Origin of the sequence: Rhizobium sp. IBUN, assembly GCF_000510625.1 — a bacterium.
In the GTDB taxonomy this organism is placed as follows: Bacteria; Pseudomonadota; Alphaproteobacteria; order Rhizobiales; family Rhizobiaceae; genus Rhizobium; species Rhizobium altiplani.
Genome location: NZ_AZNV01000034.1, coordinates 1 through 55,842, shown reverse-complemented (window position 1 = coordinate 55,842; position 55,842 = coordinate 1). Strand labels below are relative to the sequence as shown.

54 protein-coding genes, 1 tRNA gene and 3 pseudogenes (1 of these 58 only partly in view) are annotated in these 55,842 nt (G+C 60.7%); 24 read left to right on the top strand and 34 right to left on the bottom strand.

Annotation, left to right across the window (positions count from 1 at the left end):
• The 10 genes from RHIBUN_RS37510 to RHIBUN_RS0124925 form a co-directional block, all read right to left on the bottom strand.
• Window positions 1–266, bottom strand: the 5' portion of a protein-coding gene (locus tag RHIBUN_RS37510; RefSeq protein WP_051420094.1) for a DUF1214 domain-containing protein. Its footprint begins 73 nt before the window's first position; only the first 266 of its 339 coding nucleotides appear in the window; it begins with the start codon at window positions 264–266; its stop codon lies off the left edge, out of view.
• Between the two features lie 2 nt (window positions 267–268).
• Complete coding sequence (locus RHIBUN_RS37505) at window positions 269–817, bottom strand: hypothetical protein (RefSeq protein ID WP_051420093.1); 549 nt, start codon at window positions 815–817, stop codon at window positions 269–271.
• Between the two features lie 186 nt (window positions 818–1,003).
• The gene (locus RHIBUN_RS0124960; RefSeq protein ID WP_018857873.1) at window positions 1,004–2,659 is read right to left on the bottom strand and encodes an arylsulfatase; all 1,656 of its coding nucleotides are present in this window, start codon (window positions 2,657–2,659) and stop codon (window positions 1,004–1,006) included.
• 218 nt (window positions 2,660–2,877) lie between these two features.
• On the bottom strand, window positions 2,878–3,651 hold the full coding sequence (locus RHIBUN_RS0124955; protein WP_025661665.1) for a DUF4167 domain-containing protein: 774 nt from the start codon (window positions 3,649–3,651) through the stop codon (window positions 2,878–2,880).
• Between the two features lie 344 nt (window positions 3,652–3,995).
• Complete coding sequence (gene prmC / locus RHIBUN_RS0124950; RefSeq protein ID WP_025661664.1) at window positions 3,996–4,877, bottom strand: peptide chain release factor N(5)-glutamine methyltransferase; 882 nt, start codon at window positions 4,875–4,877, stop codon at window positions 3,996–3,998.
• Window positions 4,874–5,953, bottom strand: a complete 1,080-nt coding sequence (prfA, locus tag RHIBUN_RS0124945; protein WP_018857870.1) for a peptide chain release factor 1 — start codon at window positions 5,951–5,953, stop codon at window positions 4,874–4,876. Before prfA ends, prmC begins: the two co-directional genes overlap by 4 nt.
• A 28-nt stretch (window positions 5,954–5,981) precedes the next feature.
• Complete coding sequence (ptsP, locus tag RHIBUN_RS0124940) at window positions 5,982–8,249, bottom strand: phosphoenolpyruvate--protein phosphotransferase (RefSeq protein ID WP_018857869.1); 2,268 nt, start codon at window positions 8,247–8,249, stop codon at window positions 5,982–5,984.
• Window positions 8,250–8,339: 90 nt separating this feature from the next.
• Window positions 8,340–9,614 carry an aspartate kinase gene (locus RHIBUN_RS0124935; RefSeq protein WP_018857868.1) on the bottom strand — a complete coding sequence of 425 codons (1,275 nt, stop codon included), beginning with the start codon at window positions 9,612–9,614 and terminating at the stop codon, window positions 8,340–8,342.
• 318 nt (window positions 9,615–9,932) lie between these two features.
• On the bottom strand, window positions 9,933–10,364 hold the full coding sequence (locus tag RHIBUN_RS0124930; protein WP_025661663.1) for a MarR family transcriptional regulator: 432 nt from the start codon (window positions 10,362–10,364) through the stop codon (window positions 9,933–9,935).
• Between the two features lie 19 nt (window positions 10,365–10,383).
• Window positions 10,384–10,833: a MarR family transcriptional regulator gene (locus tag RHIBUN_RS0124925; protein WP_018857866.1), complete on the bottom strand. Its 450-nt coding sequence runs from the start codon at window positions 10,831–10,833 to the stop codon at window positions 10,384–10,386.
• A gap of 85 nt (window positions 10,834–10,918) precedes the next feature.
• On the opposite strand from RHIBUN_RS0124925, the gene RHIBUN_RS0124920 reads away from it, so the two are divergent.
• Together RHIBUN_RS0124920 and RHIBUN_RS0124915 are read left to right on the top strand one after the other, a co-directional pair.
• Window positions 10,919–12,811: a chloride channel protein gene (locus RHIBUN_RS0124920; RefSeq protein WP_025661662.1), complete on the top strand. Its 1,893-nt coding sequence runs from the start codon at window positions 10,919–10,921 to the stop codon at window positions 12,809–12,811.
• A gap of 132 nt (window positions 12,812–12,943) precedes the next feature.
• Window positions 12,944–15,151 (top strand): adenylate/guanylate cyclase domain-containing protein, encoded by a 2,208-nt coding sequence (locus tag RHIBUN_RS0124915; RefSeq protein WP_025661661.1) that lies wholly within the window; start codon window positions 12,944–12,946, stop codon window positions 15,149–15,151.
• A gap of 42 nt (window positions 15,152–15,193) precedes the next feature.
• On the opposite strand, the gene RHIBUN_RS0124910 is transcribed toward RHIBUN_RS0124915, so the two are convergent.
• Window positions 15,194–16,153 carry a FecR domain-containing protein gene (locus RHIBUN_RS0124910; RefSeq protein ID WP_025661660.1) on the bottom strand — a complete coding sequence of 320 codons (960 nt, stop codon included), beginning with the start codon at window positions 16,151–16,153 and terminating at the stop codon, window positions 15,194–15,196.
• Window positions 16,154–16,341: 188 nt separating this feature from the next.
• Here RHIBUN_RS0124910 and ubiG point away from each other — a divergent pair, with 188 nt between their 5' ends.
• Window positions 16,342–17,088: a bifunctional 2-polyprenyl-6-hydroxyphenol methylase/3-demethylubiquinol 3-O-methyltransferase UbiG gene (gene ubiG / locus RHIBUN_RS0124905; RefSeq protein WP_025661659.1), complete on the top strand. Its 747-nt coding sequence runs from the start codon at window positions 16,342–16,344 to the stop codon at window positions 17,086–17,088.
• A gap of 15 nt (window positions 17,089–17,103) precedes the next feature.
• Here ubiG and RHIBUN_RS0124900 read toward each other — a convergent pair whose 3' ends face one another.
• The 6 genes from RHIBUN_RS0124900 to RHIBUN_RS0124875 all read right to left on the bottom strand — a co-directional run bounded on the left by RHIBUN_RS0124900 (window position 17,104) and on the right by RHIBUN_RS0124875 (window position 21,037).
• On the bottom strand, window positions 17,104–17,979 hold the full coding sequence (locus tag RHIBUN_RS0124900) for an SDR family NAD(P)-dependent oxidoreductase (RefSeq protein WP_025661658.1): 876 nt from the start codon (window positions 17,977–17,979) through the stop codon (window positions 17,104–17,106).
• Window positions 17,976–18,761 (bottom strand): hypothetical protein, encoded by a 786-nt coding sequence (locus RHIBUN_RS0124895; protein WP_025661657.1) that lies wholly within the window; start codon window positions 18,759–18,761, stop codon window positions 17,976–17,978. Before RHIBUN_RS0124895 ends, RHIBUN_RS0124900 begins: the two co-directional genes overlap by 4 nt.
• Window positions 18,762–18,771: 10 nt before the next feature.
• Window positions 18,772–19,359 carry a protein-S-isoprenylcysteine O-methyltransferase gene (locus tag RHIBUN_RS0124890; RefSeq protein WP_025661656.1) on the bottom strand — a complete coding sequence of 196 codons (588 nt, stop codon included), beginning with the start codon at window positions 19,357–19,359 and terminating at the stop codon, window positions 18,772–18,774.
• A gap of 68 nt (window positions 19,360–19,427) precedes the next feature.
• Window positions 19,428–20,006: a hypothetical protein gene (locus tag RHIBUN_RS0124885; RefSeq protein ID WP_018857858.1), complete on the bottom strand. Its 579-nt coding sequence runs from the start codon at window positions 20,004–20,006 to the stop codon at window positions 19,428–19,430.
• Window positions 20,007–20,156: 150 nt separating this feature from the next.
• A complete protein-coding gene (locus RHIBUN_RS35670) occupies window positions 20,157–20,285 on the bottom strand; it encodes a hypothetical protein (protein ID WP_037075964.1) in 129 nt (42 codons plus the stop codon).
• A 170-nt stretch (window positions 20,286–20,455) separates the two neighbouring features.
• Complete coding sequence (locus tag RHIBUN_RS0124875; protein ID WP_025661654.1) at window positions 20,456–21,037, bottom strand: L,D-transpeptidase; 582 nt, start codon at window positions 21,035–21,037, stop codon at window positions 20,456–20,458.
• Between the two features lie 295 nt (window positions 21,038–21,332).
• Between RHIBUN_RS0124875 and RHIBUN_RS0124870 the strand changes: the two genes are divergently transcribed.
• Entirely contained in the window at window positions 21,333–22,088 is a 756-nt protein-coding gene (locus RHIBUN_RS0124870) for an SDR family NAD(P)-dependent oxidoreductase (RefSeq protein WP_018857856.1), read from the top strand.
• Between the two features lies 1 nt (window position 22,089).
• On the opposite strand, the gene RHIBUN_RS0124865 is transcribed toward RHIBUN_RS0124870, so the two are convergent.
• The 4 genes and pseudogenes from RHIBUN_RS0124865 to RHIBUN_RS33910 all read right to left on the bottom strand — a co-directional run bounded on the left by RHIBUN_RS0124865 (window position 22,090) and on the right by RHIBUN_RS33910 (window position 24,421).
• A complete protein-coding gene (locus tag RHIBUN_RS0124865; RefSeq protein WP_018857855.1) occupies window positions 22,090–22,518 on the bottom strand; it encodes a DUF1178 family protein in 429 nt (142 codons plus the stop codon).
• The gene (locus tag RHIBUN_RS0124860) at window positions 22,515–23,372 is read right to left on the bottom strand and encodes a carbon-nitrogen hydrolase family protein (RefSeq protein ID WP_025661653.1); all 858 of its coding nucleotides are present in this window, start codon (window positions 23,370–23,372) and stop codon (window positions 22,515–22,517) included. The genes RHIBUN_RS0124865 and RHIBUN_RS0124860 overlap by 4 nt, the downstream gene beginning before the upstream one ends.
• Before the next feature lie 9 nt (window positions 23,373–23,381).
• Entirely contained in the window at window positions 23,382–23,639 is a 258-nt protein-coding gene (gene grxC / locus RHIBUN_RS0124855; RefSeq protein ID WP_018857853.1) for a glutaredoxin 3, read from the bottom strand.
• A 31-nt stretch (window positions 23,640–23,670) separates the two neighbouring features.
• Window positions 23,671–24,421, bottom strand: a pseudogene (locus RHIBUN_RS33910) (ComF family protein).
• 118 nt (window positions 24,422–24,539) lie between these two features.
• Here RHIBUN_RS33910 and RHIBUN_RS0124845 point away from each other — a divergent pair.
• Window positions 24,540–25,424, top strand: a complete 885-nt coding sequence (locus tag RHIBUN_RS0124845; protein ID WP_025661652.1) for a methyltransferase domain-containing protein — start codon at window positions 24,540–24,542, stop codon at window positions 25,422–25,424.
• A gap of 8 nt (window positions 25,425–25,432) precedes the next feature.
• On the opposite strand, the gene RHIBUN_RS0124840 is transcribed toward RHIBUN_RS0124845, so the two are convergent.
• The 6 genes from RHIBUN_RS0124840 to RHIBUN_RS0124815 form a co-directional block, all read right to left on the bottom strand.
• Window positions 25,433–25,597, bottom strand: coding sequence for a Flp family type IVb pilin (locus RHIBUN_RS0124840; RefSeq protein WP_025661651.1), 165 nt, complete (start codon window positions 25,595–25,597; stop codon window positions 25,433–25,435).
• A gap of 66 nt (window positions 25,598–25,663) precedes the next feature.
• Window positions 25,664–25,981, bottom strand: coding sequence for a hypothetical protein (locus RHIBUN_RS0124835; RefSeq protein ID WP_018857849.1), 318 nt, complete (start codon window positions 25,979–25,981; stop codon window positions 25,664–25,666).
• Between the two features lie 123 nt (window positions 25,982–26,104).
• The gene (gene mutT, locus RHIBUN_RS0124830; protein ID WP_025661650.1) at window positions 26,105–26,518 is read right to left on the bottom strand and encodes an 8-oxo-dGTP diphosphatase MutT; all 414 of its coding nucleotides are present in this window, start codon (window positions 26,516–26,518) and stop codon (window positions 26,105–26,107) included.
• Entirely contained in the window at window positions 26,515–27,297 is a 783-nt protein-coding gene (locus RHIBUN_RS0124825) for a GNAT family N-acetyltransferase (protein WP_018857847.1), read from the bottom strand. Before RHIBUN_RS0124825 ends, mutT begins: the two co-directional genes overlap by 4 nt.
• A 7-nt stretch (window positions 27,298–27,304) precedes the next feature.
• On the bottom strand, window positions 27,305–28,546 hold the full coding sequence (gene argJ, locus RHIBUN_RS0124820; protein ID WP_025661648.1) for a bifunctional glutamate N-acetyltransferase/amino-acid acetyltransferase ArgJ: 1,242 nt from the start codon (window positions 28,544–28,546) through the stop codon (window positions 27,305–27,307).
• 120 nt (window positions 28,547–28,666) lie between these two features.
• Entirely contained in the window at window positions 28,667–29,554 is an 888-nt protein-coding gene (locus RHIBUN_RS0124815; RefSeq protein WP_025661647.1) for a peptidylprolyl isomerase, read from the bottom strand.
• Between the two features lie 246 nt (window positions 29,555–29,800).
• Between RHIBUN_RS0124815 and secA the strand changes: the two genes are divergently transcribed.
• The 5 genes from secA (at window position 29,801) to RHIBUN_RS0124790 (ending at window position 37,280) form a co-directional block, all read left to right on the top strand.
• Window positions 29,801–32,515: a preprotein translocase subunit SecA gene (gene secA, locus RHIBUN_RS0124810; protein ID WP_018857844.1), complete on the top strand. Its 2,715-nt coding sequence runs from the start codon at window positions 29,801–29,803 to the stop codon at window positions 32,513–32,515.
• Between the two features lie 192 nt (window positions 32,516–32,707).
• Window positions 32,708–33,328, top strand: coding sequence for a C39 family peptidase (locus RHIBUN_RS0124805; RefSeq protein ID WP_025661646.1), 621 nt, complete (start codon window positions 32,708–32,710; stop codon window positions 33,326–33,328).
• Window positions 33,329–33,363: 35 nt separating this feature from the next.
• Complete coding sequence (locus RHIBUN_RS0124800) at window positions 33,364–34,467, top strand: D-alanine--D-alanine ligase family protein (protein ID WP_025661645.1); 1,104 nt, start codon at window positions 33,364–33,366, stop codon at window positions 34,465–34,467.
• Window positions 34,468–34,576: 109 nt separating this feature from the next.
• The gene (locus RHIBUN_RS0124795; RefSeq protein ID WP_037217553.1) at window positions 34,577–35,986 is read left to right on the top strand and encodes an oligosaccharide flippase family protein; all 1,410 of its coding nucleotides are present in this window, start codon (window positions 34,577–34,579) and stop codon (window positions 35,984–35,986) included.
• 4 nt (window positions 35,987–35,990) lie between these two features.
• Entirely contained in the window at window positions 35,991–37,280 is a 1,290-nt protein-coding gene (locus RHIBUN_RS0124790) for a GNAT family N-acetyltransferase (protein ID WP_025661643.1), read from the top strand.
• Between the two features lie 21 nt (window positions 37,281–37,301).
• Here the strand turns inward: RHIBUN_RS0124790 and RHIBUN_RS0124785 are convergent, their stop codons facing one another.
• Complete coding sequence (locus RHIBUN_RS0124785; RefSeq protein WP_025661642.1) at window positions 37,302–38,930, bottom strand: AMP-binding protein; 1,629 nt, start codon at window positions 38,928–38,930, stop codon at window positions 37,302–37,304.
• A gap of 177 nt (window positions 38,931–39,107) precedes the next feature.
• Here RHIBUN_RS0124785 and RHIBUN_RS0124780 point away from each other — a divergent pair, with 177 nt between their 5' ends.
• Together RHIBUN_RS0124780 and RHIBUN_RS33905 are read left to right on the top strand one after the other, a co-directional pair.
• The gene (locus tag RHIBUN_RS0124780; protein ID WP_025661641.1) at window positions 39,108–40,088 is read left to right on the top strand and encodes an aldo/keto reductase; all 981 of its coding nucleotides are present in this window, start codon (window positions 39,108–39,110) and stop codon (window positions 40,086–40,088) included.
• Window positions 40,089–40,163: 75 nt separating this feature from the next.
• Window positions 40,164–40,951 (top strand): annotated as a pseudogene (locus tag RHIBUN_RS33905) (class I SAM-dependent methyltransferase).
• Here RHIBUN_RS33905 and RHIBUN_RS0124770 read toward each other — a convergent pair.
• Entirely contained in the window at window positions 40,948–41,532 is a 585-nt protein-coding gene (locus RHIBUN_RS0124770) for a TetR/AcrR family transcriptional regulator (RefSeq protein WP_025661640.1), read from the bottom strand. The pseudogene RHIBUN_RS33905 and the gene RHIBUN_RS0124770 sit on opposite strands and share 4 nt — an antisense overlap.
• Window positions 41,533–41,656: 124 nt before the next feature.
• Here RHIBUN_RS0124770 and RHIBUN_RS0124765 point away from each other — a divergent pair, with 124 nt between their 5' ends.
• Together RHIBUN_RS0124765 and RHIBUN_RS0124760 are read left to right on the top strand one after the other, a co-directional pair.
• Window positions 41,657–42,955 carry an MFS transporter gene (locus RHIBUN_RS0124765; RefSeq protein WP_025661639.1) on the top strand — a complete coding sequence of 433 codons (1,299 nt, stop codon included), beginning with the start codon at window positions 41,657–41,659 and terminating at the stop codon, window positions 42,953–42,955.
• 120 nt (window positions 42,956–43,075) lie between these two features.
• Window positions 43,076–43,160 (top strand) — tRNA-Leu (locus RHIBUN_RS0124760).
• Between the two features lie 80 nt (window positions 43,161–43,240).
• On the opposite strand, the gene RHIBUN_RS0124755 is transcribed toward RHIBUN_RS0124760, so the two are convergent.
• Both RHIBUN_RS0124755 and RHIBUN_RS0124750 read right to left on the bottom strand, forming a co-directional pair.
• Window positions 43,241–44,131 carry a Hint domain-containing protein gene (locus RHIBUN_RS0124755; RefSeq protein WP_025661638.1) on the bottom strand — a complete coding sequence of 297 codons (891 nt, stop codon included), beginning with the start codon at window positions 44,129–44,131 and terminating at the stop codon, window positions 43,241–43,243.
• Window positions 44,132–44,500: 369 nt separating this feature from the next.
• Window positions 44,501–45,631, bottom strand: a complete 1,131-nt coding sequence (locus RHIBUN_RS0124750; protein ID WP_245271717.1) for a glycosyltransferase family 39 protein — start codon at window positions 45,629–45,631, stop codon at window positions 44,501–44,503.
• 277 nt (window positions 45,632–45,908) lie between these two features.
• Between RHIBUN_RS0124750 and RHIBUN_RS0124745 the strand changes: the two genes are divergently transcribed.
• From RHIBUN_RS0124745 to RHIBUN_RS0124735, 3 genes are all read left to right on the top strand, one after another.
• A complete protein-coding gene (locus tag RHIBUN_RS0124745; protein ID WP_025661636.1) occupies window positions 45,909–47,660 on the top strand; it encodes a cation:proton antiporter in 1,752 nt (583 codons plus the stop codon).
• A gap of 121 nt (window positions 47,661–47,781) precedes the next feature.
• Window positions 47,782–48,378 carry a YqaA family protein gene (locus RHIBUN_RS0124740; RefSeq protein WP_025661635.1) on the top strand — a complete coding sequence of 199 codons (597 nt, stop codon included), beginning with the start codon at window positions 47,782–47,784 and terminating at the stop codon, window positions 48,376–48,378.
• 22 nt (window positions 48,379–48,400) lie between these two features.
• The gene (locus RHIBUN_RS0124735) at window positions 48,401–48,913 is read left to right on the top strand and encodes a disulfide bond formation protein B (protein ID WP_025661634.1); all 513 of its coding nucleotides are present in this window, start codon (window positions 48,401–48,403) and stop codon (window positions 48,911–48,913) included.
• Window positions 48,914–48,934: 21 nt separating this feature from the next.
• Here the strand turns inward: RHIBUN_RS0124735 and RHIBUN_RS0124730 are convergent, their stop codons facing one another.
• Together RHIBUN_RS0124730 and RHIBUN_RS0124725 are read right to left on the bottom strand one after the other, a co-directional pair.
• The gene (locus RHIBUN_RS0124730) at window positions 48,935–49,492 is read right to left on the bottom strand and encodes an HNH endonuclease (protein ID WP_025661633.1); all 558 of its coding nucleotides are present in this window, start codon (window positions 49,490–49,492) and stop codon (window positions 48,935–48,937) included.
• Between the two features lie 111 nt (window positions 49,493–49,603).
• Window positions 49,604–50,290: a DNA-3-methyladenine glycosylase gene (locus tag RHIBUN_RS0124725; protein ID WP_018857814.1), complete on the bottom strand. Its 687-nt coding sequence runs from the start codon at window positions 50,288–50,290 to the stop codon at window positions 49,604–49,606.
• Between RHIBUN_RS0124725 and gluQRS the strand changes: the two genes are divergently transcribed.
• Window positions 50,289–51,170, top strand: coding sequence for a tRNA glutamyl-Q(34) synthetase GluQRS (gene gluQRS, locus RHIBUN_RS0124720; protein ID WP_025661632.1), 882 nt, complete (start codon window positions 50,289–50,291; stop codon window positions 51,168–51,170). The genes RHIBUN_RS0124725 and gluQRS overlap by 2 nt on opposite strands.
• On the opposite strand, the gene RHIBUN_RS0124715 is transcribed toward gluQRS, so the two are convergent.
• Complete coding sequence (locus RHIBUN_RS0124715) at window positions 51,135–52,049, bottom strand: YihY/virulence factor BrkB family protein (RefSeq protein WP_018857812.1); 915 nt, start codon at window positions 52,047–52,049, stop codon at window positions 51,135–51,137. The two genes, gluQRS and RHIBUN_RS0124715, sit on opposite strands and share 36 nt — an antisense overlap.
• A gap of 77 nt (window positions 52,050–52,126) precedes the next feature.
• Here RHIBUN_RS0124715 and RHIBUN_RS0124710 point away from each other — a divergent pair, with 77 nt between their 5' ends.
• The 6 genes and pseudogenes from RHIBUN_RS0124710 to RHIBUN_RS33900 form a co-directional block, all read left to right on the top strand.
• The gene (locus tag RHIBUN_RS0124710) at window positions 52,127–52,960 is read left to right on the top strand and encodes an SDR family oxidoreductase (protein ID WP_018857811.1); all 834 of its coding nucleotides are present in this window, start codon (window positions 52,127–52,129) and stop codon (window positions 52,958–52,960) included.
• A 20-nt stretch (window positions 52,961–52,980) separates the two neighbouring features.
• Window positions 52,981–53,184, top strand: a complete 204-nt coding sequence (locus RHIBUN_RS0124705; protein ID WP_018857810.1) for a twin transmembrane helix small protein — start codon at window positions 52,981–52,983, stop codon at window positions 53,182–53,184.
• Window positions 53,185–53,209: 25 nt separating this feature from the next.
• Window positions 53,210–53,788, top strand: a complete 579-nt coding sequence (locus RHIBUN_RS0124700; RefSeq protein ID WP_018857809.1) for a cob(I)yrinic acid a,c-diamide adenosyltransferase — start codon at window positions 53,210–53,212, stop codon at window positions 53,786–53,788.
• 42 nt (window positions 53,789–53,830) lie between these two features.
• Window positions 53,831–54,619: a rhomboid family intramembrane serine protease gene (locus tag RHIBUN_RS0124695; RefSeq protein ID WP_025661631.1), complete on the top strand. Its 789-nt coding sequence runs from the start codon at window positions 53,831–53,833 to the stop codon at window positions 54,617–54,619.
• A 171-nt stretch (window positions 54,620–54,790) separates the two neighbouring features.
• On the top strand, window positions 54,791–55,552 hold the full coding sequence (locus RHIBUN_RS0124690) for an electron transfer flavoprotein subunit beta/FixA family protein (protein WP_025661630.1): 762 nt from the start codon (window positions 54,791–54,793) through the stop codon (window positions 55,550–55,552).
• 25 nt (window positions 55,553–55,577) lie between these two features.
• Window positions 55,578–55,842: pseudogene (locus tag RHIBUN_RS33900) on the top strand (electron transfer flavoprotein subunit alpha/FixB family protein); the annotation flags it as partial.

Genomic DNA, 55,842 nt, shown 5'->3' with positions numbered 1-55,842 from the left:
ATGTAGTTGAACCAGCCACGTCCGGACTGGGTTTTGATCCAACGGCCTTCGCCATCCTTCGGCGCCGTTGGACCAAAATAGAGGTCGACCGGCTTTGACGTGTCGATATCCTTCAACTCAAAGAGCGAGCGGAGCGCCGCCTTGTCCTGATCCGTCTGCACGTCGGAGCGAGTCTGCGCGTCATAGAGCGTCACGGACCAGAACAGCTTGCCCGGGACGGCTGGGGAATCGTCAGCTTGTAGTTCTTGCTCCGTCCAGAAACGCACCGCTAGCGTCGCGAGCACCGAGCCAATAGAGCCGAGCCCGCGCCGGCCGAACGGTGGAACATTGCGGGCGACGTGACGATCGCCTGTGCGAACCCACTCCCATTTGCGGTCCGGCCACGCAAAGCGGTCCGGCCGATCGCTATCGAACGCCGATACGAGAAGCTGCTCACGACCAACCTTCGCAGCTTTTTCGAGGATAGCTTTTGTACGGGCACCAGGTGCGAACGGCTTGCCCTTTTCGATAGCGAGCGTCGCAAGCAGCCCGACATCGGTGTGAATTTCTCGACGAGGGGTTCCTCATCGATCATCCGCTTCAATACCTCCCAGAACTGGATGTTGTCCTCCCACTTGAGAGAGGTGCTGTCCATTGCCTTCTCGGTGGTGTCGACGATCGCGATTGGCTTCGGCTTGCTGGCCGTACTCAGAGGGTAGACCTTGATGGCGTGCAGCGCCTTCAGCGCCTTGTCCTGGTCGCCACCGACCGGCAGAGCGCGCGCGGCAAGCAGAACTTTGTAGGTGGCCGACTTCCCGACATGGTAGCCCTTTGGCACCTTGCCCTTGTAGTCCGGCGGCAGGATGAGGTGCTTTCCACCCTTTCCGCCATCCGGCCGGGGAGATTACGGTCGTTGATCAGGCCGATATAGGCGCCCGGCGGCAACTCAACCACCATCGGACCGTCCCTCTTTGGTGAGGACAGCCCGCGCCGTTTGGCCGGCGCGGACTGTCGCGGTGTTTGCCTATTGCGGAGCAAGCCGCTCGAGTTCATTCAGCCGCTTCAATGCCGCTTGCTGGCGAAGCAGTCCGTAGTTGATGCCGCTGGCATTGAGCGAGCTGCCTTCCTGATACGGGAACTGGTCGAAGTCTGAGAAGAAGTCCTTGATCTTCCCCTGGATCGGAACGAGCAGCCACATGTTCCTTGCAAGGAACTCGATCGCTCCGCCGCCGTCCTCCATGCCACGCTCGTAGGGGTCCATTCGCAGGTTGGCGATCATAGCCCATGCTGGGACTTCACGGGTGGCCGTGGCAATGTTGCCGTGGCTCGCGATGGCAAAGCTCAGCTTCCAGTCGTTCCAGCGAAGCGCATTGAGATTGCCGCCCTGATCGAAGTAGTAGACGACATCGCGCGGGCCGCTCTGAGCCTCACCCTTCAGGAAAGGCAAAAGATCATAGCCGTCCAGGTGAACCTTGAAATCCTTGGTCCCTGACTTGAACCCGGCCTTCATCTGCTCCTTGATGTCGGATATCCCGGCGGCGCTCGCGAATGTCGGCATCCAATCCATTAGCGTAACGATCTCATTCACCTCGGTCCCGGGTTTGACGACGCCCGGCCAGCGAACCATCATCGGAATGCGGAAGCCGCCCTCCCATGTCGTGCCCTTTTCACCGTGGAACGGCGTCTGGGCACCATCAGGCCACAAGGCAAGCTCGGCGCCGTTGTCGGTCGTGTAGAGAACGATAGTGTTGTCGGCGATGCCGAGCTGATCCAGCTGCTCGAGAAGCTGGCCGACGTGACCGTCGTGCTCCACCATACCGTCGGCATGAATGCCCTTGCCGGTTTTTCCAAGCGAGTCCGGCTTCAGATGGGTGAAGACGTGCATGCGGGTCGAGTTGAACCAGCAGAAGAACGGCTTGTCAGCTTTCGCTTGCCGATCGATGAAGTTCTTGGCGGCAGCCAGGAATTCCTCATCGACCGTCTCCATACGCTTCGTGTTGAGCGCACCGGTATCTTCGATCTTGCCGTCCGCAGTTGACTTGATCACGCCACGCGGACCGAACTGCCGGCGGAACGCCGGGTCCTTCGGGTAGAAGTAGCCTTCCGGCTCTTCCTCGGCGTTGAGGTGGTAGAGGTTGCCGAAGAACTCGTCGAAGCCATGCTTGGTCGGCAGGTGCTGGTCCTGGTCGCCGAGGTGGTTCTTGCCGAACTGGCCGGTCGCATAGCCCTGCGTCTTCAGCACGTCGGCAATCGTCGGCATCCAGTCCTGAATGCCGTGCGGATCGCCGGGCATGCCGATCGTCAAGAGGCCGGTGCGGAATGGTTCTTGCCCGAGAATGAAGGAGGCGCGGCCCGCAGTGCAGCTCTGCTGGCCATAGGAATCGGTGAAGATTGCGCCTTCCCTGGCGATGCGGTCGATATTGGGCGTGCGATAGCCCATCAGCCCCATCGTGTAGGCGCTGATCTGCGGTATGCCGATGTCATCGCCGAAGATGACAAGAATATTCGGCTTCTTGCCGGATGGTGCCGCCGCCGTCTGCGCCTGGGCTGCTGCGGAACTCACCATGCTGGCGACCGTGGCGGCCCCGGCGGCAAGGGCTGTTGACCCTATCAGCAGATTACGGCGCGTGAGGTTGCTGGCGTCGGAGGAGGATGATCGTACGCTGTCGTCGCTGGCCATTTCGCGTGTCTCCCGTCAAAGGTGAACTTTTGGAATGTTGTCTGGTGATGAGATGCATCGGCGCGAACCAAAGAGGCATAGCCACAGCGTAGACGTAAGTACGTTACGGTAAATGCACGACACTTTAACGGTCGGAGGCGAGACGGCGGCAGAAACGAAAAAGGCCGCTCCAAAGAGCGGCCTTTTATCCATTAGCTCGGATCGTTGAAGCGATCCGGTTATTCCGAAGCGGCATCCGCCAAAACAGGCGCATCGCCGGAACCTTCACCCTCGGCCGGAGCCTCGCCTTCCGCAGCGCGGCGCGGACGACGCGGACGGCTACCGGCAGTGCGGCGACGCGGCTGACGCTCGCGCGGCTGGCCTGCAGCACTTTCCTCGTCCATCGAAACCTCTGCCGGAATACCTTCGATCTCCGGCTGCGGGCCGCTGCCATCGTTCACCTCGGGCTGCGGCGCTTCAGCTGCGACAGGGGCCGGCTGCTGTTCCTGGCGACGCGGCTGGCGGTCTTCGTTGCGGCGCGGCTGCTCGTCGTTGCGACGCTGCGACTGTTCTTCCGAACGGCGCTGCTGATGCTCGTGCTGGTGACGCGGTGGCTGGACGATGACAACATCGTCATTGTCGATGGCTTCGACATCGTCACCATCGCGCTCCGCACCTTCACTGAATTCGTTGCGGTCGTCGCGCTGGAAGCGCTCCTGCATCTGCGCCTGAGCGGCTGCAATGATGCGGTTATAGTGTTCGGCGTGCTGCAGGTAGTTTTCAGCGATAACGCGATCGCCCGAACTCTGCGCGTCGCGCGCAAGTTGTGCGTACTTTTCAGCGATATGCTGCGCGGTACCACGAATCTTAACGTCTGGGCCGGAGCTGTCGTAGGTCCGCGTCAACGGGTTGCCGCCCTTGCGGTTGAAATTGTTGTTATTGTTATTTCCGCCGCCGCCGCCGTTGTTATTGCCACGCCCGCGACCGCGCTTGTTCTGCTGTCCTGGCCTCATAGATCGTTCACCTGAATTCTCTGTTTGTTGTGGAGTTATGGCACCAACAGCCGTGGCCGGTTCACCGGCTCATAGCCCTCGTGCCGCAAGCATACTGCGCCTTCGCGCCAACCTGCCGCTTGTTCTCAAGTCAGTTTGACTGATTCACGCATTGGGTCGTATTCAACCTTTGAAGCTCTCGTTTAAAAGAGCGGACCCCCGAGGCCGAGTTAGTTTCGAACGTCTCACCGTTCTGTCCTATCTCTCCAACGCGTGGGGTCAACCTATATTGCTTCCCGTGGAAATCCAAGCCTTTTCTTCGCAATGACACCAATGTCCTGTTCAATGCTTAAAGTCGTCGCGCATCACTTGAGCGCGAACACAAGCGCCCGGTCATTCTGGCCGTAATCCTTTACGGATTCCAGAAGCTTGAAGCCTTCAGCCTCGAAAACGTCTGTCACGTCGTTTCGCTGGTCGTAGCCGATCTCAAGTCCCACAACGCCGTTCGGCTTTATGAACCTTGCCGCATCCTTGGCGATGGTTCTGTAGGCGTCAAGCCCATCCCGGCCGCCATCCAGTGCGGCATGGGGATCAAATTTCGTCACTTCGGGAGCGAGAGTGTGAACGACCTTAGAAGCGATATAGGGCGGATTTGAGACAATCGCGTGAAACGAGCCGTGGATATTCTGAAACCAACTGGATTGAATGGCTTCGAAGCGATCCTGCAATCCGTTTCTTTCCGCGTTTGATTTCGCCGTCTTCAATGCATCGGCCGATATATCGCTGCCGACGCCTGACGCTTCCGGACATTCGCTCAACAGAGCAAGGCATATCGCCCCGGTTCCGGTTCCTAGGTCCAGAATATGGATATGGCCCTCGGTATTTGCAAGGTCGCGCAGATAAGGAAGCATCGTATCGACGAGAATTTCCGTATCAGGCCGTGGCTCAAGGGTTTCCGCAGACAAAGACAGCGGCAGGCCATAGAATTCCCGTTCGCCGAGAATGCGGTGAACAGGCTCATGCGCCAGCCGGCGTTCGATGGCTTGCTCGATCATTGCCATCTGCTCTGTGCTGACGGTTTCGCCGCCACGCGTTACGATGGCGGTCGTCGAAAGTCCAAGCAGCCCTGCGACGAGCATACGGGCATCAGCCGAAGCACTGTCGACACCGGCTTCAGTGAAACGACGGCGAGCCTCGGCCAGCATTTGGGAAACCGTAGCCTCGGCCTGTTTCCCGCTCATGCTCATTGCTGCTCGCCGAGTTGCGCCAACTGGCTTGCCTGATAGTCGGCCATCAGCGCGTCGACCACCTCGTCGATCTCGCCGATCATCATCCGGTCGAGCTTGTAGAGTGTCAGATTGATCCGGTGGTCCGTCACCCGCCCCTGTGGGAAGTTGTAGGTGCGGATGCGTTCGGAGCGATCGCCGGAACCGACCTGGCTCTTGCGATCGGCGGAACGCTCGCTTTCGGCCCGTTGACGCTCGGCGTCGTAGAGACGCGAACGCAGAACCTGCATCGCCTTGGCGCGGTTCTGATGCTGCGATTTCTCGGAACTGGTGACGACGATGCCGGTCGGCAGATGGGTGATGCGCACCGCTGAGTCGGTGGTGTTGACGTGCTGGCCGCCAGCGCCGGATGAGCGCATCGTATCGATGCGGATGTCTTCTGGCCGGATCTCGATGTCGATTTCCTCCGCCTCCGGCAGAACCGCGACGGTCGCGGCCGAAGTGTGGATGCGACCGCCGGCTTCCGTTTCCGGCACGCGCTGGACACGGTGAACACCGGATTCAAACTTCAGCTTGGCAAATACGCCCTTGCCGGTGATGGTCGCGATGATTTCCTTGAAGCCGCCCGCCTCGCCTTCGCTCGACGACAGGACTTCGACCTTCCAGCCGTGGGCGGCTGCATAGCGCTCATACATCCGGAACAAATCACCAGCAAAGAGTGCGGCTTCCGAACCGCCGGTGCCAGCGCGGATTTCCAAAATAGCGCTCTTCTCGTCTGCTGCATCCTTCGGCAGCAGCAAGATCTGGATTTCCTGCTCCAGCGCCTCCAGCCGCTCCTTCACCTCGGGCAGCTCCAGTTCGGCCAGATCGCGCATCTCACGGTCCACCGACTTGTCGTTCAGCAGGGTTTCGAGGTCCGCAAGCTCGGCAATTGCCTTCTCGAAGGCGCGGATCTTCGTGACGACGGGCTGCAACTCGGAATATTCGGAGGCGAGCTTGACGTAGACGTCAGCCGAGGGGCCAGCCGACATGCGCGCTTCGATCTCGCCAAAACGGCGTTCCAGCTCGCGCATCTTTTCAACGGGAAGCTTCGCCACCCTTCACTCCGATTCTGCTTGTCTTGACCTAAAGAGGAATATTGTGAGCTTCCGCGAAGTGGGCAAGCACATCGCGGATCGAAGTCGCCGACTTGGTGTCGTCAAGCGCCTCGTTCATCACCTTCGCCAGCGTCTCAACCTCGAGACCGAGCAGCATCGCCTTGACCGGACCGATCGATGCCGGCGACATCGAGACCGAACGGAAGCCTATGCCGAGAAGCGCCATCGCCGAGATTGGCTTGCCGGCAAGCTCGCCGCACAAGGTCACGGGCGTGTTGTTGCGCTCGCCTGCCCGCACGATGTCGCGCAGGATCCTAAGGAACGGTTTGCCAAGCGGATCGAAGCGGTCGGACACGCGCGCATTGCCGCGATCGACCGCCATCGAAAACTGGAAGAGGTCATTCGACCCGACCGAGACGAAATCGACCGCCGACATCAGCTCGTCGAGCTGCCAGAGCAGCGCCGGCACCTCCAGCATCGCCCCGAACTGCAGCTTGCGCGGCAGGCCGTGGCCGAAGCGCGAAAGGTGCTGAACCTCCTTCTGCAGCAGTTCTCGCACGGCGGCGATCTCGGAAACCTCGGTTACCATTGGCACCATCAGCTTCAGCTCGATGCCGGCCGCCGCCTTCAGCATGGCGCGCAGCTGCGTGCGCAGCAGGCCCGGACGATCGAGCGAAAGGCGGATTGCGCGCCAGCCGAGCGCCGGATTTTCTTCCTCATGGCCGCGGAAATAGGGAACGACCTTGTCGCCGCCGATATCAAGCGTGCGGAATGTCACAACTCGTCCGGCCGCCTGCTTCAGCACATTGCGATAAAACAGCTCCTGCTCTTCCGCCTTCGGCATGTTGGAGGCGATCATGAACTGCAGCTCGGTGCGGAACAGGCCAATGCCTTCAGCACCCGAGTCCGAAAGCTGCGGCAAATCGACCAGCAGCCCGGCGTTCATCATCAACGATACGCGCTGGCCGTCCCTGGTGCGCGACTCGACCGAGCGCAGCGCCCGGAACTGCTCCTGGCGGCGGGCGCGGAACCGTACCTTTTCCTCGTAGGAGCGCTGATGCTCCGGCATGGGGCGAAGGTGCACATGCCCGCCATCGCCGTCGATGATGACGGCATCGCCGTTTTCGGCGAGCGCCACCACGCCAGCGGCCTGGCCGATCACAGGAATGCCCATGGCACGCGCGACGATCACCACATGGCTCGTCACCGCACCTTCTTCCAGCACGAGCCCGCGCACATTGGCACGCGGATAGTCCAACAACTCAGCCGCACCCATGGCACGCGCCAGGATGATGGCGTCGCTTGGGAAACCGTCCCCCGCTGTGCGGCCGGTATAGCCGGTCAACTGCCGCAGCAGGCGGTTCGCGAGATCTTCGAAATCGTGCATCCGTTCCCGCAGATAGGGATCGGTCATGCGGATCATGCGCGCCTTGGTGTCGCTCTGCACCTTCTCGACGGCGGCTTCCGCGGTCAAACCGTTACGGATTGCTTCCTCGAGCTTGCGCACCCAGCCCTGGTCATGGGCAAACATGCGATAGGTTTCGAGAACCTCGCGGTGCTCGCCCTCCATCGAAACGTCGCGCTGCGACAGAAGGTCATCGATCGAGATGCGGAGCGACCCGAGCGCCTCGCCCAGGCGGCGGATTTCCTTCTCGGAATCCTCATTCAAAAGGTTGGTGACGACGATACGCGGCTCATGCAGCACGACGTAGCCGAGGCCGATGCCTTCATTATAGGTGTCGCCGTCGATGGTCACCGAACGCGTCAGGTCGAGTTCGAGCCCGGGCTTGGTGATCTTCTTGAGTTCGCCGGTGGCGATCATCTCGGCAAGCACCATCGCGGTCGTCTCGAGCGCTTCGAGCTCTTCTTCGCGGTAGGTGCGGCTCGCCTTGTTCTGCACGACCAAAACGCCGAGCGAGCGGCCGGTGCGCAGAATCGGCACGCCGAGGAACGAATGGTAGATCTCTTCGCCGGTTTCCGGCAGGTAGCGGAACGCCGGGTGCGATTGCGCGTCGGAGAGATTGAGAGGCTGCGCCGATGCCGCGATCGTACCGACCAGACCTTGTCCCATCTTGAGCTGGGACAGGTGGACCGCTTCCTTCTTCAGACCTTCGGTTGCATAGAGCTCGAGAACGCCGTCAGCGCGCAGCACATAGACGGAGCAAACCTCCGCCACCATGTTGCCTGCAATCTGGCGAACGATCCGATCGAGACGCTCCTGCGGCTCCAGCGGCTCCGCCATCAACTCGCGCAGCCGCTTGAGCAGCACGCGCGGACCGCCGGAAAGGTCTCTCATTGCGTCTCAAGCTCCAAAACAAACACCAAAGCCTCGCGGCCGACAGCCGCGTGACTTCACAACTTGAACGCGCGGCAGACTCGTTCAGAATCAGTTCTTATCGAGACCGTAGCAGGAATGCAAAGTCCTGACAGCGAGTTCCGCATAAGGACCATCAATCAGGATCGAAATTTTGATCTCAGAGGTGGTGATCGCCTTGATGTTGATGCCCTTGTCGGCCAGCGCCTTGAAAGCGGTGGCGGCAACGCCGGCGTGGCTGCGCATGCCGATACCGATGACCGACACTTTCACCAGGCCCGCTTCGTTCTGAACGACGTCGTACCCGATCTTTTCCTTGTTCTCGCCGAGAACCTTGATCGCCTTGTCGACATCACCCGAAGGAACCGTGAAGGTCATGTCGGTCTTCGAGCCGTCTTCCGAGATGTTCTGGACGATCATGTCGACATTGATGTGGCTTTCGGCCAGCGGTCCGAAGATCGCAGCGGAAACGCCCGGCCGGTCGGCAAGACGGCGAAGCGAGATCTGAGCCTCATCCTTGGCATAGGCGATGCCGGTGACTACTTCCTGTTCCACGATTTCATCCTCGTCACAAATCAGCGTTCCGGGCGGATTCAAGAAGTCACCCATGCCCGGAGCATCGGGATCTTCGAATGAGGAGCGCACGAAGGTACGGACCTTGTGCACCATGGCAAGCTCGACGGAGCGAACCTGCAGAACCTTGGCGCCGAGCGACGCCATTTCGAGCATTTCCTCGAAGGCGATCTTCTTCAGGCGGCGTGCCTGCGGCACGATGCGCGGATCGGTCGTGTAGACGCCGTCAACGTCGGTATAGATATCGCAGCGATCGGCCTTGACCGCAGCCGCGATCGCAACTGCCGACGTATCGGAGCCGCCGCGGCCGAGCGTCGCGATGCGGTTGTCGGGCCCAAGACCCTGGAAGCCGGCGATGACGGCAACCTGCCCCTCACCCATACGCTTGATGATGTCGGAGCCATCGATATCGAGGATGCGGGCGGCGCCATGGGCGTTGTCGGTACGGATCGGGATCTGCCAACCCTGCCAAGAGCGGGCATTGATATCCATCGCCTGCAGCGCGATCGCGAGCAAGCCGGAGGTCACCTGCTCGCCCGATGCAACAACGGCATCATATTCGCGCGCATCGTAAAAAGGTGAATTGGCGCCGACGACCTTTGGCGTGCCTTGCACCCACCCGACCAGCTCGTTGGTCTTGCCGGACATGGCGGAGACGACCACCGCCACTTCGTGGCCGGCGTCGACTTCACGTTTCACATGGCGGGCAACGTTCTTGATGCGGTCCAGATCAGCGACGGACGTTCCGCCGAATTTCATTACGATGCGTGCCATATGCCTCTACCACGACCTAGCGCCGAGAGAGACCAAAGCCAGACCCGGCATCACGAACCCTGCATGGAGCCGCATGGCCGAAGAGCCCGGAATTGGGAGTTTCTGGAACCCTTCTAGAGCCTTGCACCCCAAGGGCCCAAGTTGCCGCGTCTCTTAGCGAGTTTGTGGGGGGGTGGCAAGGTGTGGAAAGGAGAATGCGACACCCTGGAACTGGCGGGTAAAAGTGGTAGCCGCCACCCCGGCTAGGCCTCCTCAGCCTCGAGGGCGTTGGGCAGCGCAGCAGAGGAGAGAAATCTGCCGGAGGTCTGAGACTTCCCTTCAACGCTCGATTTCGTCCTGCAGCTTCCTGAGGATGTCAATCAGCTGCGGCGCCATCTCCCGGATTTCCGTCAGATGGATAGCAGTCAGGCGCTTCAACACACCCTCTGCCTTGTCGGTGAGCTCCAATGTCTGCCGGCGCTTGTCGTTCGGATCCATGCGACGCGACACGTAGCCGGCTGTGACCAGACGTCCAACGAGCTCCGTTGCCGAATGGGGCGCGATCAGCAGCCGTTCAGCAAGCATTCCGATCGTCATCGAGTCTTCGCCGCGATGGCCCTTGATCGACAGCAATGCCTGATGCTGTTGCGTTGGGAGCCCCTCCTCTTGTGCCGCGGACGTGCTGAAATCCATGAAGCGGCGCAAGGTGTAGCGCAGATTGGACAAGGCCTCGTAGTCGGCGTCGGTCAGTCGTTCTCCGGGTGTCCTCAATGCAGATCCCTCGTGGCCATCATTGCATCCATGCGGCGACTTCCATTCTTCGATGATCCTGGAGCACGCGCAACGCCAGCATGAGTTCGGGAGCCATCTCCCGGATCTCGTAAAGATGCGCAGGCGTCAGCCGTCGCAATATCTCTTCCGCCTTGTCTGTCAACCGCACAATAGTCCGGCGCCTCTGCTTCACTTCGATAGTGACATAGCCACGTCCCTCAAGCGAGCGCGTAAGTTCGGCTGCAGATGCAGCCGGGACGAAGAGTCGCGCCGCCAAGGTTGAAACGCTCATCTGTTCTCCGCTTCCCAGTCCCTTGATCGCAAGTAGTGCCTGATGCTGTTGCGGCGATAGACCGAGCTTCTCCGCCGCCTTGGTGCTGAATTGGCGAAATTTTCGAATTCTGTACCTCAGGTTGGCCAACGCGGCATAATCAACATCCGATAAGCTGCCGTTTTTGCCCGACACCATTTCTGCCTCCAGATCTGCTTGTTGATTTATATCGTATCACGATATATTTTCAACGTCGAACAGAAGCGTTTCAACGGGATCCTCCATGTACGAGCAATCGACCCCTCACCGGCCACATGACTTTACCGGCGGCCTCTCGCGGCGCGAGGCCGGGGACTTTACGACGGACAAACGCGTTCTCGCGCTGGTCGGCATGGCCGTGGTGGTCGGCTCCGGCGGTGCGTTCGCCGCCTGGGTCCTGGTGAGCCTGATTTCGCTGGTCACCAGTCTCGTGTGGTTCGGGCGTTTCAGTATTGCCGCCACCTCGCTTGCTGATGCACCGCGCTCCGTATGGATGGTTGCCATTCCCATCCTTGGCGGCCTTGTTATCGGGCTGATGGCCCGCTTCGGATCCAAGAAGATCCGCGGTCACGGCATCCCCGAGGCAATCGAGACGATCCTGATTGGTGGCAGCCGGATGTCGCCGAAGGTGGCGATTCTCAAGCCGCTCTCGTCGGCGATCTCCATCGGCACCGGCGGACCTTTTGGCGCCGAAGGGCCGATCATCATGACGGGCGGCGCCATCGGATCGCTCTTCGCGCAATGCTTCCACTTGAGCTCGGCCGAGCGCAAGACGCTCCTCGTCGCGGGTGCAGCCGCCGGCATGACCGCAATCTTCGGTTCACCGATTGCCGCAGTCATGCTCGCCGTAGAATTGCTGCTCTTCGAATGGAAGCCCAGAAGCTTCATCCCCGTTGCCATCGCGGCCTGCGTGTCGATCTGCTGGCGCCCCTTCCTGTTCCAGGCCGGCCCTCTTTTTCCCAAGCAATTTCACATGGACCTTCCCTGGTGGGGCATCGCGCTCTGCGCTGCGATGGGGATTATTGCGGGGCTGCAATCCGGCCTGTTGACGACGATGCTCTACAAGATCGAAGATCTCTTCGAGGCCCTGCCGATCCATTGGATGTGGTGCCCGGCGATTGGCGGGTTGATCATCGGCCTCGGCGGCTTGATCGAGCCTCGCGCCCTCGGAGTCGGCTACGACATCATCGAAGGATTGCTGAACAGCACTCTTCTGCCGTCGGCCGTGTTGGCGGTCCTGCTTGTGAAAGCATTCATCTGGCTTGTGGCGCTGTCATCGGGCACATCCGGTGGCGTACTCGCGCCGCTGCTGATCTTCGGAGGAGCCCTCGGATGGCTGGTCGGCCTGGTGCTTCCCGGCGACCCGGGATTCTGGGCCTTGCTGGGCATGGCCGCAATGATGGGAGGAACGATGCGCGCACCGTTGACGGGCACGTTCTTTGCCGTCGAACTCACCGGCGACGTTTCGATGCTGGTACCCCTCCTGGCGGCCACGGTAGCAGCCTACGTGGTGACCGTTCTCCTTCTTCGCCGGTCGATCCTCACCGAAAAGATCGCCCGGCGCGGCCAACACATCACGCGAGAATACGGCATTGATCCCTTCGAATTGACGCGTGCGCGCGAGATCATGATCAAGGAGGTCGACACGCTTGCAGCAAGAATGACAGTCGGCGATGCCTGCGCCTTCTTCGCGACGCCTGCAAGAACGCACCGGGTTTATCCGGTCGTTGACGGCAGCGGTGTCCTCAAGGGACTGGTCTCCGGTAGCGATGCGTTGCGATGGCAGGACGCAGCCGCGTTTTCCGACCAACGTCTCGACGACATGGTGTCCGACGCATCTATCCCCGCGGCACATCCTGACGATACGGTCGGATATGTCGCTGACCTGATGTTGTCGACTGGCTCCGGCCGCATCCCGATCGTGGATCCACAGACCGCCAAGCTTCATGGCTTGATTGCGCGGAAGGACCTACTGCGCCTTCGAAGCACGCTGCGAGCGATGGAGACCGAGCGAAGGCCCTTTCTTGGGCCGCGCAGAGCAAATGACGAGCGCATGCTGACGTTGGAGAATTCAGAGGCTGCAGCTTCGCAGACCAACAACCAGCATCGCCTGGGCAAGGAGTTTCCGACCGACTGAACAGCGTCGCTGATTTGCTCGAAAGGCGCAGTTGCATCGCGCGGTGGAAACAGGCAGCCTAGTCGCGCCCGGAAATGCGCCTCCTTTATCGCCGGCGCCACTTGGTTCCAGGCCCGAGGGCTCCGATTGCATATGACGCGTGCGCAGCAAATCGGCGTTATTATTGGCCTCGCCATCGTCGCGGCGTTCACGATGCTGCGGGCAAGCGATCCACCACTGCTGCGGCAAATCCGCGACGTCACATTTGATGAATATCAGCGGATCTCACCGCGCGCCTTTGAGCCGACACCGGTCCGCATCATCGATATCGACGAGGCCTCGCTCAAGGAATTCGGCCAGTGGCCCTGGCCGCGCGACCGGCTGGCGCTTCTCGTGGAGCGCCTGTCCGATCTGGGAGCCGCCGCGATCGCCTTCGATGTGCTGTTTGCAGAACCGGACCGTCTCTCGCCGCGCACTGTCATGCGCGATGTCGCCGGCGTCGACCCGACGTTGCTGAGCCGGCTACCCGACAATGACGAGCTTTTCGCCCAAGCGATCGCCGGACGCCCCGTGGTGCTCGGCTTCGGCCTGACGACGGAGGGTAACTATCGGCCACCGGTCAAAGCAGGCTTCGCTTTCACCGGCGAGAGCCCCGTCAACGCGCCGCCCCGGCTCGACGCAGCGACACCGGTACGCCCGCAATTGCAGCTCAATGCGACAGGTCTCGGCCACATCAGCCTCAATCCCGGCAATCCCTCCGCTGTCGTACGCAAGGTCCCGCTCTTTCTGACGGATGGGGAGCAGCTCTATCCGAATCTGGCGATCGAGGCGCTGCGTGTCGCCCAGGGCGCTTCGACCTATGTGTTGGCAGCCGCCCCCGAGGCTCCCGATACACTGACATCGGTCAAGATCGGTGAGTTCGTCATACCGGTGACTGCGAGCGGTGAGTTGTGGCTGTATATAAGTCCTGATGTCCCGCAACGCTATATCTCCGCCGGCAAGATCCTGGCGCCACAAGGCGTCGATCCGCAGGTCGCTGCCGCCATCGAAGGAAGCATCGTCTTTGTCGGCACATCCTCGGCTGGTCTGCAGGATATCCGCACGACGGCGCTCGGCCAGAACGTCCCTGGTGTTTCCATGCATGCCCAAACCGTCGAACAAATCCTGACCGGCCACTTTCTCTCCCGGCCCGATTGGGCGGATGGACTGGAAATTCTTGCGATTGCCATACTGGGTACGCTCCTGGTGGTGCTGACGACCTTCGTCAGCCCGGCTGTGGCGCTTGCCTGCGGCCTATGCTTGACGGCATTGGCACTTGCGGCCTCCTGGTTTGCCTTTTCCGCCTGGGGCCTGTTGCTCGATCCGCTCGCGCCGATCATTGCCGGCTCAATCACCCATTTCGCCGCCACCTCTTTCCGCATCCTCGTTATCGACCGCGAGCGGCGCGCAGTCCGCCGTGCCTTCGGGCAGTATCTCTCACCCTCGCTGCTCTTTCGGATCGAGCACAGCCGCGATGCGATGCGGCTCGGCGGCGACGACCGCGAACTGACGGTGATGTTCGTCGACGTGCGCGGCTTCACCGAACTCAGCGAACGACTGCAGCCAGCCGAAGTCGTCCGCTTCCTGAATACGCTGCTCGATGCGTTGAGCCGCCACGTGACGGCCAATGAAGGGACGCTCGACAAATTCATCGGCGACTCGATCATGGCCTTCTGGAACGCCCCGGTGGACGTCAAAAATCATCCTGCCAAGGCAGTCCGCGCCGCCCTTGCCATGCGTGAGACGCTCGCTTCGCTCAACGCATCCGATGCTTTCGGTTTCGGCCCGGAGTATCAGGTCGGTATCGGCGTCGGTATTCACACCGGCCTTGCCTGCGTCGGCAACATGGGGGCCGAAACACGCTTCAACTATTCCGCCGTCGGCGACGCCGTCAACGTCGCGGCGCGCATCGAATCCGCCTGCAAGGAAGTTGGCTTCGACATTCTCGTCTCGGAAACCACGGCTGGCGAACTGGCGCATTTCGCACTCCTCGACGCCGGCCTGCTCGGACTGAAAGGCAAGAGCAGCCGGGCGCGCCTCTATGCCGTTGTCGGTGGCGAGCACGTTCGCGGTTCAAGTGCATTTGCCGAGATGCATCGCATTCATACGGAGCTTGTCGCCGCGCTCCGCGCCCATTCGGCGGAGACACGCAAGCTGCTCAATATCGCCAAGCTTAAGTCAGCCGAGCTAACCGCGACCCTGCCCCAATTCTATAGCCGCCTCGGGCGGCGGGCGGACCACTTCCGTGACAGTCCCGGCAATGACGATGACGGTATTGGCGCGGCTCTGCCGCATGAAACCAAGCTTCACCTCGAACCCTGATTGCGGCTCTTACGACCACGACCCATCGCGATCGTGGTCTCATCATCGCCAATTGCGCCCACGGTCGCGGTCAAAAGGGCCTCGACCGAAGTGATCCCAACCGCGATGGTGATCCCAGTCTTGATGGTGGTCACGGTCGTGGTGGTGATGGTGATCAGGCTTGTCCGGCTTGTCGGGTGGATCCGGCGTGTCCGGGGGCTGTTGCGGTGTCTGCGGCAATTGGGACGGTTGAGGTGCCTGTGGCGCCTGCTGCGGCGCCTGGGGTGCCTGCGGCGCCGGCCGCTCCTGCCGCTGCGGCTGGGGCCGGTCCTGACGGTCCTGGCGCAGCGACGCCAGCCCGCAACTGGTGCGAATGCCGCCGAGCGCGCCCGAAAGCTGCTGATCGCCGGACAGGAAGGGCAACGCTCGCGGATTACTCAGTGTCTGCAGCGTGCTGCGATCGACCTTGCTCGGATCCGTCATTCGGCCGCCGCGGGTTGCGACCACGCAGTCGCATTGCTGACGCAACTGCTTGCAGCCCCCTGGGCCGCAGAAACTTGCGGCACCGTTCAACAACACGATCGCCGTCGTACCGTTCGGGCCGACGTAGAAATCGAACGCCGTTCCGCGCACCCCGATCGTGCCGGCCGGAGTTACAATCGAGTAGGCCGACGAGGCTGAATTGCCGCTGATCCAGCGGAACGTGCCTTTCGCCGCCTTGATCGAAAGCCTCTTCACGGAGGCCGAATCGTCATAAACGAACTTGTCGATCACGACCGTCGACCCCGCACCGACAGCTAGTTTGGTGCCATCCTTGAAGATGAATTGTCCAAGGCCGGACTGCGATGTGCGGATGCGCTCGTCCTTATGGACGGGGGATCGCACAACCAGCGGGCCGGTCTCGCCTGAAACCTCGGTTCGAATCAGTGTTGCCTGCCCAACCGGCTCGGCGGAGAAAGCCTGCAGCGGACCGAATAAAGCAAAGAAGACACCTGCAGCGACAGCACTACAGAAGCGAGACATGGTCGACCCCCGATAAACTGTCAGTATATTAGCATATTGTTAACTTTAACGTCTTCTCATCTTCTTGGTGTAGGGAGTACGGCTTTCGCCTTCACCGGGAGTTGCTTGCGAGACCACGCCCGCGGTCAGCTCTTGACTTCCTCACAGCTTCGTCCGACTTCACTCAGAACGAATGCGAGGACAAAAGCATGAGCGAAGCGGCAAAAAGCACGATCGACCAGGAAGAGGTGGACCGCTTTTCGGCGATGGCGGCCGAATGGTGGAGCCCCACCGGTAAGTTCAAGCCACTGCACAAGTTCAACCCCGTGCGGCTCGCCTATATTCGCGATAAGGCAGCGGAAAACTTCGGCCGCGACATTCGTTCCCCAAGGCCGCTAGAGGGTCTTCGCGTCCTCGACATTGGCTGCGGTGGCGGTTTGCTCTCGGAGCCGGTGGCCCGCATGGGTGCCAGCGTCGTCGGTGCAGATCCATCGGAAAAGAACATCGGCATCGCTTCGACCCATGCGAAAGCCTCAGGCGTATCCGTCGATTACCGTGCCGTCACGGCCGAACAGCTTGCAGAGGCCGGCGAAACCTTCGACATTGTTCTCAACATGGAGGTCGTGGAACACGTCGCCGACGTCGATTTCTTCCTGGGCACCTGCGCAAAGATGGTTCGCCCGGGTGGCTTGATGTTCGTCGCAACGATCAACCGGACTATGAAGGCCGCCGCGCTCGCCATCTTTGCGGCAGAAAATATCCTGCGGTGGCTGCCACGCGGCACTCATCAATATGAGAAGCTGGTCCGTCCCGAAGAGATCGAAAAGCCGGTTGCGGACAATGGCCTTTCGATCATCGATCGCACGGGCGTCTTCTTCAATCCGCTGTCAAACCAGTGGAATCTGTCGAAGGACATGGATGTGAACTACATGATGCTGGCGAAACGCCCTGGCTAATATAGGTCGCGAGGGTCAGACCCCTCGACGCGCCTGTCTCGAGCCACAGCAGTCCTTGAAAGGCTTGCCCGAGCCGCATGGACACAGGTCGCGACTGCGCCGTTGCAGGCGACCGATCAAGGGCACCTTCACGGCCGATGGCAGCGACGATGCCACGAAGGCGACCAGCTTCGCCGAAAGGCTTGGAATCACCAGACGGCGTCCGGCTTTGAACCCGCGCCAGGCGCGCTCGGCCACATAGTCAGAGCTGAGCTTGGGCAGGATCTTGAACAGAGCCGCCTGACCAGCACCAGACCGCTCCAGAAACTCCGTCGCAACGGGCCCAGGCGCAACGCAGGTAACCCTCACGCCGGTTGATCTGACCTCTTGATGCAGCGCCTCCGAGAAGGAGCGGACGAAGGCCTTGCTGGCGTAGTACAGTGCCATGTTCGGACCCGGCGTGAAACCCGCAATGGAGCCGAGATTGAGCACGCCGCCGCGGCCACGCGCCACCATACCCGGCAGGAAGTGCAGCGTCATGTCAGTGAGCGCCCGGATGTTGAGGTCGACCATGCCAAGCTGGTCGGCAATCGGCAGTGTCGTTGCTGCACCGCGCAAACCATAGCCGGCGCTGTTGACCAGCACCTCGCAAACAAGGCCGTTGGCCGTAAGGAAGTCCTTCAGCCGCGCCGATGCGTCGGCCGCAAGCAGGTCGAGCGAGAGGGTGAATGCTTGGCCGCCTGCCGTTTTCACATCATCCGCAGCCGCCGCCAGTCCATCCAGCGACCGCGCAACGAGGACGACCGTCGCACCTTCTCGGGCCGCCACCTTGGCAATCGCCCGGCCGATGCCACGGGACCCACCGACCACAACGACGGCGGGGCGCAATGCTTCACGCTGTTCGTCTGTCATGGTGCCATCCCCGACACCGCCCCATCGGGGATCGCTTCGCCTGAAGCCATCCCGCGGACTTCGTCGGCAATCGCCCCATTCAGGATACTTTCGAAGCGAACGAGCGCACGGGCAACGTTCGCGCCATCCATGACCCGGTGATCATAGTGGATGCGCACGGTGACCGTTCCGTCTTCGGAAATCGGGCCATAATTGAAAATGGTGGTCAGCGGCGTTAGAGGGTTCAACGACTCCGCCCCCAGGCCCGAATAGACCGACAGCTGGAATGTGCCGAAGCGCCGTCCGCGCTGACGGCCAAGGTTCAGCCCAAGCCACATCAGGAGCCATCGGATCGGGCCGGGTGCGCGCGCAAATTTCAGCGCCCTGCGGAATTCCTTGATCTCATGGATCGGCTTTGATCTGGCTGCAAGAAAATGTCCCTCGATCTCGGCAATGGACCGATGCTCCGGATCCTTGATCGTGCTCAGCAGAACGATTCGCTCGCCCTCATGCTCGCGCTCATGCGCAACGGAGGCGACACTGACCGGATATTCGTAGAGTTGCGGCCGGGGCAGCTTGACATAGGCACGCCGCAACTCCGCCACGTCCTGGCTGAGAAGGGCATAGCCCTTCAGGAACAACACCGTCCAGGACGTCTTGCTCCGCTGCGCCATCCTCGCTTGCTGTAGCGGCGCGAGTTTCATCTGCCGCTGCACCGTGACGCGCGGCACGCCGATCGAGAACCGCATCAGGTCTCCGACCAGACGTCGTGATGGCGAAAGCTTGACGGCGCGTCCCCGCATCCTGCGTCCTCTAGTAGATGTAGGGGATAATTCGCTTCGTCCGGTCCATGTAGGCGCGATACTCGGGACCGAAAATCTCCAGCATCATCCGCTCCTCCTTGTCTACCCGCAAAAAGAAGAGGACTGCGAAGCCGATCAGGCCCGCCAGCCCAACGACCCAATTCGCGAGCAGAAAGGCCTGGCCAAGCGCCATCAGCAGAAAGGAGGTGTACATCGGATGACGGACGAGCGCGTAGGGGCCGTGGGAAATCAGCTCGTGTTTCTCGCGAATCTGCAGCGTGATCGACCAGTTGCGGCCAAGCGCCTTGTGCGTCCTGCGGAAGACCCACATGGCCGTGAAAAACAATAGAGCACCGAGAATCACTGCCCACAGATGAGCCGGGTAGTCGGCGGCTGCTGGCTTTCCGGTTGCGACGTAGAAGCCTGGAATAAAGGCAAGCCCTATCAACGCAGCCGTAAGACCCGCCGCCTCCACACCGGAGCGCCGGTCGCTGACGACCCTCGTGCGCCTCGCGCGGCGTTCCGAAGGATAGCGAATGGCATACCAGGCGATGATGCCAAGCACCCACACGATTTTGCCAATGAGAGCGACGCTCAATTCAGATCACCGGAGCCCTTCTACGCCTGCCATCGATGGTGCCGAACGACCCGACGGCTCGCTCCGCATCACGTATTCATCTCTCGGAGCTTTGTAATGAACTCTTGCGGACGAAGCCAGATGCTAGGCGTCTTGTATCCCATGGAACTTGCGATCTCGCCGACGAAATTGTTGCAATTGTCAACGGTGGCCTGCCACATCTTCGATTTGGCCTGCAGGTCACGAATGTAAGCGACGGTCTTGTTGTACTCCGCTTCGGTGAGCAGGATGCGCCAGCTTGCCGAACGATAGGCTTCTTCAAGATCGCCATCCGTGGCCCCGGTCGACGCCGGAACGGGGATGAAATGCCCGAGTACGTAAGGCGCGGCGTCGGGAGAAGCCGGCGCAAGCCCGGCGACCTGCGGATTGATCATTCCGCCAGCCTTGTTCAGGCGCCCGAACACCGCATAGGTATGGCCATAGGTCAGCGCATAGCGTGAACGGAATTCGATGAAATACTGCCCCTCGCGCTGGGAGGCTTTAGCGACTTGTGCACCGCTGGCGTTCGAGGTGTACCTCGGTTGCGGTGGCTTGTCGTCAGATTGGCAGGATGTGAGCGCGAGCGCGGTGAGAATCAGGAGGGATAGGTGGCCTTTAGCAAGCGTCATGCTACGCTTCATCTCCGAGATCGAAGAGCACAGACACCCAAACAGAAATGCCAGCCTAGGGTTGCGCATTTGCGCATTAGGCAGCCTGGCTCCGACAACGATTTGGGGGAGGGGCCGCAAAGTCCCTCCCCCTTACTCAAAAGTCATATGTTACTTGGTGATCGGGGCTTCTGCCACCGGTGGCGGGGCTTTGCCCTTGCCCTTACCAACTGCTCCGCAAGCCGTCAGGCTCGAAACGGAAAACAAAGCAACAAGGCACATGATTAGGATTCTGCTCATCAAGTAGTTCCTCTCCGTTAGCATGGAATAGGTTATCGAAGGCAACGATTCTACTAATAGCGGTAAATTAGCGACAAGCCAAGTGCAGAAAGGGCACACCTAGCCGTCGCGTCGCACAGGCGACGCGCAAAGCTAACAGAGGGTGGCAATATCGATACAAAATGTAAGTATCATATGACCAAAACGCCGGTCCCAATGGGCGCCCGGCCGTAGAGGTGAACGATGTCTTCATTGGTCATGCGGATGCAACCATTCGACACGGCCTGTCCGATCAGCCAGGGCTCGTTCGTTCCGTGGATCCGGAAATAGGTATCCCGCCCGCCTTGGTAAAGATAAAGCGCCGCGGCGCCCAGAGGGTTGTTTTCCCCTCCGGGAACGCCCCCAGCATACTGCGCCAAACGCGGCTTGCGTTCGATCATGCTCGCGGTCGGCGTCCACGATGGCCACTCGGCCTTCCGCCCGACAACGGCATTGCCCTTCAGAGTAAGACCTTCCTCGCCGACTGCCACGCCATAGCGTGTCGCGCGGCCTTCGTCCTCAACGTAGTAGAGGTAACGTTCGTAGGTGTTGACGACGATATTGCCCGGCGCCTCGCCGCCCGAATATGCAACCTCACGCCGCCGGTTGCGGTAGCTGACGCCATTCGAAGAAAAGGGAGACCCTATCGGCCAACTCGCCGTGGTGCATCCAGAGGTCATCAATGCCACACAGCCCAAGACTAGGCCACGGCGCGTAATATGGTCGTTATCCATCGTTACCTGCTGATTATGGTGAGCCCTATCGCTTTCCTTTAGCATCCTGTTGTATTCAGGCCAAGTCATCGGTGGACCGCTCAAGCGCTCTTCTGTGCAGAAACCTCCCTGTCGTTGTATAAGTTCTTCATAATGTCGCCCTGTCGGAGGGCGCCTCTTGCGGCAATGGGCGCCGCGAAGCTAGGTTGAGACGCTTCGCGCCGCGGCGCCGGCGCGTATCGCGGGGGCTTCCGGGAGGTTGGCAGCTGTTCGCGTTTGAATTGATCTTGTCGCAGGGGAGCGATAGCAAATAACGATGAATCTTGGTTTCGAAGGAAAAGTAGCGATCGTCACCGGCGCCGGCTCAGGCATTGGCGCGGCCATCTCCCGTCAGTTGGCCGAGGAGGGCGCGGAAGTTGTCGTCGCCGATATCAATGTCGAAGCAGCGGAGCGGGTTGCAACGGAGATTCGCGAAAAAGGAGGCAAATCTCGCCATTTTGCGGTCGACGTGACCGATGCTGCAGCTGTTGAAAAGCTGGTCAAAACGGTCGCGGAAACCTGCGGCGGCCTCCATCTTGCGGTCAACAATGCCGGCGTCGACGGCGTGCGCAGGGCGACGGGAGATTATCCGCTCGACAACTGGCACAAGCTGATGGACGTCAACCTCAACAGCGTTTTCTACTGCATGAAATACGAGATCGGAGCGATGCTGGCCCGCGGCGGCGGTGCGATCGTCAATGTATCCTCCGTGCTCGGTGCCGTCGCACTGCCGATCGCATGCGCCTATACGGCGGCTAAACACGGCGTCGTGGGACTGACAAAGGCGGCGGCGATAGAATATGCCCGCCTGGGAATCCGCATCAATGCGGTCGGTCCCGGCTGGATTGAGACACCACTCTCATCGGAACATCGTGATATTGCGAGCAGCCGTCGCATGGAAGCACTGCAGCCGATGGGCCGGCGCGGCACGCCCGAAGAAGTGGCAGCTCTCGTCTGTTTCTTATTGTCGGAGCAGGCAAGCTTCATCACCGGCAGCTACCATCTCGTGGATGGCGCCTACAGCGCGCACTAGCTCAATTCACATCGTCGGGCAAAACAGGCAGGGCAGCGATTTCGATGCCTTCGTCCAAAAGCGCTTGGGCCTCATCCATCGTGGTCTGCCCGATGATGCCGCGGGCGTCGCTTTCCCCGTAATGTATCTTGCGGGCCTCCTCGGGAAACCGCGTTCCGACATCCTCGGAATTGGCCCTGATCGTCGCAACAGCCTCTTTCAGCTTCTGGAACGCGTCACGCCGCATCGTATCCATCGCCAGCGTCTGCATTTCATCCTTCTTGCGCGCCGTCGAAACCGAAGGCGCCATCAGGAGCTTGGAGATGGATGCGGAGTTGCAGGCGGGACAGGTCAGGAATCCTGATGCGATCTGGCGATCGAAATCGGCACTTTCGGAAAACCAGCCTTCGAATTCGTGGGCATTTTCACAACGCAGCGAATAACGGATCAAGCGGCCACGCCTCCTGCGACTGCCCCTGGAACCCTCTCGATTGAGAAATCACGGCCGTTTTTCAGATTGGGAATCTTGTCATGAGCTGACTTGACGGCCGCCGTATCAATGTCGGCAAGGATGACGGCTTCGCCCTCCGGCCCGGCCGAAGCCAGAACGCGGCCCCAGGGATCGACGATCATCGAATGACCAAAGGTCTCACGCCCGTCCTCGTGGCGCCCGGCCTGAGCAGCGGCAATCACAAAAACGCCATTCTCGATCGCGCGTGCCCGAAGCAGGATTTCCCAATGTGCTTCGCCGGTCTGCTTCGTGAAGGCAGCAGGCACCGTCATCACTTCGGCGCCGGCAACAGCCTGGGCGCGGAAAAGGGTGGGGAAGCGAACGTCATAACAGATCGCAAAGCCCATTTCAGCAAAGGGAAGCGACAACACGCGCGCCTCGGACCCCGGCCGGTAGGCAGCGCTCTCGCGCCAGCTTTCGCCGTTGTCGAGATCGACATCGAACATATGGATCTTGTCGTAACGATTAAGGATCTTGCCATCAGGCCCGAAGAGGTAGCCGCGGTTGGCAAGCTTGCCGTCATCGAGCGCAATAGCGGTCGAGCCCACATGCATGAAGATGCCGAGCTCCCGGGCCAATTCCGAACCCGTCCGCACGATGACGTCATTGGTTTCGTCGCGAAGCAGTGCCTTGGCAGCGGCACGATCGCGCTGCAGCATGCCTGTCATCTCAGGTGTCTGCACATAGATCGCGCCCTGGCCCGCAGCGTCGCGGACGAGGCGCGCCATCGCGGCAGCGTTCCTCTCGGGATCGACGCCGGAGCACATCTGGATGGCGGCAGCCATAAACGTCATCGCACTTCCTTACGCGGCAAGCAGAGGATCAAGCCCGCCGGCCCGATCCAGCGCATAGAGATCATCGCATCCGCCGACGTGCTGCTCGCCAATGAAAATCTGCGGGAACGTCGTGCGGCCGTTGGCCTTGCCGATCATTTCCTGGCGAAGTTCCGGCGCAAAGGTCGCATCGTGCTCGACGAAATCCACGCCCTTTTCGGACAGCAGCGATTTGGCACGCGCGCAGTAGCCGCAGGCTTGGCGCGTATAAATGGTCACGGGTGCCATGGGGTCTCCAGACAATACGGTTATCTTTTCGTCATATAGTTTCTGAAAGAGCCCTTGCAAAGGTCAAAACCGTGATGTCCGCCGCTCCGGCCTTGCGCAGTACTTTTTGCCGCCGCGGCAACCGTGGCACCGGTCGTGTAGACATCATCGACAAGGACAAGCCGCTTGCCGAAGACGTCGTTGTCCCGCGCCTTGGCAATGGCAAAGACACCGCGAACATTTTCCTCGCGCGCCTCTGCGCCGAGACCCACCTGAGGGCGGGTGCGTTTGACGCGCATCAGCGTTGCCGGCAGAAGCGCCCTTCCGGATCGCTGCGCCAGATGACGCGCCAGCTCTGCAGCCTGGTTGAATTTGCGCGAGAACATGCGGCTTCGATGCAGCGGTACCGGCAGGATGGCGTCACACCGCTCCACCATCCCGTCACTCGCGCGTATGATCCATTCGGCCATCATTGGCGCGAGATCTGTTCGGTCGCGGTATTTCAGGCCATGCACCAACTGGCGCACCGGCTCGTCATGAAAGGCGGCTGACCGCAGCCGGTCGAACGGCGGCGGATTGGCAATCGCCTCGGAGCTGAGAATGCCGGAACCGAGATCATGCGAGAACGGTATCCCGAGGATTTCGCAATACGGCCGTTCGATGAAGCGCAGTCCGGACCAGCACGTCGGACAAAGGCCGTTGTGGCGACCGGTGGTGATGCCGCAAACCACGCATCCCGGCGGATAGACAAGGTCGACCAAGCGCCCGAAGGGACGCATTAGAAGCGTCCCATCCAACTTCATAGGCGATCGTCGTCTCCCAAGCCCCCACTGCCCCAACCCTCTCGCGAAAGCTTAGCGCGTTTCGCCTTCGAGGAAAATCGCCTTGCAGCACCGGTTCTGCGGGACTATGCACTGCGCCATGGATATGATCTTCGACCAGGCCCGGATCGCAGTAAACCGGCATCGCGCCCGTCTCCACCATGACCCTAAGGCGACCTTCCTTCTCGATATCGCCGCGGAAGAACTCGGCGAGCGTCTTGCCGTGGTCGAACGGACCTTCGAACATGCGGTCGAGCTGCATGGCGCCACCGGGGCTGCGGCCCGCGCTGCGATCGCAACCGGCAAGGTCAGGCAACTGACACGGGTCGAAAGCGAGCACGCCTATGCGGAAGCGGGCGAGGCTATCATCGAGGCTGCTCTGGAAGAGGTTCCCCTGGAGCCACAGTCGGCAAACCTCGTGCTGGCCCCGCTCAGCCTTCACTTGACCAACGACACGCCGGGCGTCTTCATCCAGATCCGTCGCGCCTTGAAACCCGATGGGCTCTTTCTTGCCGCGATCCCTGGATCGGGCACATTGCAGGAGCTTCGCGAGATCCTGCTGGCGACAGAAATCGAAATGACCGGAGGTGCGAGCCCACGGGTCATCCCTTTCGCCGACGTGCGCGACGTCGGCGGTCTCATGCAGCGCGCCGGTTTCGCCCTGCCCGTGATCGATGCAGAGACCTATACGGTCCGCTACGACTCGATCTTTCCGCTGATGAAAGACCTGCGGGCGATGGGAATGACCAATCCGCTTCTTGCGCGCAGCCGCAAACCTCTGACGCGCGCCTTCTTCCTACGGGCGGCTGAAATCTATGCCGAGCGATACGCCGATCCGGACGGCCGGATCAGGGCAACCTTCTCGATCATCTATGTCTCGGGATGGGCACCGCACGAAAGCCAGCAGAAGCCGCTTCGCCCAGGATCGGCGAAGGTGAGGCTCGCCGATGCGTTGAAGGTCGAGGAGCATAAGCTGAAGCAGTAGAAATCGGCTCAGTTCGGGAACTGGTTGGCGATATTGCTCAAAAGGCCGTTGATATCGCCACCAAGCGCCCGCGCTCCACCGATGAGAGCCACGGATATGAGGGCCGCAATCAGGCCGTATTCGATCGCGGCCGCGCCACGGACGTCTGCCAGAAATGCCCTTATTAGTCGCATGCCAACCTCGGCGCTAAAGCGGCAGTCCTTCATCACGTTGCGTCTGCCGCGGCAGCAACGCCAGTATCAGCAACCAGCTCCGCTTCCGTAACCCTGAACCACGCAAACAGAACCCGGCGTTTCCTGAAGCACGCTGCGGCGGATCGTGTAGCGTTTGCCGTTCTCGGTCTTCGGTATCGAGCCCGTTGTCATCGTATCGAATTCCGACGGCGCGCTGGCAAAGACGCTCGACCTGGACTTGTCAGCAAGCATCGGCGTCAAGATCAAAGTCAGGGCAACAACGGCCGTGCCAAACAGCAGCGCAATATTCAGCACTCCCGTTCTGCTCGATCCAGTCGAGGCCTGTTCTTTCTCTCTAACAGCTTTCCAGAAATCGTCGTCCATGCGTCAAGCCTTCTACACACACGCCAGTTGCTTGATTGAGGCCGATATTTGGCAGAAGGTGTTAAACGATCGATTAATATCCACACCCAAATTGGACGCTTATAGGATAATAATCAGAAGTTCCTAAAGTAAATCCTGCAACATCGGGATCAGGGGCTCGTCAGCGGGCGGCATCGGGTAGTCGCGCAGAGCTTGCGGCTTCACCCATTTCAACGCCTGCCCCTCTTTCCCGTGCGGAATTCCTTCATAGCGCCGGCAGACATAGAGCGGCATCAGCAGATGGAATTTCTCATAGGTATGGCTCGCGAAAGTCAGGGGCGCCAGGCAGGCGACCTTGGTCGTGATCCCGAGCTCCTCGTGAAGCTCGCGCACCAATGATGCCTCCGGCGTCTCGCCCGGCTCCACTTTGCCACCGGGAAACTCCCAAAGCCCCGCAAGCGATTTTCCCTCGGGGCGTTGCGCCAACAGAATTCGCCCGTCGGCATCGATCAGGGCACAAGCGGCAACGAGAAGGATGTTTCGGGCTGCCTCGCTCATCGTGACGGCTCCTGCCGCCAGTAGGAATAGCGGTAGGCTTCACGGAAGCCGAGCCGTTCGTAGAGTGCCAGGGCCGGAGCGTTCGTCGCCTTCACCTGCAACCAGGCGGAACGGGCGGTGCGCATCCTGGCCCAGCGCAGGGCCGATGTCAGGATTTCCATGCCAAGGCCCTCGCGGCGGCGCTCCTTGGCGACGGAGAGCGACATGATGCCGGCGAGGTCGTTGTCCTGAACGCAGAGAACAGTCGCAAGCGGCCCCGTTTCCGCATCTTCGATCATGAACAGGCCCGACGGCGGCTTGATCGCATTGATGATTTCGGCGAGCGCCGGCTTGAGCTTGGACGAGACGCCGTCGGTTGCCAGATTGGCATCCACGAAGCGGCCAATATCGTGAGTCGGCAGATGATCGAGCGTATCCGGCAGTTCCGCATGCGCAAGATCGCAGGTCATGACGATCGTCTCGTCGAAGGATGACCACTGCTGTTCCCGCACGAGGTCGATCAATACCGGCGAGGCGAGCGGCGTCTGACGCAGAACTGCCGGGCGGCCATAGGCTTCGAACTTGCGGCCTGCCTTGGCAAGACGGATTTCGACATCGCGGTGATCTGAAGGATCGAGCGGCACGATCGAATTCAGCCGATTGGACGGATGCCCCGCCGTCAGCCGTATCTGCCAACTGCCGTCGTACTGCACGGATGAGGCTGGCCAAGCCCGGAAGCCGACAGCCTCCAGCCTGCGCACGAGTGGCAGATTTGCCTTCTTGGATAATGCTTCAGTCAATGAAAAATCAGCTCCGGTAGTCACCGTTGATGGCGACATACTCCTTTGTAAGGTCGCACGTCCAGACCGTGGCGGTGCCGTTTCCAAGACCGATGTCGACCTTCACAGGAATATCCTGCTTTTTCATGACGTTGGTTGCAGCTTGCTCGGAATAGACGGCGTCGCGCTCGCCGTTGACGGCAACACGCACATCGCCGAACCAGATAGCCAGCCGATCGCGGTCGGCCATTTCACCGGACTTGCCGACGGCCATGACAATACGGCCCCAGTTGGCGTCCTCGCCGGCGGCCGCGGTCTTGACCAGCGGCGAATTGGCGATCGACAGCGCGATCTTCTTGGCCGCAGCATCGCTTTCGGCCCCAGTCACCGTGATCTCCAGCATCTTCGTCGCACCTTCGCCGTCGCGCACGACCTGCAGGGCAAGATCCTTCAGAAGATCATTGAGCGCAGCGCGGAACGAGGCAAGGCGGGCGTCATCGGCGCTCTCGACCCGAGCCTGACCGTACTCGGCAGCCGCGCCGGTGGCAAACAGCATCAACGTATCAGAGGTCGAGGTATCGCTGTCGACCGTCATCGAATTGAACGTCGGATCAACGCCCGCGGATAGGAGCGACTGCAAGGCGGCGGGAGCAATATCGGCATCGGTGACCACGAAGGAAAGCATGGTCGCCATATCAGGCGCAATCATGCCGGCGCCCTTGGCAATGCCATTGATCGTCACCTTCACGCCGCCGATCTCGGCACTGCGGGTGGCGACCTTCGGATAGGTGTCTGTGGTCATGATCGCCTTGGCGGCCTCGAACCAGAAGTCACCGGTCGCATCCTTGTGCATCTGGTCGAGAACGCCAGAGAACTTCGTCGCGTCCAGCGGTTCCCCGATGACACCGGTCGACGCGAGGTAGACCTCGTTCTCGCCGCAACCGACGGCAGCCGCCGCCGACTTTGCCGTCAGGGCAGTCGCGTCGCGCCCCTTCAAACCAGTGAAAGCATTCGCATTGCCGGAATTGACGACGACAGCGCGTGCTGTGCCATGCGGCAGGTTTGCGCGGCAGAAATCGACCGGCGCCGAAGGGCACTTCGAGCGCGTAAAAACGCCCGCGACTGCGGCCGGCTTGTCGAACACCATCATCAGTACGTCGGTGCGGTTCTTGTACTTGATGCCGGCTGAGGCAGTGGCCATGCGCACGCCGCTCAGGGCGGGCACATTGGCATATGATTTCGGAGCGAGCGGAGAAACGGAACCGGACATGGCAATCGACCTGGTGGCTGGAAGGATTTTCAGGGCGAAGTATAAGCCGGCTCGCCCTGCGGAAATACGACAACTGCTATAGTGAAGGGCCCGGAAGAACCGGGCCCTGAACTTTGGATTTTACTGCTGCGGCTGCGCGGCGGGTTCATCACCCGGCTGCGGCTGCTTGTTGGCGTCGTCATAGCCCTTGCGCAGCGCTTCGTCGGTGATCTCGACCTTGGACTTTTCCTTGGCAGTGGCGAGAAGCGCAAGGTACTTGTCGCGCATGACGAGCTGGCGAACCTGGTCCTTGACCTGATCGAAGGCTGGTGGAGCGGCGTCGCGCTTATCTTCGACCAGGATAACGTGATAGCCGAAATCGGTCTTCACGGGGGTCTTGGTGTAGGTGCCCTTGTCAAGGGCGAAGGCGGCCTCTTCGAATTCCTTGACCATGCGGCCCTTGGTAAAATAGCCGAGATCGCCACCGTCAGCCTTGTTCGGATCGGTGGACTTTTCCTTCGCCAGATCCGCGAAGCTCTTGCCGGCGTCCAGCTGCTTGATGACGTCCTTGGCCTCGTCCTCGGTCTTCACGAGAATGTGGCGGGCGTGAACTTCTTCCTGCTTCGGAAGTGCTGCGACTTCCTTGTCGTAGCGCGCCTTGACGTCCGCGTCGGTCACCGTGTCGACGACGTGCTTCTTGAAGTAGGCGTTGTGCAGTTCGCGATCAGCGAGATACTGCATGCGCTTCTTGAATTCGGCGTTCTGGTCGAGCTTTTCGGCCGTTGCGTCCAGCGCCAGCAGCTTGACGTCGATGGCGGCGGACAGGGCGGCGATCTTCTTCTGGTCGTCCGGCAGCTGGGCGAGCTGCGGGTCGAGATTGGCAACGGCCAGATCGAGATCGGACTGATGAATCTCGACATCGCCGACCTTGGCGACGACGGCATCCGGCTTGTCTTCCGCACGGACCGGCGCCTGGAACGCAACGAAGGTTGCGAACGCCATCACAGCGATTTTGTTGTAGTTCAACATCAAATAACCCTTCACAGTTACACCCACCGGCTTCAGCTTCGTGAATTCAGCCTGAAACAGCCATCAACACTGGAATGTGGCCTTTGTATATCAGCCAAATCCGTTGACATCATTCGACCCCCCTCTTATCTGTCACGCAACCTCGCGTCCAGAACAGTTTCCTGGCGTTTCGAGACGTGTGCCTGAAATTCGGCCGGGCAGCGGATAAGAAAAGCCGGGGAATATTATTGAGAAAGGACCAGTCATATGGTCAGCTTTGGCGGTATAGCCCGCAAAATATTTGGCTCTGCCAATGATCGCCGCGTGCGGTCCTTCCAGCCGAAAGTCGCAGCCATCAACGCCATCGAAGAAAAGACGAAGGCTTTGAGCGACGAGCAGCTGGCTGCCCAGACCGTCGAATTCCGCAAGATGCTGGCAGACGGCAAGACGCTCGACGACATCCTTGTGCCTGCGTTCGCCGTTGTGCGCGAGGCTTCGCGCCGCGTTCTCGGCCTGCGACCTTTTGACGTACAGCTGATCGGCGGCATGATCCTTCATGACGGCGACATCGCGGAAATGAAGACCGGTGAGGGCAAGACGCTTGTTGCTACGTTGCCGGTCTACTTGAACGCACTCGCCGGCAAGGGCGTCCACGTTGTCACCGTGAACGACTACCTCGCCCGCCGCGACGCCGCGACCATGGGCAAGATCTATGGCTTCCTCGGCCTGACCACGGGCGTCATCGTCCACGGCCTGTCGGACGAGGAGCGCGCTGCCGCCTATAACTGCGACATCACTTACGCGACCAACAACGAACTCGGCTTCGACTATCTGCGCGATAACATGAAGTACGAGAAGAACCAGATGGTCCAGCGCGGCCACAACTTCGCGATCGTCGACGAAGTGGACTCGATCCTCGTCGACGAAGCGCGCACGCCGCTGATCATTTCCGGTCCGCTGGACGACCGCTCCGACCTCTACAACACGATCGACGCCTTCATTCCGCAACTGAGCGAAGGCGACTACGAGATCGACGAAAAGCAGCGCTCAGCCAACTTCTCCGAAGAAGGCACCGAGAAGCTGGAAAACCTGTTGCGCCAGGCTGGCCTGCTGAAGGGCCAGTCGCTCTACGACATCGAGAACGTGGCGATCGTCCACCACGTCAACAACGCGCTCAAGGCCCACAAGCTGTTCCAGCGCGACAAGGACTACATTGTCCGCAACGACGAGATCGTCATCATCGACGAGTTCACCGGCCGCATGATGCCGGGCCGCCGCTACTCGGAAGGCCAGCACCAGGCTCTGGAAGCCAAGGAAAGGGTGACCATCCAGCCGGAAAACCAGACGCTGGCGCAGATCACTTTCCAGAATTACTTCCGTATGTACGGCAAACTCGCCGGCATGACCGGTACGGCGCAGACGGAAGCGGAAGAATTCGGCAACATCTACGGCCTCGAGGTTGTCGAAGTGCCGACCAACCTGCCGATCAAGCGTACCGACGAAGACGACGAGGTCTATCGGACCTTTGAAGAGAAATACAAGGCTATCATTGCCGAGATCGCGGACGCTCAGAAGCGCGGCCAGCCGGTTCTCGTCGGCACGACCTCGATCGAAAAGTCGGAACTGCTCGCCGAGATGATGCGCAAGCAGGGCTTCAAGGACTTCCAGGTCCTGAACGCCCGCTACCACGAGCAGGAAGCGTATATTGTCGCGCAGGCCGGCGTGCCGGGTGCGGTAACGATCGCCACCAACATGGCGGGCCGCGGTACGGACATTCAGCTCGGCGGCAACCTTGAAATGCGTGTCGAACGCGATCTTGGCGAGATCGAGCCCGGCCCCGAGCGCGACGCAAAGATCGAAGGGATCCGCGAAGAGATCAAGCAGCTCAAGGAGCAGGCACTTGCCGCCGGTGGCCTTTATGTCATCGCGACCGAGCGCCACGAGAGCCGCCGCATCGACAACCAGCTGCGCGGCCGTTCCGGCCGTCAGGGCGACCCTGGCCGTTCCAAGTTCTACCTGTCGCTTCAGGACGACCTGATGCGCATCTTCGGTTCCGACCGCATGGATAGCATGCTGCAGAAGCTCGGTCTCAAGGAGGGCGAAGCCATCGTTCATCCCTGGATCAACAAGGCTCTGGAGCGCGCGCAAAAGAAGGTCGAAGCCCGCAACTTCGACATCCGCAAAAACCTCCTGAAATACGACGACGTCCTGAACGATCAGCGCAAGGTGATCTTCGAACAGCGCCTCGAGTTGATGGAAGCGGCCAATATTTCCGAAACCGTCTCCGACATGCGCCGCGAGGTCATCGACGATCTCGTCGAGAAGCACATCCCCGAGCGCGCCTATGCCGAGAAGTGGGATGCCGTTGGCCTGAAGGAGCGGACAGCAGCCTTGCTCAACCTCGATCTGCCGGTTGAGGACTGGGTTAAGGAGGAAGGTATCGGCGAGGACAGCATTCGCGAGCGCCTGACGGAAGCATCCAATGCGGCTTTCACGGAAAAGGCCGAACGCTTTGGCGACGACATCATGCACTATGTCGAGCGCTCGATCGTCATGCAGACGCTCGACCACCTGTGGCGCGAGCATATCGTCAACCTCGACCACCTGCGCTCCGTCATCGGCTTCCGTGGCTACGCACAGCGCGATCCGCTGCAGGAATACAAGTCGGAAGCGTTCGAGCTCTTCACCTCGCTCCTGAACAACCTGCGTGAAGCCGTCACCGCACAGCTGATGCGCGTCGAACTCGTGCAGCAGGCACCTGCGGAGCCGGAACCTCCGTTCATGCAGGCGCACCACCTCGATCCGAATACGGGCGAAGACGATTTCGCGCCCGCGTTCCTGGCCTCGGAAGTGGTTGTCGCCCCGGAAAACCGCAATCCGACCGACCCGTCGACCTGGGGTCATGTCGGCCGCAACGAGCCTTGCCCCTGTGGCTCCGGCAAGAAGTTCAAGCATTGCCACGGCGCCTTCGCACAGGCTTGAGCCGGCCGGCAAGCTAGAAACAAGGCCCTCGCGACGGAAACGTCGCGAGGGTTTTTTTGTCCGCCCAGTTGTCGCTCGCGACCAGCCCCTTCACAACTCCTGATTTAATAATCAGCGTACACTTCAGCCACAGAACTGTCGCTTTGTTCGCCGAGTTTGCGAACATATTCATTTTGATTGTCCGAGGAAGAGATGAACGCTTGCGCCCGAGCGGTTCCCTATTTCAGCCAGTGGGAAACGGCGTCGATGACGCTGCCTGTGCTTGAAAGCGGCTCGTCTGCATTATTGAGCGATCCGCTCTGGCACCAGTCTGGCGCCGAGACGGTCGAAGAATATGCCCGCTGGGCGGTCAATATCTGCGGCATGGCATGCCTGAAGATGGCACTTGCCGCACGCGGCGAGATGCACCGGACCATCGACCTGGCACGGGCCTGCACTGCTTTTGGAGGGTACGTCGTCAACGAGGCGGATCAATCGATCAAGGGATTGATCTATGCGCCGTTCGTCACCTTCGTCGGGCGGGCCTTCGGGCTCAAGGCCGAAACGATCACCAATCTGCCGACCACTGATATTCCCGATTTGCTTCGCAGGAACACATTCTTCATCGCCTCGGTCAACAGCCAGATCCGGTGGCCGGATCGCGAGCCGCCGTCGCGCGGCGGCCATCTCGTACTGGTAACGGCGGCATCGCCCGGAACGATCCGTTTCCACAATCCATCCGGCCATGACGCTCAAAGCCAGGCAGACGTCGTACTGCCGCTCCCAACCTTCGACCGCTTCTTCGCCAATCGCGGCGTGGCCATCATTCTCTGACAACCTCAACAGACCCATCCGAGCAGAAAATCATCATGCCGAACACGCGTTCTACGGAAACTGACCGGCCCACAGCCTCGCGCCTGCGGGTCGCTGTCCTCTTCGGCGGGCGTTCGCCCGAGCACGATGTCTCAATCCTGTCGGCAATCAATGTCGTCAATGCGCTCGATCGTGACCGCTACGACGTTCTTCCCATCTACGTGACGAAGGAAGGGCGGTGGTTGCTGATGGCACGGCAGACGGAACTGTCGACCGCAGCAACCGTCGGCGACGCTCCGGAATTGACGCTGCTGCCCGGCGGTCGGGGCCGCCTGCTAGCCATTCCCGCGAATGCAGCTCCATACGAAGTTCCGCCGATCAACATCCTGTTTCCCGTCCTGCACGGCATGCACGGCGAGGACGGATCGGTACAGGGACTGGCCGCCGTCGCCCGCGTGCCGCTCGCAGGCTGTGGCATCCTCGGCTCGGCAACGGCCATCGACAAGGATATCGCCAAGCGCCTGTTGAAGGAGGCTGGTCTACCGGTCGCGAAGGCCGTCTGCATCGAACAAGGCGCGGAGCCGCCCTTCGCTGATGTTGTAAAAAAACTCGGCCTTCCGCTTTTCATCAAGCCCGCGCGCCAGGGCTCTTCCGTCGGCGTCAGTAAGGTAGCCGACGCCGACAGCTACGCCGCCGCCCTCGCCGAAGGCTTCAGGCACGACCGCAAGCTGCTGGCAGAGGAATTCATCACCGGCCGCGAGATTGAATTCAGCGTGCTCGAACACGCCGATGGTTCGCTCTTCGTATCACTGCCCGGCGAGATAGTGCCCACCGAAACCCACGGCTTTTATAGCTACGAGGCCAAGTATATCGACGAGAATGGCGCAGCGCTCAGAGTTCCCGCACAACTGCCGACGGAGATCGGGGAAGAACTGCGCCGCACAGCGACCAATGCCTTCAAAGCGCTCGGCTGCGATGGAATGGCGAGGGTCGATTTCTTTCTCACGCCCGACATGTCCTTCGTCGTCAACGAACTCAACACCATACCCGGCTTCACCAATATTAGCATGTATGCCAAGGCCATGGCCGCCAGTGGCGTCAGCTATGCCGAAGTTCTCGACCGACTGATCGAACGTGCGCTTTCCCATGCAGGCCGCTGATTTCTGGCGTTCCAGCCGTTGGCACGAATGACGGTGTCACAACCGTTTCTTAACGCCGTTCTGCCAAGACTTCGACGACGATTTGCCTGAAGAGTTTTGCGTGTTTGTGATGGCGGTCATTGAGACGGCGGAGAAGATGCTGCCTGCGGGTCTGCGCCCGGCGGGAAGTCGCCTGCTGCGCTCGTTTGTGACCGCTCTGACTGCGCGCGGCGATAAGGCTACAGCTCAGCGCATGGCGCTGACCGCCTTTTCCATCCGCATCGTCAGCGCCGCCCTCGCCTTTCTGTCGCAAATCGTATTGGCCCGCCTCATGGGCGAATATGAGTACGGAATTTTTGTATTCGTCTGGGTGCTGATCGTCCTCTTCGGCGATCTTTCATGCCTGGGCTTCCACACCGCCGTCGTGCGGTTCCTGCCGCAATACAAGGCGGCCGGCTCTTTTGAGAAGATCCGCGGACTGACCGGCACCGCCCGCATCTTCGGATTGCTCTCCGGCACGGCCGCTCTTGTCATCGGCATGATCGCCCTGCATCTCTTCCGCGACAGGATCGAGGGTTATTATGTCATCCCGATCTTCCTCGGACTGGTCGCCATGCCGATGATCGCCCTCGGTGATATTCTCGAAGGCACGTCGCGGGCCAATCACTGGCCTGTCATGGCGTTGAGTCCTGCTTACATCGTACGGCCGGTCCTCATCATTCTTTTCATGCTGACTGCGATCGGGCTTGGCGCGCCGCGCACCGCGATGACGGCGATGCAGGCCGCACTCATCGCGACCTATGTCACCACCGTCGGCCAATACCTCGCAACGCTCTTGCGACTGCGCCGCCATTACCACGAGGGTCCGCGCGAGGTCGACTTTCTCGGTTGGCTTGGTGTCGCCTTCCCAATCTTCCTTATCGAGGGGGTCAGCTTCCTGTTGACCAATTCTGATGTGGTCGTAGTCGGCATCTTCCTCGAACCGCACGACGTCGCGATCTATTTCGCCGCCGCCAAGACGATGGCGCTGGTCCATTTCATCAATTTCTCCGTGAAGGCGGCATCCGGTCCGCGCTTTTCAAGCCTCATCGCCGAGGGGACACGCGAGCAGCTCGCGGCTGCTGCGATCGACGCCGCGCGATGGACCTTCTGGCCCGCGCTCGCCATCGGCCTGGCCGTTGTCGCCGCCGGCCATTTTCTGCTCTCGCTCTTTGGCGGCGCTTTCACCGCCGGCTATATCGTGATGGCAATCCTGCTGGCGGGCATCCTCGCCAAGGCCCTGGTCGGACCAGCGGAAACGCTGCTGATGATGGCTGGCAAGCAGAACGTCTGCGTTCTGCTCTATGCCGGAGCGCTGGCAGCGAACATCAGCCTCAACCTGCTCCTCATCCCAAGACTGGGTACCGAGGGTGCGGCGATCGCCACGGCCTCGGCCATGGGCGTCGAAGCCATCCTCCTGCATTTTGCCGTCCGGCGCGCGCTTGGAATTATGCTTTTCGCATTTGCCACGCCTCCGGCCAAAACAGACATGGAAGCCTGATATAATGGTGCGCATTCCTCCAGCTACCGAAACGACCGATGTCACGACGAACCGCATGGTTCATGAGCTAGCGGCTCTCGATTTCGACATGCCACGGCCGGATGCGCGCGTTGAAGTCGGCCGTTCGGGCCGTGAACTCTGCCTCTATTCCGGCAAGCTCGGCTACGAACTGCAGGAAGAGCTCGATTTCCTCTCCAACCGAGCGATGGAGCCGAATGTCTTCTTCACCGGTCGCTTCCTCGCCCCGGCCATGCCGCGGCTGGATGATAGAGAGGTGAACTTCGCCCTGTTGCGGGATCTGAGCGACACGCGAAGCCGGATGCGCTTCCTGATGCCGTTCTCCATCGAAAAACCCGGCTTCGCCGTCGGCCCCTCGATCGTACGGGTCTGGTCGAACGGCTTTGCACCGCTCGGCACGCCGCTGGTCGATACCGAGGATGCAGGCGAAACGCTGGACAATCTCTATGACGGCCTGACCCATCGGGACCTGCGCCTGCCCCCAATTCTCGTGCTGCCGGATGTCAGGCTGAACGGGCTCTTTGCCCGCATGGCAAGGGCGGTCGCCATCGGCCGCAACCTGCCGATCACCATCGCCAATCCCTATCAGCGCGCCATGCTGCAGAGCGACGAGGAAGCAACCGTCTATCTGCGCGACGCGATTTCTTCGTCGCATCTGAAGGAGATGCGGCGGCAATGGCGTCTGCTCGAGGACTTGGGCACGGTGGTTTATAACGTCGCCCGCCAGGCGCGTGAAGTCCACGCGCGTTTCGAAGAGTTCCTTGCGCTCGAGGCCGGCGGCTGGAAGGGCAAGAAGCGCAGTGCGCTGGTGACCGATCGCTACCACACCGCCTTTGCCCGAGAGGCGGTTTCCAACCTCGCCGCCGTCGATGCCGTTCGTGTCCACACGATCGACCTCAACGGCAAGGCAATCGCCTCGATGGTGGTCTTGATGATGGGCGGCGAGGCCTACACCTGGAAGACGGCCTACGACGAAGCCTATGCGCGCTACTCGCCAGGCAAGTTGCTGATGGGCGAGGTGACCGAATGGCACCTTGACGACGCCAACATCGTTCGTTCCGACTCCTGCGCCATCCCCGATCACCCGATGATCAATCGCTTCTGGAAGGAGCGGGAGGAGATGGGCACGATGGTAATCGGGCTGAACCAGAACGGCGACCGGGACGTGCGCCAGGTGGCCGCCCAGCTCCATATGTACAGCAGCACCCGCAACGTCGCGAAGATGCTGCGACAGAAGATCATGTCACTCGCCCGGCGTGGAAAGTCTCCCCAGTGACGTCAGGTCACGCCAGAGCCGTCAGCCGGCAGCGGCCCGCTCCCTGAGCAGGCGCCGGATGACCTTGCCTGTCGTGGTCAGCGGCAGTTCCGGGACAAATTCCACTTCGCGCGGATACTCGTGCATCGAAAGCCGCAACTTCACCCATTCGCTGATCTCGGACGCCAGCTGTTGGCTTGGCTCGAATCCTGGCGCCAGCACGACATAGGCCTTGACGATCTCGGTGCGAACGGGATCGGGCTTGCCGATGGCTGCGGCCAGCTGCACGGCGGGATGGCCGATGAGGCAGTCCTCGATTTCGGCTGGCCCGATCCGATAGCCTGAGGAGGTGATGACATCGTCATCCCGCCCGAAGAAGGTGACGTAGCCGTCCGCATCCTGGCGCCCGATATCGCCTGTCAGAAGCCAATCGCCGACAAACTTCCGCTCGGTCGCCCCGACGTCGTCCCAATAGCCGAGAAACATCACGGGATCCGGGCGGCGGATGGCAATCTGCCCAGCTTCGCCAACAGGAAGCTCCTTGCCGGCTTCGCTGACGATGGCCACACGATGCCCGGGTACCGGGCGTCCGATTGCGCCGGGACGACTGATTCCGATCGCGGCGCTCGACGAAAGCACGAAATTGCACTCCGTCTGGCCGTAGAACTCGTTGACCGTAATCCCGAGCGTCCGCTTGACCCATTCCAGCGTTTCGGCACCGAGCGACTCGCCCGCTGCGCCGATGGTGCGCAAGACGAGATCATATTTGGCACGTGGATCTGGCACCGATTTCAGTAGCCGCAAGGCCGTCGGCGGAATGAAACCGTTGCGCACCTTCATTTCGGCCATGATGCGATAAGCCATGTCGGCATCGAATTTCTGCGCCGGCGAGGAGACGACGGGAACACCGAGCAACAGGCTGGGCAGCAGCGCATTCAGCAAACCGCCAGCCCAGGCCCAGTCCGAAGGTGTCCAGACCTTGTCTCCGGCCTGCGGAAATCCCTCATGGGCAAACTGCATGCCCGGTATGTGCCCCGCCAGCACCTGATGACCGTGAAGCGCGCCCTTCGGCGGACCGGTCGTTCCCGACGTGAAGATCATCAGCGCCGGATCGTGGGGCGCGGTTTTCGCGACCTCGAACACCGGGGGATGGCTTTCGACCAGCGCTGAAAAGTATCGCACGCCCTGTCGATCGCCGTCGACGCAGATCACTTCGGAGAGGTCAGGTAGTCGCTCGCGGATATGACTGATGCGGTCGAGCCCGAATGTGTTGGTGATGACGACGGAAGCGCCCGCGGTCCGCAGCCGGTATTCCAGCGCCTCGACGCCGAAGAGCAAGGCCAACGGCAGTGCGATCGCGCCGATCTTGTAGATCGCGACATGGGCGATAACGGTCTCGAACGACTGCGGCAGGAGTAGCGCGACCCGATCACCCTTCTTCACGCCCAATGACACCAGCGCATTGGCGAAGGAGGCCGACCGATCGGCCAGCTCGCGGTAGGTCATGGAGAGGTGATTGCCGTCAGGGCTGAAGTGCTCAAGGCAAACGCGATCAGGCACCCGCGCCGCCCATTCGTCGCTCACCGCGCGGCCGATATTGAAATCCTCCGGCATTTCCCAGGCGAAATCACGGTAAAGGTCTTCGTAGCGATCGCGCTGCGGTAGTCTCATCGGCGGAAATCCAGTCAAATGCTGCAGCAGCTAACACCGAGAGCCCGGCACACGCAAGCGCGAGACCTTGCGATGGCTTCTCGATGGTCACAAAACTTTTGTGTGAGGAGCAGACACTTTCAAGCTTGCCGCGCTAGATCAAAGGGCGCTGGGTAGCGACTCGTTTGGAGCAATTTCATGGATTACGTCAAATTTGGCGGCACTGGCTTGGAAGTGTCGAAGATCTGCCTGGGTTGCATGACCTTCGGCGAACCTGGCCGTGGCAACCACAGTTGGACACTCGGCGAAGAAGACAGCCGGGCATTGATCAGACAGGCGCTCGATCTCGGCATCAACTTCCTCGACACCGCCAACACCTATTCGGACGGCTCCTCGGAGGAGATCGTCGGGCGCGCGATCCAGGACTTTTCGAAGCGGGACGAGATCGTGCTCGCGACCAAGGTCTTTAACCGCATGCGTCCGGGGCCGAACGGCGCCGGCCTCTCGCGCAAGGCGATCTTCGACGAGATCGACAACAGCCTGCGTCGCCTTGGCACCGACTATGTCGACGTCTATCAGATCCACCGGTTCGATTATACGACGCCGATCGAAGAAACGCTGGAAGCCCTGCATGATGTCGTGAAGGCAGGCAAGGCGCGCTATATCGGCGCCTCCTCCATGTATGCCTGGCAATTCGCCAAGATGCTCTATACCTCGCGCGCCAATGGCTGGACGCCATTCGTCAGCATGCAAGATCATCTGAACCTGCTCTACCGGGAGGAAGAGCGCGAAATGCTGCCCTTCTGCCAGGATCAGAAGATCGCCGTCATTCCCTGGAGCCCGCTCGCCCGCGGTCGGCTGACGCGCGACTGGGATGAGAAGACGACCCGCAGCGAGACGGACGAATTCGGCAAGACGCTCTACAAGCAGGCGGAAGACGCCGATCGTACCATCATCGGCGTTGTCGGAAAGCTGGCCGAAAAACATGGTGTCTCCCGTGCCCAGATTGCGACCGCCTGGATCCTGCAGAAGGGCGCCGTCACGGCGCCGATCATCGGCGCGTCGAAAGCCAAGCACTTGGCCGACGCCGTCGCCGCACTGTCCGTAAAGTTGGCCCCAGAAGACGTCGCCGCGCTCGAGGAACCCTATGTTCCCCACAGGGTCGAAGGTTTCAAATAACGCGACAGTTTGGAGAGTTGCCGGTCGCGGGCGTTGAGCCGGCGACCGCGGCCACTTCCGTTCAAGGATATTGCCATGACGACGATCCCCTTCGAAGCGCGCCGCTTTCAATCCACGGCCGCCTACTACACGCGCTATCGCGTTCCCTATCCCGATCAACTCATCGGGCAGGTTGCCAAGTGCGCGTGGCCGGCGAGCGTGTGCTTGACCTTGGTTGCGGCCCCGGTCAGCTCGGCATTGCCTTCGCGCGGCTGGCCGGAGCAACGGTCACTGGCCTCGATCCGGAACCGGAAATGCTGGAGGCGGCGCGGACGGATGCAGCCGCCGTCGGTGTCAACGTCACCTTCATCAAGGGCTCTTCATACGATCTCGGCCCGCGCTTTGCGCCGCTCAAGATGACGGTCATGGGGCGTTCGTTTCACTGGATGGACCGCCCCGCGACGCTGAAGGCTCTCGATGAAATCACCGTGACTGACGGTTGCGTGGTGCTGTTCGGCGATCGCCACATCTCCTCGACGCCCGACTGACGGCAGGCCGTCAACGAGATCGCCGAGAGCTTCGCACCGGAGCGCAATGCCAATCGCGAACGGCGGAAAAGCCCGGATTGGATTGAACATGAAAGCATCCTCCTTCGCTCGCCCTTCGGTGATCTGGAGCGGATCTCCGTTGTGAGGGAGCGCAAGCTCTGCCTCGACGATATCGTTGGCCGCGCCTTCTCGACCTCGGTGACATCGCCACAGGCGCTTGGCGCAAAGACGGCAGCCTTCGAGGCCGAGCTTCGCGCCACCCTCCTCAAGCTTTCGCCCGAGGGCAGCTTCCTGGAGGTGGTGGAGATCGGCGGCCTGATCGCACGCCGCGGCTAGCCCTCGGTCCTGTTCTCAAGGGAAAGTGCATCGCGAGTCGCATAGAGAAAGCTGTCGGAGAGTTCACGGCTCTCGACGGCTCGCGCCAGGATCACCGCACCCATCATCGCTGCAAGTGTCGTAAAGCCCTTCTCGCGCCGTTCGTCTGGCGTTTTACCGGACACAATCTCGGACAGAATATCAACGAGCATCGAAAGCCCATCGTTGAATGTCTCGCGCATCGCACCGTGACTGCGACTGACTTCCTGGGCAAGCGAAGCGAAAACGCAGCTGCCGCCTGGGTCGTCAACGCTGCAGCGCGACAGATAGTGATTGAGCAGCGCATCCAACGGCCGCTCCGGCGCCGACGCGATGATCTCGTTCCAGCGAATCTTCACCTTCTCGATCAATGCGCGGCTCACTTCCAGCGCCAGTTCTTCCTTGGATTCGAAATGGCCGTAGAATCCGCCATGCGTCATCCCGGCAGCCTTCATGATCTCGGCGACGCCTATGCCGTCGAAACCCTTTTCACGAAACAGCACCCCGGCAACCGTCAGGATTTTCTCGCGATTCTCGGCAAATTTCTCTCGGCTGACCCGCATTCGGTTCTCCGCAATTAGCAGCTTGACAATTTATATGACGCCCATCATCAATACACAACAATTATGATGACCATCATCTAAAAGCTTCCGATAGTCTCCGGCAACCTCAAAACGGAACGGCCACATGGTATCGACTGCACTTGCTTCATCTCTGGCGCGACGCAACATCCACTATGGATGGGTGGTCGTTGCAGCAACCTTCCTGACCATGCTGGTGACCGCTGGCGCGATGGGCGCCCCCGGCGTCCTCATCAAGCCGCTCCAGGACGAGTTCGGCTGGGAAACTTCGCAGATATCTTCCGCGCTCGCCGTCCGGCTGATTCTGTTCGGGCTTATGGGACCGTTCTCGGCCGCTTTCATGAACTATTTCGGCATCCGCAAGGTTATCGTCTTCGCCATGATCCTGATCGGCGGCGGCTTCGTCGGCTCGCTCTTCATGAGCGAACTCTGGCAGTTGCTCCTGCTCTGGGGAATCGTCGTCGGCTTCGGCACCGGGCTGACCGCAATGGTGCTCGCCGCAACCGTATCCGCCCGCTGGTTCACCAAGCATCGCGGCCTCGTGGTAGGCATGCTGTCGGCGAGTTCTGCGACGGGACAGCTGGTCTTCCTGCCACTGATGGCGGAGCTGACGGAACGCTACGGTTGGCGCGCAACAGTCTTTCTGGTCTGCGGCATGATCATGTTCGCCGCACTCATCGTACTGGCCTTCATGCGCGACCGCCCTTCCGACCTCAACCTGCCCGCCTTCGGCGAGGCACATATCACGCCACCGCCGCCAACCGAATCCGGGCTGCTGGCGATGCTGGCAACGCCGGTCACGGTTCTCAAGGAGATCTCCGGCACCTCGACCTTCTGGATCCTGTTTGCCACCTTCTTCATCTGCGGTCTCAGCACCAACGGCCTGATCCAGACGCATTTCGTCACGCTCTGCGGTGACTTCGGTATCATGCCGGTGGCTGCAGCCAGTGTTCTTGCCGTGATGGGCATCTTCGATTTCTTCGGCACGATCGGCTCCGGCTGGCTTTCGGACCGCTTCGACAATCGCTGGCTGCTCTTCTGGTACTACGGCCTGCGTGGCCTGTCGCTGCTGTTCCTACCCTTCAGCAATTTCAGCTTCTACGGACTGTCGATCTTCGCGATCTTCTATGGCCTCGACTGGATCGCCACCGTGCCGCCGACCGTCAAGCTTGCCGCCGACCGTTTCGGTCGCGAAAAGGCGGGCCTCGTCTTCGGCTGGGTTTTCACAGGCCATCAGCTGGGAGCAGCGACCGCCGCCTACGGCGCCGGCTGGTCGCGCACTGAACTGCAGAGCTATCTGCCCGCCTTCTTCATTGCCGGCGCCTTCTGCCTGCTCGCTTCCGTCCTCGCGATCACGCTGAAGAAGTCCGCCGTCCATCAACCCGCCGCCGCCGTCGCGCATTGATACCGTTTCCGGCCGAACGTCGCGAGCCGGAAACTCCAACAAATCAAGCCGAGAACTTCGCCCGCCGTCTTGCGCGCGCGGGCGAACGCATGCTAGACAGCCGCCTCGTCGGTATCCGTTGCCCCATTGGCGGAATTGGTAGACGCGCTCGACTCAAAATCGAGTTTCGAAAGAAGTGCTGGTTCGACCCCGGCATGGGGCACCATCCCGACAATACGCCAGTGATCTGACTTCATTTTTTTTGGCGTTTTGTCTCAAGCACGCAAAACCTCGAAATCAGTCTCACTAGGCGGACAGCTCTTTGGCTTGCGCATTGATCTTCCCGCAGGCATCCTCGAACGGATCACGCATTGGCACCAGAGGCGAGGCGCCGAGGAGAAGAAGGGCTTTCAGATGTTGCCATCCGCCTTCCTCGCCCAGAACCGTCGCATAGGATGTCATCGGCTCGCGTAGCTCACCAGCATACAGGCGTTCGTATTCCGCGAAATTTCCGAAATTGTCGCGATTGCTGTCCGAGGGGTGGAAGGTTTCTGCCGCAGCGCCTTCAGCAAGGATTACTTGGTGTGTCGCGAGCAGGACGGCGTAATACTCAATCGTCATATCGTCGCACGGTGCGATCGGCGCGATTGTCGTGCCGTTTACGAGATCCTTCACTCGGATAAGTACGCCATTCAGGAACAGAGCATGGCCGGGTGACAGGTAGAGATCGGAACGTGGCGTGCCATCGCCCAGTGCATCACGTGCCACTCGAATCGGTACGACGCCTTCCTGCCAGCACGCGCCTCGCTTCGTAAATACCTGCCGACCGACCCACTTGATTGGGCTGGTTTCTCCTTCCAGAAGAACAACGCGATCCCCCGTCTGCAGGTCCTCGACACGCTTTTCGCCGCAATCCGTAAGGATTGACGTCCCACGCAGAAAGCACTGCGCACCGCCGCCAGAGTTGCCATTCCCGCCAGAGTTGCCATTCCCGCCAGAGTTGCCATTCCCGCCAGAGTTGCCATTTCCGCCGGAGTTCCCGTTCCCGTTACGTGGGCCCGCTCTCACCGGCAAAGACGACGCTGCCATTGTAAGGACCGCCACGCTTGCAAGGCGAGCGCCAGCAGCAGCCGCCACGCCCAGAAACCGTCGGCGCGCGGTATTGCGTGGCAGATTCGGATCTTGGAAATAAGGCATCCTGACGCTCCTTGCTAAACGGGATCGAAACAGCGTTGGACAATCGATAATACGCCTTCCACCTTTTCTCGCTAAGTCGGCAGAAAGGCTTAGTACGAAACGTGCTCATCCAGGGACCGGAGCTTCTCGTCCAATGTAGGGGCTGTGAGGCGCGCTTTAGCCGATGAATTCGGGCCCGCGACAGACATCGCGGAGAAGGACATAACGATCCCCTAAGCTATTGCTATGTCTGATAATTTCGAAGGGTCATAATTTCGTGCGCGTGCCACACCCCGGCATGCGGCAGCCACTGGCAGATGCCACGCAAGATCAGCGCTCGATCCGCTCCGCCCGCGTCTCGGCAAGACGAGCGGCATCGCATGACATGCTTTAGTGGAAGCTCCCAACGAATACGACGCCCAGGGAGATAAAGATCACCGCCCCCACAAGCGCGACAAGCTTCCCGATTGCGCCGGGGACCTGGACACCCGAGGCCTCGATCTTGAATGCCAGATAAAGCGGGAACGCCACGAAGAAGATCGAGATCCACTTCGGACGCATGATCGTCGCATCGACGGCGAGCATGATCACGTAGACCAGAAACATGCTGATGACGAGCATCCGGCCGATGACCCTCGTCCATTCGCTGCTGGTGCCAAGGATCGTCCGGATATGGCCACGATAGACAATGGCGAGGATAGCGAGCGTCAACGCCGAACATTTGACGATCGCTCCCAACAGCTCCCAGGCCGCAACCACTTGCTCGGGCATCCCGGCGCTAGCGGCTGCCCGCAAATTTTTCAGCGTGTCGCCGGTCGCCAAATCCAGATGGGTCACGATCCAATAAACATGCGGGGCCGCGACGATGAGACCAACCGCGATGGTCACCGCCAGCCGCCAGTTGAAGACCAATCGCCGCAGGCCAGGTTCGAGAAGGAGCGCTGCAACCGTCGCGACCGGGACGATCGCAAAGTTGTACTTGGCAAGGAATCCCAACCCGGCTGCTGCGCCGAGAAGTGCATAATTGCCGGTCGACGGTCGTTCCGCCATCAATGCCAGTACGTAGAGAAAGAACGCGACGACAGCGAAGGCGCCGACGCTGTGAGTTAGATCCCGCTGCGAGAGCAGAAAGACCACAGGCAGGCTCAGGAAGCCGAGGGGGGCGATCCATGCAGTTTCGCGCTTGCCCATCACCTTGCGGGCCGCGAGACAGAGAAAGATGCAACTCAGCAGCAGCGTCCCGTTCTTTACGAACGCCAGCGTGTCGACCGAGGCGCCGAAGATCTTGGCGAAATAGTAGAATAGCCAGTCGTAGAGCGGCGGCTGGTCGCCGTAGCCCAGTTGCAAGGAATGCGAGAGCCTGATCTGCTCTGCCTCGTCGGACGCCAGATCGCCACCACGCAAGAGTCGAAGAACGAAGCTGGCGCTAAAGTATGTGGCGAGCAGGAGCACGGGCAGGAGTGTGCTTAGACGCGTGGCACGCCTTGTGGAAAGGTATGAACTATCAACAGTATCAGTCAACTTCTGCCCGTATGCGCTCGGTCTAAACAAGTATTCAGGACGAAAATATGCAACTGCTCTAATGGAGAGTATAGCGCTTCACCTGCAATTTCAGGGGTTCTCCAGCATCGTTCAGAAGCTGGGTGTTGCCGCAGGGCAACGCTTTCTCATCTCGTCGTTTGCAACATTGCTGCCTCAATCGGGCTCTACCCAGCAATTGGCCCGACGCGGCAAATCAACTGTTTAATTTCTTCGGCGTTTCGGCCACACTGCGCCCGCCAAGAGGGAAAGCGCACGCGTGCATCAGGAAGTATCGCTTATTGCAACAGTTGCCGTGAGTTTCGTCTGCGCGGCGATACTCGGCTATCTCGCCGATCGAGTGCGTCTGCCGCCGCTTGTCGGATACTTGTTTGCAGGCATCGTGATGGGCCCTTTGACGCCCGGCTTCGTCGCTAATGCCGAGCTTGCCAGCCAGTTGGCGGAGATGGGCGTCATCCTGTTGATGTTCGGCGTTGGCTTGCATTTTTCGACCGCCGACCTGCTTGCCGTGCGCGGGATTGCCGTGCCGGGCGCAATCGCGCGGATCGTCGTCGTTACCCTGCTCGGTATCGGGCTCGCCAGCTGGTGGGGCTGGAACCTTGGGGCGGGAATCGTCCTTGGACTCAGCCTGTCAGTAGCAAGTACAGTTGTGCTGTTGAAAGCCCTGGAGGAGCGGAACCTGCTCAACTCCGCCAGCGGCCGCGTCGCCGTCGGCTGGCTGATCGTCGAAGACCTTGCCACGGTCCTGGCACTGGTGCTTCTGCCTGCCGTCGCCGAATTGCTCGGTGGTCATGCGACCGCGGGCGGCCTTGCCCACAACGCCGGGCTGCCGCTTCCGCTGACGATAGCGCTGACGCTGGTGAAGGTTGGTGCCTTTGCGGTCATGGCAATCTTTCTAGGGCCGAAGATCGTCCCTTGGCTCCTGACGCTCGTGGCGAGAACCGGTTCGCGCGAACTTTTCACCCTGACGGTCCTCGCAATAGCGCTTGGCATCGCGTTCGGCTCGGCGAAAGTCTTCGGCGTTTCGTTTGCGCTCGGCGCCTTCTTCGCAGGCGTGGTGATGAGCGAGTCCAACCTCAGCCATCGGGCCGCAGCCGATTCGCTGCCGCTTCAGAATGCCTTTTCGGTGCTGTTCTTCGTCTCGGTCGGCATGCTGTTCGATCCGTCGATCCTGGTGCGGCAGCCGATGGCTGTCATCAGCGCGCTGGCGCTGATTGTCGTCGGCAAGACCATCGTCTCCTTCCTCATCGTCGTCATGCTTCGCTATCCGATCGGCATGGCACTGACCGTGTCAGGCGGACTGGCGCAGATCGGCGAATTCTCGTTCATTCTCGCCAGCCTCGGCGTTTCTCTCGGGCTGCTGCCAAGTGACGGGCAGGACATCATCCTCGCATCCGCAATCATTTCGATCACGCTCAATCCGCTCGTCTGCTTGGGTGCCGAAGCGCTGCATACCCACGTGCACACCAGATGGCCGGTGCTCAGCAATCGCTTCGGTCGCCGCCGGCACGAGGCGCTCGGCCGCGAGCTTGAAAAAATCCGAGCGATCAACGAAGCCCGCGAGCACAAGCATCAGCTCGAGATGGAAGAACTTATCGAAACCTTCCCGCTGTTTGCCAAGGTCGATGAAGATTCGCAGGAGGAGTTGCTGCTCCTCTTTCGGCCGAAATCCGCCCTGCCGGGCGAACGCGTGGTGCGCAAGGGCGACCGAGGCGATGGCATGTATTTCCTGTCATCGGGCGCAGTGGAAGTACAGCTACCGGGCGAGCCGATCCGGCTGGAGCCGGGCGCGTTCTTCGGCGAGATGGCGCTGCTCAGCGGCGGACGACGCACCGCGGACGTCGTTGCCGTGGATTTCTGCCAGTTCTTTGTGCTCGAAAGACGTGATTTCAACATGTTCACGGCAAAGCATCCCGTTCTGCGTCAGGCCGTCAGCGAAATGGCGCGCGAACGAACCGAAATGAACGTCATGCGGCAGAAGAGAGATCAGCCCTCCAGCGTCGACTCCTGAGCTCATCGCCGCCGTTTGATCACGAAGATTTTTGGCACGTCACCCTACGAACGACACAGCAAGCATTTACAGCGGCGCAGACGCCCCATAAAGCTCATGCGCTCGAAGCGAAAGGATCGGAATGCTCCGCAGACTCTACGACTGGACCATGTCACTCGCGGGCCGGAAATCGGCCGAAGTCTGGCTCGCCGTTATAGCCTTCGTCGAAAGTTCTGTCTTTCTGGTTCCTGCCGACGTTCTCTACCTGCCGATGGGGCTCGCAAAGCCGGAACGCGCCTATCGCTACGCGCTGGTCGCAACCGTTGCATCCGTCCTGGGCGGCATCGCCGGCTGGGCGCTCGGCTACTATGCCTATGATGCGATCGCTCGCCCGGTTCTGGAATTCTACGGAAAGCTTGGCGCCTTCGAGCAGCTCAGGCTCTATATCCACGATGAGTGGGAAATCCTGCTGTTGCTGCTCGTCACCTCCGGCCTGGCGCATCTGCCGCCGATCAAGGTCGTGACGATCCTTGCCGGCGTCATTCACATGAACCTTGGCTTCTTCGTTATTTCCGCGATCATCGCACGCGGTGCCCGCTTCTTCTTCCTCGCCTGGCTGCTGCGCCGCTATGGCGAGCCGATCCGCCACTTCATCGAGAAGCGCCTTGCGCAGGTTACAGGCATTGTTGCCGCCGTCGCCATCGCCCTCGGGATTGCCTATAAACTATTTGCCCACTGAGCTATTCGCGCGGAGTCCGTTCATGCCTGCCTCGTTTTCCCTTGCTCGCCCGGTCGTCGGCTACTCGCTGGTGCTCGCACTAGGCATGGCGGTCGTCGTCGGAACTGCACTTGGCTTTCAATATATCGGCGGCTACATCCCCTGCGCGCTCTGCCTGCTGCAGCGCCAGCCCTACTATTACGGCATTCCGGTCGCGATCCTCGGCGCGGTTGCCTCCGCAGTCGGCCTTCCAAGCTGGATCGGCCGGGCATTCCTGCTTGCCGCCGGCATGCTTATGATTGTCGGCGCCGGCATGGGCGTTTATCACTCCGGTGTCGAGTGGCAGTTCTGGGAAGGGCCGGCGACCTGCTCCACGACGGCAGGCAGCATGACGCAGAATGCCGGCGACCTGCTGGGCGAGCTGAACAGCATCAAAGGCCCCTCCTGCACAGACGCCGCGTTGCGCGTCCTCGGCCTCTCCTTCGCAGGCTGGAACGTGGTCACAAGTCTTGTCCTGGCGGCTTTCGCCTTCATCGGCGTCCGTAAGACGGCCTGAGCCTGTCTGAGTAGAGACTGATCAGGGCTGCAGTTCGCTATCCCAGTAGAGGTAGTCGAGCCAGCTGTCGTGCAGGTAGTTCGGCGGGAAAAGCCTGCCGTTATTGTGCAGGTCTTGCACCGTCGGCTGGTACGGCTTCTGACTCGGGAACATGCCTGCCTGCTTCGGCAGCTTGCTGCCTTTTCTCAGATTGCAGGGGGAGCAGGCAGCTACGACATTTTGCCATGTCGTTTCGCCGCCATGGGCACGCGGGATGACGTGGTCGAAGGTCAGGTCATCGTGCTCGCCGCAATACTGGCATTCGAACTTGTCGCGCAGGAACACGTTGAAGCGCGTAAAGGCCGGGTTGCGGGAAGGCTGGACATAGGTCTTGAGGCAGACGACGCTCGGAAGCCGCATCGAAAAACTCGGCGAAGATACCGAATGCTCATATTCTGCAATGATATTCACACGGTCGAGAAATACCGCCTTGATCGCGTCCTGCCAGGACCAAAGCGACAAGGGGTAATAACTCAAGGGCCTGTAGTCAGCGTTCAGGACGAGCGCTGGCAGGGCCTGGGGGGAGACTGCAATCGTCAAGGGACTCTCCTGATCGATTCGGCATCTGCCCTCTTATATTAGGCCGGTTGTGACGGCATTGTGAAGTCTAATAAATTCAGGCATCAATCCTTGTATTTACTGCACGGTCACTCAGTCGACCGGCAGCATACCGCGACCGAGCTTGACGGCGTAATAGGCCCAGAATAGCCTCGCCGCGATCGATCGCCACGGTGACCATCCACCCGCCATGAACGCCAGCTCGCGAGCAGCTGGGCGAGCGCCGAGATCGAATGCCGCAGCCACGGCGTTCTGCAGGGCGACGTCGCCGGACGGAAAAACGTCCGCATGGCCGCCGCAGAACATCAGATAAACCTCGGCGGTCCAGGGACCGACGCCTTTGAGAGCCGTAAGCTTGGCCAGCGCCTGGTCGGGCGGCAGCGCAGAAAGCGCTGCAAGGTCGAGACGGCCCGAGGCAACCGCCTCGGCAATGCGCGACAGCGTTTCGGCCTTGGCGCGCGAAAGACCGAACTCCCGCCAGGCCTCCGGATGGAGAAGCACATAATTATCAGCCGTCAGCACGCCTTCGCTCGGCCGCATCCGTTTCCAGATCGCTTCGGCGCTGGCTCTCGACACCATTTGCGAGACAATAATGTGCGCGAGCCCCTCGAAGCCCGGTTCGCGCAGCCGCAAAGGAAGCGGGCCAGTCTCGGCCGCAATGGCAGCAAGTCTCGGATCCAGGTGAAGCAGCTTCTCCAGCCCTTCTCTTACGTCATCGTCGCTGCGAATGATCAACACGCTTCCTCGCGATCCCATCGAATCCGTGGCAGAAGAAAGCATGACCGCGATTCCCCGTCAAAAGCCTGTCTTTCGTTTTGCGCCAAGCCCCAATGGCCCGCTGCATCTTGGCCATGCACTTTCTGCCTTTCTGAACAGAGACATGGCGGCGTCCGCAGGCGCACGCTTTCTACTGCGTATAGAAGACATCGACCTGACGCGCTGCACACCCGAATTCGAGGCCGGTATTTACGCCGACCTCGAATGGCTCGCCATAGACTGGGAACGACCCGTGCGGCGGCAGTCGGAGCATTTCGCCGAATACCAGTCGGCGCTTGACCGGCTGGTCGACCTCGGCCTCGCCTATCCCGCCTTCATGACGCGGGGAGAGATCAAGACGCGCGTTGGCGCCGCCGAAGCCAATGGCACCCCCTGGCCGCGAGACCCCGACGGCTCGCCGCTCTATCCCCCCGACGATCGTCAACGCGCCGATTTCGACCGACGGCAGCTTCTCGCATCAGGCGTGAAACACGCCTGGCGGCTCGACATGAGCAAGGCTTTGGAGGCTGTCGGCGAGGCTCTTTTCTGGGAGGAAACAGGATACGGCGACCGTGGCACCATCGCCGCAAATCCAGGCGCGTGGGGAGACGTTGTCCTGTCGCGGTCGGATGCGCCGTCGAGCTACCATGTCTCGGTCGTCCTCGATGACGCGCTGCAGGGGATCACCCATGTGGTCCGTGGGCTCGATCTCTTTCACTCAACCTCGGTGCATAGATTGCTGCAGACGCTGCTCGGCCTGCCGGCGCCTGTCTACCATCACCATCGCCTGATCACCGACGAGGACGGACGCAAGCTTTCGAAGAGCCGAAGCGACACGGGGCTTTCCGAACTTCGCGACCGCGGCCTGTCACCGGCCGATATCCGTCACCTTGTCGGGCTTTGACGCCTTGGCCTGACCTCTGCCCAGGAAATTGTTCTTGAAGATCGCACGCACGCGGAACTTCAGGAGGGCGGCATTGATCTCGGCGCCGACAATGAAGATGACGCCGACCATATAAAGAAAGATCAGCACGATCATCACCGATGCCAGGCCGGCATAGGTCGCCGTATAATTGGCGAACGTCGCGAGGTAGTACGCGAAGATCAGGGCTCCCACCAGCCAGAGCAGCAGCGTTACCAAGACGCCTGGCGCCACGTCGAATACCCGGCGCCGGCCCGCCGGCAGCCATAGGTGAACGACGAAAAGGCCGATAGTCAGCATGAACAGCGTGCCGTAGACGCGCCAGCTGAAAACAACCTCGAGCGTGTCGGCAAACAGCGGAAACCAATAGCGCGCGTAGTTCAGGGCAATCGGCACCGCCACCAGCAGGACGCTGACGGCGGCGAAAATGACCACGGCGATCATGACAAAACCAAGGCTTGCCAGGCGGGTGAGATACCACGGCCGCGTTTCCTGGACACGATAAGCGCGATTGAGCGAGATGCGCAGCGCCTCGACTCCGTTCGAAGCGAAGTAGGCCGCCGCCAGCACGGACACGGTCAGCAGGCCGCCGCGCGGTATCGTCAGAACCTGGATTACCTGATCGACAAGCGGCTTGGCGATCGCCTCGGGCCAGGTGTCGAAGATGAGATGTATCGCCCTGTCCGAGAACTGGTCAGCGCCCAGGAAAGTCGCCAGCGTCGTCCCGAAGATTAGAAATGGAAAAACGGCGAGGAGCGTCGACAACGCGACATGGCTCGCCATCGCGAAGCCGTCATCCTCTATAAGGTGGCAGATAGCGTCGTAGACCACATCATAGAAGATGCGCATTATCTTCGGCATTCCGTCTCCCGGCTTTGATCGTTGTGTCGCCCGTTCGAATATGGGAAACCACTCCTATTTTGTACAGGAATCATTCCATGTCGGATCAGCGCACCATCATCGTGACCGGATGCTCTTCCGGAATCGGCGCGTACTGCGCCCGCGCGCTGAAGGCCGATGGCTGGCGGGTCTTCGCCACCGTGCGCAAGTTCGATGATCTGGCCGCCCTCCAAGCCGACGGCATCGAGGCCCTCCGCATGGACTATACGCGGCCCGATACGATCTCGGATCTCGTGCGCGACGTCAGCGAGCTGACGGGCGGACGCATCGACGCGCTGTTCAACAATGGCGCCTACGGGCAGCCCGGCGCCGTCGAGGACCTGCCGACCGAGGCTCTGCGCGCCCAATTCGAAACGAACGTCTTCGGCTGGCACGAGTTGACACGTCAGGTCGTGCCGCTGATGCGCAAGCGTGATCAGGGGCGGATTGTCCAGTGCTCGTCGATTCTCGGTGTCGTGCCGTACCGCTTCCGCGGCGCCTATACCGCCTCCAAATTCGCTCTCGAAGGCCTCAGCATCAGTCTTCGCATGGAACTGCAGGGTAGTGGCATTCACGTGAGCCTGATCGAGCCGGGCCCGATTGCGTCTCGCTTTACGGCAAATGCGCTCGTAAAAATCCACGAGCACATAGACGTCAGGAACTCGGTCCATGCGGCAGATTACCGCCGCCAGCTTGCGCGTCTTGACGGCTCGGGGCGCCCCAATCGACATAAGCTTGGTCCGGAAGCCGTTTATACCGTACTGAAGCACGCATTGAACTCGAACAATCCGAAACCACATTACCCCGTAACCACGCCGGCAAAGCAGGGCATGGTGTTGAAAAGGCTGCTGCCTGCAGACCTTTTCTATCGCCTGATGCGCTGGGTGGACTAATCAGGAAAGCCAAAGCCAGCATGTCCACGGTCACCTATATTCTCGCGATCATTGTCATGGGCATTGTCGCCATCGTACTGATTCGCGGTCTTTTCAACATGATGAAGGGCGGCAATCCGAACCTTTCCAACAAGCTGATGCAGCTGCGCGTGCTCCTGCAGGCGATCGCAGTGCTCCTCATCATGCTGACACTCTGGCTGACCGGCGGCGGCCGCCCTAGCTAAGGCGGGGAAAAAGAAGGGGGTAGGCATGGTAAGGCTCAACAAGATCTACACGAAGACCGGCGACGACGGCACGACGGCCCTGGTTTCCGGGCCGCGTCGGCTGAAATACGATCTGCGTGTCGAAGCGTACGGCACCATCGATGAAGCCAACTCCGCGATCGGCGTCGCGCGGCTTCACATGCAGGGCATGCCGGTCCTGGACCGAATGCTGACACTGATTCAGAACGATCTCTTCGATCTCGGCGCCGATCTTGCAACGCCGGACGATGGCAAACCGCCCGCACACGAGCCGCTGCGCATCGTTGAAAGCCAGGTCTCGCGGATCGAGAACGACATCGACGAATTGAACGCTGACCTGCAACCTTTGAGATCTTTCGTGCTGCCGGGCGGTCACTCGGCTGCCGCTCATCTTCACCTCGCCCGCACGATCGCGCGCCGCGCCGAGCGGCTGATGGTCGAGCTTGCCCGCACGGATGGCGAGGTCGTCAGCGATGCCGCGTTGAAATACGTCAACCGCGTTTCGGACTTCCTGTTTGTCGCCGCCCGCCACGCGAATGACCGCGGCCATGCGGATGTGCTTTGGGTTCCGGGAAAAAACAGGTAGGTTCCTTCCCGACTATGTGGCGCGAACGCCGGGGCAGGCTTCATGTTCATACCGCTGCACGATGCCAATACGCTGAAGCATATCAAGGTCCAATGGGTGACGATGGCGCTGATCGCGGTGGATTTCGCGGTTTGGCTATTCACCGGGGTGGTCGCCAACGAGTCCGCGTCGCAGGCAACGATTGTCGGCCTGGGCTACATTCCCGCGGTTGCGTTTAACCACGCCAGGCTGGCGCCGGCGCTGGCCCTTATCCCGGAACCGCTAACCTACATCACCTATTCCTTCGTGCATTCCGGCTTCTGGCACCTTGCGCCGAACATGGTTTTCCTGTGGGTCTTTGGCGACAATGTCGAAGATGCGATGGGGCACTTCCGCTTTCTTATTTTTTATCTGCTCTGCGCGGCCGCCGGCGCTCTTGTCCATGGCCTTGTAGGGCCGACATCGGAAGCGCCGCTCGTGGGCGCCTCGGGCGCGATCTCAGGCGTGGTCACCGCCTACGTCGTCTTGCATCCCCGCGTGAAGGTCTGGGTGCTGGTGCTGATGCGCGTCCCGCTGCCCTTGCCGGCCTTCGTGCCGCTCCTTCTCTGGATCGGCCAGCAATTCGTGATGCTGGTCTTGGAACCCGACGGCAGCATCTCCTGGGGCGCCCATGTCGGCGGCATCGTCGCCGGCGGCCTGTTGGTCCTTCTGATGCGTCGCCGCGGCGTCCCGTTATTCGATCGGGAGGTCGTCACGCCCAGGGCTGTCAAAAACCGGCCAGTCGCCAACCCGACGATGGTCGTGACGCCCGGCCAACAGCTGCGCCCGCGCCTGCCTTGGGACAAGCAATAACTCCAATATTGACGTGAACGTAAACGTAATATATCCACGGGATCAATTTGCCTATCTGCGCCATGGAAGCGTTGTGTTTGGAGGAAAAACGCGTATCCATGTCGCCATTCGACAATCGGAGCAGCGCCGAAACGCGCATTTTCTTGGCGAAAGAGTTGAAGGAAGGACCCCATGAAAATTCTCGTCCCCGTCAAGCGGGTGGTTGATTACAACGTGAAGATCCGCGTGAAGCCGGATGGCACAGGCGTCGAGCTTGCGAATGTGAAGATGTCGATGAACCCGTTCGACGAGATCTCGGTCGAGGAGGCGTTGCGGCTGAAGGAAGCCGGCAAGGCCGAGGAGGTGATCGTCGTGTCGATCGGTCCGGCCAAGGCCGAAGAGACGCTGCGCACAGCACTTGCCATGGGTGCCGACCGCGCCATCCTGGTGGAGACCGACGACGCCGTCGAACCGCTCGCCGTTGCCAAGATCCTCAAGGGCGTCGTCGACGCCGAACAGCCGGGCCTGATCATATCAGGCAAGCAGGCGATCGATGACGACAGCAACCAGACCGGCCAGATGCTGGCGGCGCTGCTCGGCGCAGCGCAGGCGACCTTCGCCTCGAAGATCGAGATCGACGTTGCTGGCCCTGGGGGTAAGGCCCAGGTGACGCGCGAGGTCGATGGCGGCCTGCAGACGATCGAGGTCAAGCTTCCGGCCGTGGTCACATCAGATCTGCGCCTGAACGAGCCGCGCTACGCCTCGCTGCCGAACATCATGAAGGCGAAGAAGAAGCCGCTCGACAAGAAGACGCCGGCCGACTTCGGCGTTTCCACCGCGCCGCGTCTGAAGGTGCTGAAGACCGAGGAGCCGTCCGGCCGCAAGGCGGGCGTCAAGGTCAAGTCGGTCGCCGAGCTGGTCGAGAAGCTTAAAGTCGAAGCCGGCGTGCTTTAAAGGTTCGAGAAAGGGAGATATATCCATGGCCATTCTTCTTCTGGCTGATCACGACGGCAACCACCTTTCCGACCAGACCGCCAAGACGCTGACNGCGGCGACACAGATCGCCAAGGAACAGGGAAGCGAAGTGACCGTGCTTGTCGCCGGCGCCGGCGCCAAGGCCGCGGCCGAACAGGCTGCCAAGCTGTCGGGCGTGTCCAAGGTGCTGGTTGCCGAGGACGCAAGCCTTGCCAACAATCTGGCCGAGCCGCTGGCCGCCCTGATCGTTTCGCTGGCCGCAAGCTATG

Bases quoted from the DNA above. Each gene is read 5' to 3' on its own strand.
- RHIBUN_RS0124790 (WP_025661643.1), top strand. From the start codon at position 35,991: ATGGTGCGCATTCCTCCAGCTACCGAAACGACCGATGTCACGACGAAC.
- RHIBUN_RS0124780 (WP_025661641.1), top strand. From the start codon at position 39,108: ATGGATTACGTCAAATTTGGCGGCACTGGCTTGGAAGTGTCGAAGATC.
- RHIBUN_RS0124785 (WP_025661642.1), bottom strand. From the start codon at position 38,930: ATGAGACTACCGCAGCGCGATCGCTACGAAGACCTTTACCGTGATTTC.
- RHIBUN_RS0124805 (WP_025661646.1), top strand. From the start codon at position 32,708: ATGAACGCTTGCGCCCGAGCGGTTCCCTATTTCAGCCAGTGGGAAACG.
- RHIBUN_RS0124755 (WP_025661638.1), bottom strand. From the start codon at position 44,131: ATGCCTTATTTCCAAGATCCGAATCTGCCACGCAATACCGCGCGCCGA.
- RHIBUN_RS0124935 (WP_018857868.1), bottom strand. From the start codon at position 9,614: ATGGCACGCATCGTAATGAAATTCGGCGGAACGTCCGTCGCTGATCTG.
- RHIBUN_RS0124700 (WP_018857809.1), top strand. From the start codon at position 53,210: ATGGTAAGGCTCAACAAGATCTACACGAAGACCGGCGACGACGGCACG.
- RHIBUN_RS0124715 (WP_018857812.1), bottom strand. From the start codon at position 52,049: ATGCCGAAGATAATGCGCATCTTCTATGATGTGGTCTACGACGCTATC.
- RHIBUN_RS0124705 (WP_018857810.1), top strand. From the start codon at position 52,981: ATGTCCACGGTCACCTATATTCTCGCGATCATTGTCATGGGCATTGTC.
- RHIBUN_RS0124710 (WP_018857811.1), top strand. From the start codon at position 52,127: ATGTCGGATCAGCGCACCATCATCGTGACCGGATGCTCTTCCGGAATC.
- RHIBUN_RS0124815 (WP_025661647.1), bottom strand. From the start codon at position 29,554: ATGTTGAACTACAACAAAATCGCTGTGATGGCGTTCGCAACCTTCGTT.
- RHIBUN_RS0124845 (WP_025661652.1), top strand. From the start codon at position 24,540: ATGGATATGATCTTCGACCAGGCCCGGATCGCAGTAAACCGGCATCGC.
- RHIBUN_RS0124765 (WP_025661639.1), top strand. From the start codon at position 41,657: ATGGTATCGACTGCACTTGCTTCATCTCTGGCGCGACGCAACATCCAC.
- RHIBUN_RS0124835 (WP_018857849.1), bottom strand. From the start codon at position 25,981: ATGGACGACGATTTCTGGAAAGCTGTTAGAGAGAAAGAACAGGCCTCG.
- RHIBUN_RS0124875 (WP_025661654.1), bottom strand. From the start codon at position 21,037: ATGGATAACGACCATATTACGCGCCGTGGCCTAGTCTTGGGCTGTGTG.
- argJ (WP_025661648.1), bottom strand. From the start codon at position 28,546: ATGTCCGGTTCCGTTTCTCCGCTCGCTCCGAAATCATATGCCAATGTG.
- RHIBUN_RS0124900 (WP_025661658.1), bottom strand. From the start codon at position 17,979: ATGACAGACGAACAGCGTGAAGCATTGCGCCCCGCCGTCGTTGTGGTC.
- RHIBUN_RS0124955 (WP_025661665.1), bottom strand. From the start codon at position 3,651: ATGAGGCCAGGACAGCAGAACAAGCGCGGTCGCGGGCGTGGCAATAAC.
- RHIBUN_RS0124910 (WP_025661660.1), bottom strand. From the start codon at position 16,153: ATGTCTCGCTTCTGTAGTGCTGTCGCTGCAGGTGTCTTCTTTGCTTTA.
- RHIBUN_RS0124915 (WP_025661661.1), top strand. From the start codon at position 12,944: ATGACGCGTGCGCAGCAAATCGGCGTTATTATTGGCCTCGCCATCGTC.
- RHIBUN_RS0124725 (WP_018857814.1), bottom strand. From the start codon at position 50,290: ATGCTTTCTTCTGCCACGGATTCGATGGGATCGCGAGGAAGCGTGTTG.
- RHIBUN_RS0124735 (WP_025661634.1), top strand. From the start codon at position 48,401: ATGCCTGCCTCGTTTTCCCTTGCTCGCCCGGTCGTCGGCTACTCGCTG.
- ubiG (WP_025661659.1), top strand. From the start codon at position 16,342: ATGAGCGAAGCGGCAAAAAGCACGATCGACCAGGAAGAGGTGGACCGC.
- RHIBUN_RS0124960 (WP_018857873.1), bottom strand. From the start codon at position 2,659: ATGGCCAGCGACGACAGCGTACGATCATCCTCCTCCGACGCCAGCAAC.
- mutT (WP_025661650.1), bottom strand. From the start codon at position 26,518: ATGAGCGAGGCAGCCCGAAACATCCTTCTCGTTGCCGCTTGTGCCCTG.
- grxC (WP_018857853.1), bottom strand. From the start codon at position 23,639: ATGGCACCCGTGACCATTTATACGCGCCAAGCCTGCGGCTACTGCGCG.
- RHIBUN_RS0124920 (WP_025661662.1), top strand. From the start codon at position 10,919: ATGTACGAGCAATCGACCCCTCACCGGCCACATGACTTTACCGGCGGC.
- RHIBUN_RS0124770 (WP_025661640.1), bottom strand. From the start codon at position 41,532: ATGCGGGTCAGCCGAGAGAAATTTGCCGAGAATCGCGAGAAAATCCTG.
- RHIBUN_RS0124885 (WP_018857858.1), bottom strand. From the start codon at position 20,006: ATGACGCTTGCTAAAGGCCACCTATCCCTCCTGATTCTCACCGCGCTC.
- RHIBUN_RS0124800 (WP_025661645.1), top strand. From the start codon at position 33,364: ATGCCGAACACGCGTTCTACGGAAACTGACCGGCCCACAGCCTCGCGC.
- RHIBUN_RS0124895 (WP_025661657.1), bottom strand. From the start codon at position 18,761: ATGCGGGGACGCGCCGTCAAGCTTTCGCCATCACGACGTCTGGTCGGA.
- RHIBUN_RS0124925 (WP_018857866.1), bottom strand. From the start codon at position 10,833: ATGGTGTCGGGCAAAAACGGCAGCTTATCGGATGTTGATTATGCCGCG.
- RHIBUN_RS0124795 (WP_037217553.1), top strand. From the start codon at position 34,577: ATGGCGGTCATTGAGACGGCGGAGAAGATGCTGCCTGCGGGTCTGCGC.
- RHIBUN_RS35670 (WP_037075964.1), bottom strand. From the start codon at position 20,285: ATGAGCAGAATCCTAATCATGTGCCTTGTTGCTTTGTTTTCCGTTTCG.
- RHIBUN_RS0124695 (WP_025661631.1), top strand. From the start codon at position 53,831: ATGTTCATACCGCTGCACGATGCCAATACGCTGAAGCATATCAAGGTC.
- RHIBUN_RS0124870 (WP_018857856.1), top strand. From the start codon at position 21,333: ATGAATCTTGGTTTCGAAGGAAAAGTAGCGATCGTCACCGGCGCCGGC.
- RHIBUN_RS0124840 (WP_025661651.1), bottom strand. From the start codon at position 25,597: ATGCGACTAATAAGGGCATTTCTGGCAGACGTCCGTGGCGCGGCCGCG.
- RHIBUN_RS0124740 (WP_025661635.1), top strand. From the start codon at position 47,782: ATGCTCCGCAGACTCTACGACTGGACCATGTCACTCGCGGGCCGGAAA.
- ptsP (WP_018857869.1), bottom strand. From the start codon at position 8,249: ATGAGAGACCTTTCCGGCGGTCCGCGCGTGCTGCTCAAGCGGCTGCGC.
- gluQRS (WP_025661632.1), top strand. From the start codon at position 50,289: ATGACCGCGATTCCCCGTCAAAAGCCTGTCTTTCGTTTTGCGCCAAGC.
- secA (WP_018857844.1), top strand. From the start codon at position 29,801: ATGGTCAGCTTTGGCGGTATAGCCCGCAAAATATTTGGCTCTGCCAAT.
- RHIBUN_RS0124690 (WP_025661630.1), top strand. From the start codon at position 54,791: ATGAAAATTCTCGTCCCCGTCAAGCGGGTGGTTGATTACAACGTGAAG.
- RHIBUN_RS0124860 (WP_025661653.1), bottom strand. From the start codon at position 23,372: ATGACGTTTATGGCTGCCGCCATCCAGATGTGCTCCGGCGTCGATCCC.
- prmC (WP_025661664.1), bottom strand. From the start codon at position 4,877: ATGAGCATGAGCGGGAAACAGGCCGAGGCTACGGTTTCCCAAATGCTG.